The organism is Salinivibrio sp. PR919, from assembly GCF_001995355.1.
Lineage (GTDB): Bacteria > Pseudomonadota > Gammaproteobacteria > Enterobacterales > Vibrionaceae > Salinivibrio > Salinivibrio proteolyticus.
The window spans coordinates 1-55,986 of sequence record NZ_MUFL01000012.1; the positions used below are offsets into that span (position 1 = coordinate 1).

56 protein-coding genes, 2 tRNA genes and 1 rRNA gene are annotated in these 55,986 nt (G+C 50.1%); 30 read left to right on the plus strand and 29 right to left on the minus strand.

Annotated elements, in window-relative coordinates:
* The 11 genes from BZG83_RS03600 to lipA form a co-directional block, all read left to right on the plus strand.
* Positions 1 to 494: LPS-assembly lipoprotein LptE (locus BZG83_RS03600; RefSeq protein ID WP_108744045.1), on the plus strand; the 494-nt coding region annotated here is incomplete at its 5' end.
* Positions 494 to 1,516 (plus strand): DNA polymerase III subunit delta, encoded by a 1,023-nt coding sequence (holA, locus tag BZG83_RS03605; protein WP_077479440.1) that lies wholly within the window; start codon positions 494 to 496, stop codon positions 1,514 to 1,516. The genes BZG83_RS03600 and holA, both read left to right, overlap by 1 nt.
* Positions 1,517 to 1,586: 70 nt before the next feature.
* A complete protein-coding gene (gene rsfS, locus BZG83_RS03610; RefSeq protein WP_069587421.1) occupies positions 1,587 to 1,904 on the plus strand; it encodes a ribosome silencing factor in 318 nt (105 codons plus the stop codon).
* A 3-nt stretch (positions 1,905 to 1,907) separates the two neighbouring features.
* Complete coding sequence (gene rlmH, locus BZG83_RS03615; protein WP_077479405.1) at positions 1,908 to 2,378, plus strand: 23S rRNA (pseudouridine(1915)-N(3))-methyltransferase RlmH; 471 nt, start codon at positions 1,908 to 1,910, stop codon at positions 2,376 to 2,378.
* 6 nt (positions 2,379 to 2,384) lie between these two features.
* The gene (gene mrdA, locus BZG83_RS03620) at positions 2,385 to 4,271 is read left to right on the plus strand and encodes a penicillin-binding protein 2 (protein ID WP_077479406.1); all 1,887 of its coding nucleotides are present in this window, start codon (positions 2,385 to 2,387) and stop codon (positions 4,269 to 4,271) included.
* On the plus strand, positions 4,268 to 5,386 hold the full coding sequence (rodA, locus tag BZG83_RS03625) for a rod shape-determining protein RodA (RefSeq protein ID WP_077455581.1): 1,119 nt from the start codon (positions 4,268 to 4,270) through the stop codon (positions 5,384 to 5,386). The genes mrdA and rodA overlap by 4 nt, the downstream gene beginning before the upstream one ends.
* 5 nt (positions 5,387 to 5,391) lie before the next feature.
* Complete coding sequence (locus BZG83_RS03630; RefSeq protein WP_069587425.1) at positions 5,392 to 6,210, plus strand: septal ring lytic transglycosylase RlpA family protein; 819 nt, start codon at positions 5,392 to 5,394, stop codon at positions 6,208 to 6,210.
* A gap of 112 nt (positions 6,211 to 6,322) precedes the next feature.
* Positions 6,323 to 7,474 carry a serine hydrolase gene (locus tag BZG83_RS03635; protein ID WP_443216368.1) on the plus strand — a complete coding sequence of 384 codons (1,152 nt, stop codon included), beginning with the start codon at positions 6,323 to 6,325 and terminating at the stop codon, positions 7,472 to 7,474.
* Positions 7,475 to 7,616: 142 nt separating this feature from the next.
* Positions 7,617 to 7,886, plus strand: coding sequence for a DUF493 family protein YbeD (ybeD, locus tag BZG83_RS03640; RefSeq protein WP_069587426.1), 270 nt, complete (start codon positions 7,617 to 7,619; stop codon positions 7,884 to 7,886).
* 84 nt (positions 7,887 to 7,970) lie between these two features.
* Positions 7,971 to 8,621 (plus strand): lipoyl(octanoyl) transferase LipB, encoded by a 651-nt coding sequence (gene lipB, locus BZG83_RS03645; protein WP_077479407.1) that lies wholly within the window; start codon positions 7,971 to 7,973, stop codon positions 8,619 to 8,621.
* The gene (gene lipA, locus BZG83_RS03650; protein WP_077479408.1) at positions 8,618 to 9,583 is read left to right on the plus strand and encodes a lipoyl synthase; all 966 of its coding nucleotides are present in this window, start codon (positions 8,618 to 8,620) and stop codon (positions 9,581 to 9,583) included. Before lipB ends, lipA begins: the two co-directional genes overlap by 4 nt.
* A gap of 82 nt (positions 9,584 to 9,665) precedes the next feature.
* Here lipA and BZG83_RS03655 read toward each other — a convergent pair whose 3' ends face one another.
* From BZG83_RS03655 to BZG83_RS03680, 6 genes are all read right to left on the minus strand, one after another.
* On the minus strand, positions 9,666 to 10,919 hold the full coding sequence (locus tag BZG83_RS03655) for a glutamate-5-semialdehyde dehydrogenase (RefSeq protein ID WP_077479409.1): 1,254 nt from the start codon (positions 10,917 to 10,919) through the stop codon (positions 9,666 to 9,668).
* A gap of 19 nt (positions 10,920 to 10,938) precedes the next feature.
* Complete coding sequence (gene proB, locus BZG83_RS03660) at positions 10,939 to 12,093, minus strand: glutamate 5-kinase (protein WP_077479410.1); 1,155 nt, start codon at positions 12,091 to 12,093, stop codon at positions 10,939 to 10,941.
* Positions 12,094 to 12,178: 85 nt separating this feature from the next.
* Positions 12,179 to 12,580 (minus strand): sigma factor-binding protein Crl, encoded by a 402-nt coding sequence (gene crl, locus BZG83_RS03665; protein ID WP_077479411.1) that lies wholly within the window; start codon positions 12,578 to 12,580, stop codon positions 12,179 to 12,181.
* Positions 12,581 to 12,694: 114 nt separating this feature from the next.
* Positions 12,695 to 13,948, minus strand: a complete 1,254-nt coding sequence (gene frsA, locus BZG83_RS03670) for an esterase FrsA (RefSeq protein WP_077479443.1) — start codon at positions 13,946 to 13,948, stop codon at positions 12,695 to 12,697.
* Positions 13,949 to 14,105: 157 nt separating this feature from the next.
* The gene (gene gpt, locus BZG83_RS03675; protein ID WP_069587432.1) at positions 14,106 to 14,561 is read right to left on the minus strand and encodes a xanthine phosphoribosyltransferase; all 456 of its coding nucleotides are present in this window, start codon (positions 14,559 to 14,561) and stop codon (positions 14,106 to 14,108) included.
* Between the two features lie 56 nt (positions 14,562 to 14,617).
* Positions 14,618 to 15,910, minus strand: coding sequence for an NCS2 family permease (locus tag BZG83_RS03680; RefSeq protein WP_077479412.1), 1,293 nt, complete (start codon positions 15,908 to 15,910; stop codon positions 14,618 to 14,620).
* Between the two features lie 751 nt (positions 15,911 to 16,661).
* Here BZG83_RS03680 and BZG83_RS03685 point away from each other — a divergent pair.
* Positions 16,662 to 18,125: an aminoacyl-histidine dipeptidase gene (locus tag BZG83_RS03685; protein WP_108743591.1), complete on the plus strand. Its 1,464-nt coding sequence runs from the start codon at positions 16,662 to 16,664 to the stop codon at positions 18,123 to 18,125.
* On the opposite strand, the gene dinB is transcribed toward BZG83_RS03685, so the two are convergent.
* The 10 genes from dinB to bolA form a co-directional block, all read right to left on the minus strand.
* On the minus strand, positions 18,122 to 19,171 hold the full coding sequence (gene dinB / locus BZG83_RS03690) for a DNA polymerase IV (protein WP_077479414.1): 1,050 nt from the start codon (positions 19,169 to 19,171) through the stop codon (positions 18,122 to 18,124). The two genes, BZG83_RS03685 and dinB, sit on opposite strands and share 4 nt — an antisense overlap.
* A gap of 82 nt (positions 19,172 to 19,253) precedes the next feature.
* Positions 19,254 to 19,475 (minus strand): (Na+)-NQR maturation NqrM, encoded by a 222-nt coding sequence (nqrM, locus tag BZG83_RS03695; protein ID WP_069587436.1) that lies wholly within the window; start codon positions 19,473 to 19,475, stop codon positions 19,254 to 19,256.
* A 30-nt stretch (positions 19,476 to 19,505) separates the two neighbouring features.
* Positions 19,506 to 20,522 (minus strand): FAD:protein FMN transferase, encoded by a 1,017-nt coding sequence (locus BZG83_RS03700; RefSeq protein ID WP_077479415.1) that lies wholly within the window; start codon positions 20,520 to 20,522, stop codon positions 19,506 to 19,508.
* An 84-nt stretch (positions 20,523 to 20,606) separates the two neighbouring features.
* On the minus strand, positions 20,607 to 21,830 hold the full coding sequence (gene nqrF / locus BZG83_RS03705) for an NADH:ubiquinone reductase (Na(+)-transporting) subunit F (protein ID WP_077479416.1): 1,224 nt from the start codon (positions 21,828 to 21,830) through the stop codon (positions 20,607 to 20,609).
* Positions 21,831 to 21,861: 31 nt separating this feature from the next.
* A complete protein-coding gene (nqrE, locus tag BZG83_RS03710; RefSeq protein WP_077479417.1) occupies positions 21,862 to 22,458 on the minus strand; it encodes an NADH:ubiquinone reductase (Na(+)-transporting) subunit E in 597 nt (198 codons plus the stop codon).
* A 6-nt stretch (positions 22,459 to 22,464) separates the two neighbouring features.
* Positions 22,465 to 23,097 (minus strand): NADH:ubiquinone reductase (Na(+)-transporting) subunit D, encoded by a 633-nt coding sequence (locus BZG83_RS03715; protein WP_069587440.1) that lies wholly within the window; start codon positions 23,095 to 23,097, stop codon positions 22,465 to 22,467.
* Positions 23,090 to 23,893 (minus strand): Na(+)-translocating NADH-quinone reductase subunit C, encoded by an 804-nt coding sequence (locus BZG83_RS03720; RefSeq protein WP_077455572.1) that lies wholly within the window; start codon positions 23,891 to 23,893, stop codon positions 23,090 to 23,092. Before BZG83_RS03720 ends, BZG83_RS03715 begins: the two co-directional genes overlap by 8 nt.
* Positions 23,883 to 25,124, minus strand: coding sequence for an NADH:ubiquinone reductase (Na(+)-transporting) subunit B (locus BZG83_RS16505; protein ID WP_069587442.1), 1,242 nt, complete (start codon positions 25,122 to 25,124; stop codon positions 23,883 to 23,885). Before BZG83_RS16505 ends, BZG83_RS03720 begins: the two co-directional genes overlap by 11 nt.
* A 3-nt stretch (positions 25,125 to 25,127) precedes the next feature.
* A complete protein-coding gene (locus BZG83_RS16510) occupies positions 25,128 to 26,468 on the minus strand; it encodes a Na(+)-translocating NADH-quinone reductase subunit A (protein WP_108744046.1) in 1,341 nt (446 codons plus the stop codon).
* A 410-nt stretch (positions 26,469 to 26,878) separates the two neighbouring features.
* Positions 26,879 to 27,187 (minus strand): transcriptional regulator BolA, encoded by a 309-nt coding sequence (gene bolA / locus BZG83_RS03730; protein ID WP_077479418.1) that lies wholly within the window; start codon positions 27,185 to 27,187, stop codon positions 26,879 to 26,881.
* A 193-nt stretch (positions 27,188 to 27,380) separates the two neighbouring features.
* Between bolA and BZG83_RS03735 the strand changes: the two genes are divergently transcribed.
* From BZG83_RS03735 to BZG83_RS03765, 7 genes are all read left to right on the plus strand, one after another.
* The gene (locus BZG83_RS03735; protein WP_232111986.1) at positions 27,381 to 28,508 is read left to right on the plus strand and encodes a methyltransferase; all 1,128 of its coding nucleotides are present in this window, start codon (positions 27,381 to 27,383) and stop codon (positions 28,506 to 28,508) included.
* Positions 28,509 to 28,527: 19 nt separating this feature from the next.
* Positions 28,528 to 29,097 (plus strand): YajG family lipoprotein, encoded by a 570-nt coding sequence (locus tag BZG83_RS03740; RefSeq protein ID WP_069587446.1) that lies wholly within the window; start codon positions 28,528 to 28,530, stop codon positions 29,095 to 29,097.
* Between the two features lie 2 nt (positions 29,098 to 29,099).
* Positions 29,100 to 29,660 (plus strand): peptidylprolyl isomerase, encoded by a 561-nt coding sequence (locus BZG83_RS03745; protein WP_077479420.1) that lies wholly within the window; start codon positions 29,100 to 29,102, stop codon positions 29,658 to 29,660.
* Between the two features lie 21 nt (positions 29,661 to 29,681).
* Positions 29,682 to 31,073, plus strand: coding sequence for an AmpG family muropeptide MFS transporter (locus tag BZG83_RS03750; protein WP_077479421.1), 1,392 nt, complete (start codon positions 29,682 to 29,684; stop codon positions 31,071 to 31,073).
* Positions 31,074 to 31,288: 215 nt separating this feature from the next.
* Positions 31,289 to 32,104, plus strand: a complete 816-nt coding sequence (locus tag BZG83_RS03755; RefSeq protein WP_077479422.1) for a nucleoside-specific channel-forming Tsx family protein — start codon at positions 31,289 to 31,291, stop codon at positions 32,102 to 32,104.
* A 108-nt stretch (positions 32,105 to 32,212) separates the two neighbouring features.
* A complete protein-coding gene (locus BZG83_RS03760) occupies positions 32,213 to 33,106 on the plus strand; it encodes a 2-dehydropantoate 2-reductase (RefSeq protein WP_077479423.1) in 894 nt (297 codons plus the stop codon).
* Positions 33,103 to 33,705 carry a DJ-1 family glyoxalase III gene (locus BZG83_RS03765; RefSeq protein WP_077479424.1) on the plus strand — a complete coding sequence of 201 codons (603 nt, stop codon included), beginning with the start codon at positions 33,103 to 33,105 and terminating at the stop codon, positions 33,703 to 33,705. The genes BZG83_RS03760 and BZG83_RS03765 overlap by 4 nt, the downstream gene beginning before the upstream one ends.
* Before the next feature lie 56 nt (positions 33,706 to 33,761).
* Here the strand turns inward: BZG83_RS03765 and thiI are convergent, their stop codons facing one another.
* The 3 genes from thiI to pomA form a co-directional block, all read right to left on the minus strand.
* Positions 33,762 to 35,210 carry a tRNA uracil 4-sulfurtransferase ThiI gene (thiI, locus tag BZG83_RS03770; RefSeq protein WP_077479425.1) on the minus strand — a complete coding sequence of 483 codons (1,449 nt, stop codon included), beginning with the start codon at positions 35,208 to 35,210 and terminating at the stop codon, positions 33,762 to 33,764.
* A 157-nt stretch (positions 35,211 to 35,367) separates the two neighbouring features.
* Complete coding sequence (locus BZG83_RS03775; protein WP_077479426.1) at positions 35,368 to 36,303, minus strand: flagellar motor protein MotB; 936 nt, start codon at positions 36,301 to 36,303, stop codon at positions 35,368 to 35,370.
* 43 nt (positions 36,304 to 36,346) lie between these two features.
* Positions 36,347 to 37,108, minus strand: coding sequence for a flagellar motor protein PomA (gene pomA / locus BZG83_RS03780; protein WP_077479427.1), 762 nt, complete (start codon positions 37,106 to 37,108; stop codon positions 36,347 to 36,349).
* A gap of 222 nt (positions 37,109 to 37,330) precedes the next feature.
* Between pomA and xseB the strand changes: the two genes are divergently transcribed.
* The 3 genes from xseB to dxs are packed head-to-tail and all read left to right on the plus strand — an operon-like array spanning position 37,331 to position 40,376.
* Positions 37,331 to 37,576: an exodeoxyribonuclease VII small subunit gene (xseB, locus tag BZG83_RS03785; RefSeq protein WP_069587455.1), complete on the plus strand. Its 246-nt coding sequence runs from the start codon at positions 37,331 to 37,333 to the stop codon at positions 37,574 to 37,576.
* The gene (gene ispA, locus BZG83_RS03790; RefSeq protein WP_077479428.1) at positions 37,569 to 38,468 is read left to right on the plus strand and encodes a (2E,6E)-farnesyl diphosphate synthase; all 900 of its coding nucleotides are present in this window, start codon (positions 37,569 to 37,571) and stop codon (positions 38,466 to 38,468) included. The genes xseB and ispA overlap by 8 nt, the downstream gene beginning before the upstream one ends.
* A gap of 27 nt (positions 38,469 to 38,495) precedes the next feature.
* Positions 38,496 to 40,376: a 1-deoxy-D-xylulose-5-phosphate synthase gene (gene dxs, locus BZG83_RS03795; RefSeq protein ID WP_077479429.1), complete on the plus strand. Its 1,881-nt coding sequence runs from the start codon at positions 38,496 to 38,498 to the stop codon at positions 40,374 to 40,376.
* A gap of 85 nt (positions 40,377 to 40,461) precedes the next feature.
* Here the strand turns inward: dxs and upp are convergent, their stop codons facing one another.
* Positions 40,462 to 41,088: a uracil phosphoribosyltransferase gene (gene upp, locus BZG83_RS03800; RefSeq protein WP_069587458.1), complete on the minus strand. Its 627-nt coding sequence runs from the start codon at positions 41,086 to 41,088 to the stop codon at positions 40,462 to 40,464.
* A gap of 184 nt (positions 41,089 to 41,272) precedes the next feature.
* On the opposite strand from upp, the gene purM reads away from it, so the two are divergent.
* Together purM and purN are read left to right on the plus strand one after the other, a co-directional pair.
* Positions 41,273 to 42,313, plus strand: a complete 1,041-nt coding sequence (gene purM / locus BZG83_RS03805; RefSeq protein WP_077479430.1) for a phosphoribosylformylglycinamidine cyclo-ligase — start codon at positions 41,273 to 41,275, stop codon at positions 42,311 to 42,313.
* Positions 42,313 to 42,966, plus strand: a complete 654-nt coding sequence (purN, locus tag BZG83_RS03810) for a phosphoribosylglycinamide formyltransferase (RefSeq protein WP_077479431.1) — start codon at positions 42,313 to 42,315, stop codon at positions 42,964 to 42,966. Before purM ends, purN begins: the two co-directional genes overlap by 1 nt.
* Positions 42,967 to 43,029: 63 nt before the next feature.
* Here purN and BZG83_RS03815 read toward each other — a convergent pair whose 3' ends face one another.
* Together BZG83_RS03815 and lpcA are read right to left on the minus strand one after the other, a co-directional pair.
* A complete protein-coding gene (locus tag BZG83_RS03815) occupies positions 43,030 to 43,824 on the minus strand; it encodes a class II glutamine amidotransferase (RefSeq protein WP_077455557.1) in 795 nt (264 codons plus the stop codon).
* A 21-nt stretch (positions 43,825 to 43,845) separates the two neighbouring features.
* Complete coding sequence (gene lpcA, locus BZG83_RS03820) at positions 43,846 to 44,424, minus strand: D-sedoheptulose 7-phosphate isomerase (RefSeq protein ID WP_069587462.1); 579 nt, start codon at positions 44,422 to 44,424, stop codon at positions 43,846 to 43,848.
* A 317-nt stretch (positions 44,425 to 44,741) separates the two neighbouring features.
* Here lpcA and fadE point away from each other — a divergent pair, with 317 nt between their 5' ends.
* Positions 44,742 to 47,186 carry an acyl-CoA dehydrogenase FadE gene (gene fadE, locus BZG83_RS03825; protein ID WP_077479432.1) on the plus strand — a complete coding sequence of 815 codons (2,445 nt, stop codon included), beginning with the start codon at positions 44,742 to 44,744 and terminating at the stop codon, positions 47,184 to 47,186.
* A gap of 74 nt (positions 47,187 to 47,260) precedes the next feature.
* On the opposite strand, the gene BZG83_RS03830 is transcribed toward fadE, so the two are convergent.
* Together BZG83_RS03830 and dnaQ are read right to left on the minus strand one after the other, a co-directional pair.
* On the minus strand, positions 47,261 to 48,565 hold the full coding sequence (locus BZG83_RS03830; RefSeq protein ID WP_077479433.1) for a TIGR03503 family protein: 1,305 nt from the start codon (positions 48,563 to 48,565) through the stop codon (positions 47,261 to 47,263).
* Between the two features lie 8 nt (positions 48,566 to 48,573).
* Positions 48,574 to 49,296, minus strand: a complete 723-nt coding sequence (dnaQ, locus tag BZG83_RS03835; protein ID WP_162274220.1) for a DNA polymerase III subunit epsilon — start codon at positions 49,294 to 49,296, stop codon at positions 48,574 to 48,576.
* Positions 49,297 to 49,347: 51 nt separating this feature from the next.
* Between dnaQ and rnhA the strand changes: the two genes are divergently transcribed.
* On the plus strand, positions 49,348 to 49,812 hold the full coding sequence (rnhA, locus tag BZG83_RS03840; protein ID WP_077479435.1) for a ribonuclease HI: 465 nt from the start codon (positions 49,348 to 49,350) through the stop codon (positions 49,810 to 49,812).
* A 7-nt stretch (positions 49,813 to 49,819) separates the two neighbouring features.
* Here rnhA and BZG83_RS03845 read toward each other — a convergent pair whose 3' ends face one another.
* Complete coding sequence (locus BZG83_RS03845) at positions 49,820 to 50,545, minus strand: methyltransferase domain-containing protein (RefSeq protein ID WP_077479436.1); 726 nt, start codon at positions 50,543 to 50,545, stop codon at positions 49,820 to 49,822.
* Positions 50,546 to 50,577: 32 nt separating this feature from the next.
* Between BZG83_RS03845 and gloB the strand changes: the two genes are divergently transcribed.
* From gloB to BZG83_RS03860, 3 genes are all read left to right on the plus strand, one after another.
* Entirely contained in the window at positions 50,578 to 51,336 is a 759-nt protein-coding gene (gene gloB / locus BZG83_RS03850) for a hydroxyacylglutathione hydrolase (protein ID WP_069587468.1), read from the plus strand.
* Positions 51,337 to 51,406: 70 nt separating this feature from the next.
* Positions 51,407 to 52,981 carry a lytic transglycosylase gene (locus BZG83_RS03855; protein WP_077479437.1) on the plus strand — a complete coding sequence of 525 codons (1,575 nt, stop codon included), beginning with the start codon at positions 51,407 to 51,409 and terminating at the stop codon, positions 52,979 to 52,981.
* A complete protein-coding gene (locus BZG83_RS03860; RefSeq protein WP_077479438.1) occupies positions 52,978 to 53,667 on the plus strand; it encodes a YIP1 family protein in 690 nt (229 codons plus the stop codon). Before BZG83_RS03855 ends, BZG83_RS03860 begins: the two co-directional genes overlap by 4 nt.
* On the opposite strand, the gene BZG83_RS03865 is transcribed toward BZG83_RS03860, so the two are convergent.
* Positions 53,660 to 54,502 (minus strand): endonuclease/exonuclease/phosphatase family protein, encoded by an 843-nt coding sequence (locus BZG83_RS03865; protein ID WP_077479439.1) that lies wholly within the window; start codon positions 54,500 to 54,502, stop codon positions 53,660 to 53,662. The genes BZG83_RS03860 and BZG83_RS03865 overlap by 8 nt on opposite strands.
* 186 nt (positions 54,503 to 54,688) lie before the next feature.
* On the opposite strand from BZG83_RS03865, the gene BZG83_RS03870 reads away from it, so the two are divergent.
* Positions 54,689 to 55,084, plus strand: a complete 396-nt coding sequence (locus BZG83_RS03870; RefSeq protein ID WP_069587470.1) for a gamma-glutamylcyclotransferase family protein — start codon at positions 54,689 to 54,691, stop codon at positions 55,082 to 55,084.
* 411 nt (positions 55,085 to 55,495) lie between these two features.
* Here the strand turns inward: BZG83_RS03870 and BZG83_RS03875 are convergent.
* The 3 genes from BZG83_RS03875 to rrf form a co-directional block, all read right to left on the minus strand.
* Positions 55,496 to 55,572 (minus strand) — tRNA-Trp (locus BZG83_RS03875).
* Positions 55,573 to 55,580: 8 nt separating this feature from the next.
* Positions 55,581 to 55,657: transfer RNA gene (locus tag BZG83_RS03880), tRNA-Asp, on the minus strand.
* A 202-nt stretch (positions 55,658 to 55,859) separates the two neighbouring features.
* A 5S ribosomal RNA gene (gene rrf / locus BZG83_RS03885) occupies positions 55,860 to 55,975 on the minus strand.
* Positions 55,976 to 55,986: the final 11 nt, after the last annotated feature.

Below are 55,986 nucleotides of genomic sequence, written 5' to 3' on the forward strand. Positions count from 1 at the left end.
GCGTCGACCCTTACGGTGAGCTCACTCGCCAGCTGCGCAATCAACTCAATCAACATAAGGTTGAATTGGTTGCACCAGCCAATACAGTGACCAATATTCACCTGCTTGGCGAAAGCAATAGCGAACAAACCCTATCGCTTTACCAAAACAGCCGTGTCGCAGAGAAAGAGTTCCGCTACGTCGCTCGCTACCGGGTGACTGTGCCGCAAAAAGGCAGTTATACTTTTTCAACCACGCTAAGTCGTAACTTCCTCGATAACCCGCTGACTGCATTGGCTAAATCGGTCGAGCAAGACAAGCTGGTTGCGGAGATGCGGACCGAAGCAACACGCCAGATTATGCGTCAACTCTCACAGCTTAAAGGTGATATTGCCGAATTTGAGCGCCGTGAGGCTGAACAAGCAGCGTTGGAACAGCTTGAACAAGGTGAGCGTCCAACCAAGCCAGAAATCATTATTGAAACGCGTCAGACTGAGACTGATACCGCGCAATGATGAGAACCTATCCAGAACAATTGGCGCAGCAGCTCAAGCAGCCACTGCGCCAAACCTATCTCGTGTTTGGCTCTGATCCTCTGCTTAAACTCGAATCACGCGATGCAATTTGTCGCTCCGCTCGAGAGCAAGGGTTTGAAGAGCATCATCGCTTTATCATTGATGCTCAGCTCAATTGGCAGGAGGTGATTGATTGTTGCCAAGCGCTGAGTTTGTTTTCTTCACGCCAGATTATCGAAATCACCTGCCCAGAAAACGGCCTTAACACCACACAAGCCAAGCAATTGGCTGACATCGCGCAATGGCTTAATCCTGATATTTTATTGCTGGTGCAAGGCGAGCGTTTAAATAAAAAGCAAGAGTCTGCCAAGTGGTTCACCGCCTTGTCTCAGCATGGGCTCTATGTGGTGTGTAACACACCCGATGCCCGCCAGCTGCCGCGTTTTATCGAGCAGCGCTGTCAAGGGCTGGGGCTTAAACCGGATCAACCGGCATTGCAGCTATTAGCGCAATGGCATGAAGGCAACTTACTGGCGTTGGTACAAAGCCTGCACATTCTGCAGTTGCTCTATCCGGACGGCGCCTTAACGCTCCCTCGCATTGAAAGCGCCCTGTCGCGCCATCATCATTTTACGCCTTTCCAACTTACCGATGCGTTATTAGAAGGAAAAGCGCAGCGCGCGCAGCGTATTTTGGAGCAGCTCTATGCAGAAGGAAACGAGCCCACCTTGTTGCTACGATTGATCCAAAAAGAGCTCAAGCAGCTTTATGTGATTCATGAGCAAGGCCAACAAGGGCGGCCATTGAACAAAATATTCGACCAACTGCGGATCTGGCAAACACGCCGACCCATGATGATTGCCGCGCTGAATCGCTTAACGCGACCGCGTCTGACTCAACTTCTGCGGCAACTGGCTCAGCTCGAAATCGGTCTAAAAACCGATTACAGCAGCGATCCTTGGCCTGAATTGCACTATTTTTGCGCACTCATGTGCCAAATGCCTGAACCTCAGCCGCGCTAATGTGTCCAATTGGCAAGTGAGTGATATACTCGCTTGCCAGTAATCCAAACGGTAACCATAGAGGTCTCTTTTGCAAGCTACCGAGTTACAACAGTTTGTGGCCGATAAGGTCGATGATATGAAAGCCAGTGACATTGTGACACTGGATGTCCGTGACAAATCTTCCATTACCGATTTTATGGTGCTGTGCACCGGTAACTCCCGTCGCCATGTTGCTTCCATTGCAGAGCATGTGCGTGACGAAGCCCAAGCTATCAATATCGGCGCGATGGGCATGGAAGGCCAAGACGACAGCGAGTGGGTCGTGGTCGATTTGGGCGATGTGATGGTGCATGTGATGCAAGAAGAACAGCGCCAGCTCTATCAACTGGAAAAGCTCTGGAACTAATTGATGAAGATTCAGTTGATTGCCGTCGGCAATAAAATGCCGAAATGGGTCGAGCAAGGCTTCGCCGAGTACCAGCGTCGTTTTCCCAAAGATATGCCTTTAGAGCTGATTGAGATCCCCGCGGGAAAACGGGGCAAAAACGCCGACATTGCCCGCATTCTGCAAAAAGAAGGCGACGCTATGTTAGCCGCGGTCAACCGCGGTAGCCGTATCGTGACACTCGACATTCCCGGTAAACCATGGGATACCCCGCAATTGGCTGAACAGTTAGAGAAATGGAAGCTTGACGCTCGTGACGTGGCGATCTTAATTGGCGGGCCAGAGGGATTGGCACCAGAATGTAAGGCCGCTGCGGAACAAAGTTGGTCTTTATCGCCACTGACACTGCCCCATCCGCTGGTACGTATTGTCATGGCTGAGAGCCTTTATCGCGCGTGGAGCTTAACGACTAACCATCCTTACCATCGAGAATAATCACGGATGAAGCGCCAACGAAGTCAAATTCGCGACCATAGCGCCGAAGCGGCGCTGTTTGTCCGCCGAGCGATTGTCTGCTTCATCGGGATTATTGCCTTAGTCGGGATCTTGCTTACCAACCTCTATCACATTCAGGTCGTTGAACACCAAGATTATCAGACGCGCTCAAATGATAACCGGATTAAAGTGGTGCCTGTCGCGCCCAACCGCGGTCTTATCTATGATCGCAACGGCAAATTGCTCGCAGAAAACCGGCCGGTATATCATCTCGAAATCACCCCTGAACAAGTCGATGATATGCCCGCCACCTTGGCGCGCTTACAGTCATTACTGTCGCTGTCTGACAGTGATATCGACAACTTCCAAAAAGAACGTAGACGTTCGCGTCGCTTTAATGCGGTGCCGCTAAAGACCCAGTTAACCGATAAAGAGGTCGCCATCTTTTCTGCCCACCAGCACCAATTTTCCGGGGTGGAAATCAAGGCGTATCTAAAACGCCACTACCCTTACGGCGATGCGCTGACCCATGTGCTGGGTTACGTTGCAAAAATCAACGACCGTGATATCGCCAAGCTGCGTCAAAAAGATGTGCTCAATAACTATCGCGCGACGCGTGACATCGGCAAACTCGGCATAGAAAAATATTACGAGCCCGTGTTGCATGGTAAAGCGGGCTATCAAGAAGTCGAGGTGAATAGCCGAGGTCGAATCATCCGCACCTTAAAATATGTGCCACCCGTGCCGGGTAAGGATTTGATCCTCAATCTCGATATTGATTTACAACTTTATATCCGTGGCATCCTAGGCGATCGCCGTGGCGCTGTGGTTGTGCTCGATCCGAAAACATCTGGCGTTTTAGCCATGGTATCGACCCCCAGCTATGACCCGAACCTTTTTGTTCACGGCATTTCCAGCACCCAATACAGTGCCCTGCTTAATGATAGAGACAGACCATTGGTAAACCGTGCGACATTAGGCATCTATCCGCCGGCGTCGACGGTGAAGCCCTTTATTGCTGTCGCTGCACTGGAAGAAGGGATTATTACCACCAAGACGACCCGCAACGATCCCGGTTATTGGCGGATCCCCAACTCTAACACTCGCCCTTTCCGTGACTGGCTTCCATGGGGGCATGGCCGCGTAAATATTGTCCAATCGATTGAAGAGTCGGTGGATACCTTCTTCTACCAAATCGCCTATGACATGGGCATTGATAAGCTCTCGTCTTGGATGGAGAAGTTCGGCTTCGGCCAATACACTGGCATAGATATCCAAGAAGAAAGCAGCGCCAATATGCCTAACCGAGAATGGAAAATGAGCCGCCACCGCCAACCTTGGTACAAAGGGGACACCATTCCTGTCGGCATAGGTCAGGGCTACTGGACGGCGACCCCAATGCAGATAGCGAAAGCACTCACGGTAGTATTGAACCGCGGCGAAGTCAAAGCGCCTAAATTACTGATGCTGTCGCGCGATGAAGACGGTATGCATAAACCCAAGCCAGAACCTTATCCTCCGATACAAGGAGTAAGCGATAAGTATTGGGACGTCGCCCTTGAAGGGATGCGATTGGTTAATCATGGTCGTAAAGGTACCGCTAGACGCTCGTTCCGCACCGCAAAGTATGTCTCTGGCGGGAAGTCCGGTACCGCGCAAGTGTTCGGTTTGGGCGAAGATGAAGAATACAACGCCGACGAGATTGCTGAGCACTTACGCGATCATGCGCTTTACATTGGCTTTGCTCCCTTTGAACATCCCAAGGTGGCAGTCTCTATGGTATTAGAAAACGCCGGAGGCGGGTCAAGCAACGGTGCGCCCATCGCCCGTCGTATTTTTGATCATATCTTGATTGAAAAAGACGCTGAAGAGAACAAAGAGGCAAAACAATGAGTTCTTTAGCCCAAGTAAGCAGTAAGCGCTCGTTATTCGATCGCTTGCACCTCGACTTGCCCTTGCTCATTGGCATTTTATTACTGATGGGCTTTGGTCTTGTCGTTATGTACAGTGCCAGTGGCCAAAGTATGGCAATGATGGAACGCCAAGCGGTTCGGATGCTGCTAGCCCTGTCGGTAATGTTTGCGCTGGCACAGGTGCCGCCACGCCATTACGAGTTTTGGTCGCCGTATTTATATGTGATTGGTGTGGCCCTACTGGCGGCGGTCTTACTCGTGGGTGAAACGGCAAAAGGCGCTCAGCGTTGGCTCGATCTTGGCGTGGTTACTTTCCAGCCTTCCGAAATAATCAAACTTGCTGTGCCTTTAATGCTGGCTCGTTTTATCGGTAAGGATCCGCTCCCGCCGAAGTTTACGACCTTGCTGATCGCGCTCTTTTTGTTGTTTATGCCCACCATTATGATCGCGAAGCAACCCGACTTAGGTACCTCTATTCTTATTGCCGCGTCAGGCGTCTTCGTACTCTTTCTCGCCGGGATCAGTTGGAAGCTGATTACCGCAGCTGTCGTTGCAATCGCGGGGTTTATTCCTGTGCTGTGGTTTTTCTTAATGCACGACTATCAGCGCACTCGCGTGCTCACGCTCTTTAATCCAGAGTCCGACCCACTGGGAGCGGGCTATCATATTATTCAATCTAAAATTGCAATTGGTTCCGGAGGGCTGGCCGGAAAAGGTTGGCTGCATGGCACACAATCGCAGCTCGAGTTTCTCCCTGAGCGCCATACCGACTTTATCTTTGCGGTCATTGCCGAAGAATGGGGATTAATTGGTGTATGTGCCCTGCTCGCCTTATACCTGTTTTTGATTGGGCGTGGACTGATGTTAGCCAGCCGAGCCCAAACTGCATTCGGCCGTATGATGGCCGGGAGTATCGTGCTCAGCTTTTTTGTTTATGTTTTTGTCAATATTGGTATGGTCAGCGGCATTTTGCCTGTGGTTGGGGTACCCTTACCTCTGATCAGCTATGGCGGTACCTCTATGGTGACCTTGATGGCTGGTTTTGGCATTCTCATGTCCATTCATACTCATCGAAAAATGCTATCTAGGGCTTAATAAACATGCGAGCGATTGTAATTCTTTTCGCCATGCTCCTGAGCGCGTGCAGTACGCAACAGGGCCGATATCAAATGGCTGACGACCAAGCACCCGAACGCCTTCCTGAGCAGGTGCACACTGATGATGCCCAGCCAAGGTATGAGCCTTATAGCTTAGCTGGCAACAAAGATTACACCTTAAATGGTCAACGCTACGAAATACTCCGTGAGCCTCGCGGTTACCAAGAGGCGGGTATTGCCTCTTGGTACGGCCAAAAATTCCACGGCCATAAAACCTCTAATGGCGAAGTGTATGACATGTATTCCATGTCTGCGGCGCACAAAACCTTGCCTTTGCCGAGCTACGTCGAAGTCACCAATCAAAATAACGGTAAGAAAGCGATTGTACGCGTCAACGATCGCGGCCCTTTCCATAACGAGCGCCTGATTGATCTCAGCTATGCGGCTGCAAAAAAGCTTGGTGTTTTGCAAACGGGTACCGCACCAGTCGCACTTCGTTTAATCTCCCCAGAGAAACCCGCGCAAGATGAGTGGCATTCGGCCCGTCATCATGCGTACTATGTCCAGTTGCTTGCATTGTCCGATGGCTTAAAAGCCAGCCAAAGTGCGGAACAATTAGCGAAAGCACACGGTCTACCTACCCACATTGCTCGCCGCGACCAAGTGTATCGTGTGCGTTTTGGTCCGTTTTACGACCGTGGCCAAGCTCAGCAAGCGATGCAAGTCGCTAAACAGCATCAACTGCCGGGCGCTTTTATCGTCACCGAAGCACTTGTTAATGACGACACATCTGTCACAAGTGCTAAAACAAACAATCAGTGAGTTAAAGGAATCGAGCCTGTCTCTCTGTGCCCAATTTGGTATAGTGAGCTTACAGTATCGACATCGATAACCGACAAAAGTACTAAAAATGATGAAAAAATCCGTTTCCCGCATGCGTACATTGCTATCTGCTGCGCTTTTCGTATCAGTGACGGCCCAAGCTGCGCCCGCTGTTGTACCCGATGCTCCACAAATTGCCGCCAAGGGCTACGTGCTTATGGACTACCACTCCGGTGAAGTCCTTGCCGAAAATAATGCCTACAAACGCCTTAACCCGGCCAGCCTCACCAAGATGATGACCAGTTATGTGATTGGCCAAGAGGTTGAGCGCGGTAACATCTCCATGGATGATGACGTGGTGATCAGCGAAAATGCGTGGGCGAAAAACTTCCCGGGTTCATCCAAGATGTTCATCGAAGTCGGGACCACGGTGAAAGCAGCCGACCTTAACCGAGGCATTATCATTCAATCAGGCAACGATGCCTGTGTCGCGATGGCGGAGCATGTCGCGGGCTCGGAAGATGCGTTTGTAGATCTGATGAACCGTTGGGGTGAAACGCTGGGCATGGACAGCACACATTTCTCGAACGTGCATGGCCTCGACTCTAAAGATCTTTATACCACCCCTTATGACATGGCGTTACTGGCGCAGGCGCTGATCCGTGATGTGCCGGGGGAATACCGCATTTACAAAGAGAAAGCGTTTACCTACAACGGGATTACCCAATACAACCGCAATGGCCTATTGTGGGACAAGAGCCTTAACGTTGACGGTATCAAGACGGGCCATACCGATGGTGCCGGCTATAACTTGGTGAGCTCAGCCACTGAAGGCGAGATGCGTTTGATTGCTGTCGTGATGGGCACCAAAAGTGCTAACGCACGTAAAGCTGAAAGTAAAAAGCTATTGAACTATGGCTTCCGTTTCTTCGAAACCGTCGCGCCACACAAAGCAAATGAAACCTTTGTGACTGAAAAAGTGTGGATGGGGGATACCGATGAAGTGTCACTCGGGGTGACCGAAGATACCTACGTCACACTTCCTCGCGGCAAAGCACAAGATCTAAAAGCGAGCTTCGTACTGGAAAAAACCCTTGAAGCACCGATCAGTAAAGGGGATGTGGTAGGCAAGCTGTTCTATCAAGTGGATGGCGAAGATGTAGCCGAATACCCACTGGTTGCGTTGAACGACGTCGAAAAAGGCGGATTATTCARCCGGTTAATTGATTACATTGTTATGATGTTTCAAAACTTACTGGGCTAAGCCACTTACCATTTAGTCCCATTCCCGCCCACCAACTTGGTGGGCGGCTTGTTTTCTGTCCCAGAGCAGATTAGTATTTCGCGTTAATCGTGATCCATCGCACATAGGTATGCCGTTCTCGGCCTGCCCATTGGGAGTTAACATGCAAGAGCAACCAAAACTAAAAGACTTGCTGGAGTTTCCTTGTCAGTTTACTTACAAGGTTATGGGCCATGCTAAGCCTGAACTGCCGGACCTTGTTCTAGGTGTGATCCAGCAACATGCGCCAGGCGACTACAGCCCAAAGGTGAAACCTAGCGCAAAAGGTAACTATCACTCGGTATCTGTGACCATTACTGCCACCTCTATCGAGCAAGTAGAAACCTTGTATAAAGAACTTGGCGAGATCGAAATCGTTCGTATGGTTCTTTAATCAGAATACCCACACGGCTGGCGGCTTTTAATCACGCCGCCAACCTCTATAATACCCCCACAGATAACAATATGGGTAATCGGTTTGCAGCACCAACTAGTTGTTAGATATCTGGGCCGCCGACCTTATCCGCAAACCTGGCAGCAGATGCGTGACTTCACGGATAGCCGTGATTCACGTACTTGTGACGAAGTCTGGTTGGTCGAACATGATCCCGTCTTCACCCAAGGTCAAGCGGGTAAACCGGAACACGTTTTGGTCCCTGGAGACATCCCCGTCGTACAATCAGATCGAGGGGGACAAGTGACCTATCACGGTCCCGGTCAGTTAGTCGTTTACTTTTTAATTGATTTAAAACGTAAAAAAGTCGGCGTTCGAGAACTGGTTAGCCATATTGAAAATCTCGTTGTCGCTACCCTCGCCCATTATGGCGTAACCGCCTACGCGCGTCCCGATGCGCCCGGTGTGTATGTGGATAGCGCAAAAATCTGTTCCCTTGGGCTCCGTATTCGTCGCGGGTGCTCATTCCATGGACTGGCACTCAACATCAATATGGATTTATCTCCATTTCAGCGCATTAACCCCTGTGGGTATGCGGGGATGGCGATGACGCAACTGAGTGATCAGGTTGAAGGCGCAACCCTAACAGACGTCCAACCTGTGCTAGTAGACACTTTAACTCAACAACTGGGATATACTCAGGTTGAGGTTACAACGGAAAGCAGCGATTTATGAGCAAACCGATTCAGATGGAACGCGGCGTTAAGTACCGCGATGCCGAAAAGATGGCGCTTATCCCGGTCAAAAATATGCCGACCGAGCAAAAAGAAGTGCTGCGCAAGCCTGATTGGATGAAGATCAAGCTCCCTGCCGAGACCTCTCGCATCAAAGAAATTAAAGATGCGATGCGCAAAAACAACCTTCACTCTGTGTGTGAAGAGGCCTCCTGTCCAAACTTGGCAGAGTGCTTTAGCCACGGTACCGCCACTTTCATGATTTTGGGTGCGATTTGTACCCGTCGTTGCCCATTTTGCGACGTCGCCCATGGCCGTCCGGTTGCCCCTGACGCCGACGAGCCAAAGCATCTGGCGCAAACTATTAAAGACATGAAGCTTCGTTATGTCGTGATCACCTCAGTTGACCGCGATGACCTTCGCGATGGCGGGGCACAGCATTTTGCCGACTGTACCCGTGAGATCCGTGCGCTCAATCCAGAGATCAAAATCGAAACCTTGGTACCTGACTTCCGAGGCCGAATGGATCGCGCCCTAGATATCCTGCGCGACAATCCACCGGATGTGTTTAACCACAACCTAGAAACGGCACCTCGCTTGTACCGTAAAGCGCGTCCCGGTGCGAACTATCAGTGGTCACTGGATCTGCTGAAAAAGTTCAAAGRCATGCATCCAGATGTTCCTACTAAGTCTGGACTCATGATGGGCTTGGGCGAAACCAAGGAAGAGATCATTGAGGTTCTGAAAGACCTACGTGCCCACGGTGTCACCATGCTGACATTAGGTCAATACCTTGCGCCGAGCCGCCATCACCTTCCGGTTGAACGTTATGTGCCGCCCGAAGAGTTTGATGAGCTAAAAGCTATCGCGCTGGATCTTGGCTTTACCCATGCTGCATGTGGTCCCTTTGTCCGCTCTTCATACCATGCTGATTTGCAAGCCAAAGGTGTCGAGATTAAATAAGCCTCTATGCTGACGATACAAAAAAGCCGCGCTCGCGCGGCTTTTTTACATTTTGCATATGACTTGCGTTCGTATGCTTGGGTTATTGACGCGTCAGGTAATCTGCTTTGCCGACCCACTTATACGTGGTCAGCTCTTCGAGTCCCATCGGGCCACGCGCATGCAGCTTTTGCGTTGAAACGGCCACTTCCGCGCCTAAACCAAACTGGGCACCGTCGGTAAAACGGGTTGAAGCATTGACATAGACAGCAGCCGAGCCCGCACCATTGATAAAGGCTTCGGCAGCATCAATATCATTGGTCAGAATCGTATCTGAATGGCTCGCATTGTGTTCGCGCATATGACCGAGCGCGTCGTGCACATCGTCAACCACAGCAACACCGAGCGTTGGACCCAACCATTCAGTATCAAAGTCTCCCTCAGCGGCTTCACGAAGCTGTGCGACACCGTCAAGGTAGGGCAAGGCACTGTTTGCTGCGACAACCTTCAGTTGCTGTGCGTTAAGCGCTGGGATCAGGCGTGTAAACAACTGTGCCGCGACTTGCTTGTGCACCAATAACGTATCCAAAGCGTTACAAGCGGATGGACGATGCGTCTTCGCATTAATGATCACATCCGGCGCGCGTTCAAGATCGGCACTTTGATCCACATACAAATGGCTAATCCCAAAACCACCAATAATCACCGGAATCGTGCTGTTTTGTTTACACATTTTATGCAAACTGGCACCGCCGCGCGGAATAATCATATCCACGTGCTCGTCCATGGTCAGCAGCTCTGCGACCAATTCTCGATCAGGCTTGTCGATGTATTGCACCGCTGATTGCGGTAGTTCAGCCTTGCTCAGTGCAGATTGAATCACAGTGACCAACACTTGGTTGGTCGCAAAGGTTTCTTTACCACCACGTAAGATACTGGCATTGCCCGTTTTTAGGCACAGTGCCGCAATATCAATGGTGACGTTAGGGCGCGCTTCATAAATCACACCGACAACACCCAGTGGCTCACGGCGCTTCGATAAAGAAAGGCCATTTTCGAGCACCTTATGGTCAAATTCTTGCCCAACCGGATCGGGCAACGACACCACATTGCGCACATCTGCAGCAATCGCCGATAAACGTGCAGGCGTGAGTGCTAAGCGGTCGATCAACGCCTCACTCATGCCCGCTGCGCGTGCCGCCTCTAAGTCCGTTTGGTTAGCCGCTAAAATACTCGCTTGTTGCGCCTCTAATTCATCCGCAATGAAGGTCAGCGCGCGATTTTTTTTCGTAGTGGAAGTTGTCGCGAGTTGGTAAGCCGCCTCTTTGGCCGCTTTCCCCATCATTTGTAAACTCATGTTGTGTGCATCTCTTTTATTAATCGCCAATAACGACAAGGTCGTCTCGGTGTATGGCTACCGGTCCATACTCATAGCCTAAAATATCTGCGATTTGTTGGCTATGTGCGCCTGCAATACGGCGAAGATCGGCTGCTGAATAACGGCAAATACCGCGCGCAAGGCATTGCCCCTCTACAGAGTAAATGCGCGCGACTTCGCCACGCGCAAAGTCACCTTTAACGCTTACGATGCCTTTACTTAGCAGGCTGCTACCTTTTTGCGTCACTGCCGTCACCGCACCGGTATCAATGGTAATATCTCCCGCAGGAGGTGGTCCGGCTAGAATCCAGCGTTTACGGCTTTCTAGTGGGCTCTCTAGCGGCAAGAATCGAGTGCCCGCGCTGTTACCGGCGACCACGTTTTGGATCACTTCAGGCTTGCTGCCAGCGGCAATCGTGACTTCTATGCCCGCACGTCGCCCAATATCTGCAGCCTGCAGTTTCGTTGCCATGCCACCGGTGCCAAGACCTGTGACACTGCCTCCCGCTAATTTGCGTAAGGTTTCATCAATCGTATGGACTTCCCGAATAAGCTCGGCATCGGGTTGCGTTCTCGGATCCGCCGTAAAGAGTCCGGGTTGATCGGTAAGCAGCAATAATTTGTCTGCGTTGGCTAAAATCGCAACCAGCGCTGAGAGGTTGTCGTTATCACCGACTTTGATCTCAGATGTCGCCACCGCATCATTTTCATTCACAATGGGAATGATGCCGTTATCGAGTAACGCATGGAGCATGTCTCGCGCATTGAGAAAACGCTCGCGGTGATCCAAATCGGCGCGGGTCAGCAGCATCTGTCCGACTTGAAAGCCATAAAGACTGAAAAGATGCTCCCAGGTTTGAATTAAACGGCACTGCCCGACGGCTGCGAGCATCTGCTTGTTGGCGACCGTGTCAGCCAACACCGGATAATCAAGGTGCTCTCGCCCAGCAGCAATCGCTCCCGATGAGACAATGATCACTTGATGGCCTTGTTGGCGCAGGCGCGCGCACTGACGAACCAACTCAACCATGTGGGCTTGGTCAAGGCGTTGCGAACCGCCAGTCAGCACACTGGTGCCTAATTTTACAACGATGGTTTGAGAAGAGACGGTGGCTGCAATGTCACCGTCTCGAAGCGCGTCTTGAACTGTCATGATTGCCTGATTGACTAAAAGATAGATGTCTCTTTTATCAATCCCATGCCCATTTAACAAGGACTGAAATCAGGCAAATCACGTTTTAGTTAGAAAGGGCGAGTTCTGGCTCGGTCAGTTTTTGACTTGGGGAAAGGGAAAGCGATAGGTCATCGACCACTAATTGGCATAATTTGGTGTAGAAACTATCAAGGGTTTTCTCAACCTCCGCGCGCTGTTTGGCAGGGACGGCTTTTGCTAACCATTCCCCATGCTCGTCATAGAGGCCATACCCGTAGTGATAACGGAACCCATCGTCTTCTGGGGTCAACACTAACCACCATCCCCAGAATTCGCGTGCATCGGGCTCTTTTTTCGCATCGACGCAGACAGACAAGCTATCGAAAAAGTAGCTTTGTTCATCAGATTGCCCATCACGAAAATACGGGCCTAGCGCAGTAAAACGTGTTTTCAACCGTCCATGAGAAAGCGGGAGCGTTTGGGTCATGGTGTCCTCCAGTGGCACTCTATCTACCTAAGCTCAAGGTATATCATGACGTTATCGGTCAGGTGAACGCCAATCCCCCGCTTTCCGCACTTGATCACACCTTCGCCACCTTGGTTACAAAATATTGGCAAACCACGAGACGGTCTCGCTCAGCGCACGATGGTAGCCGTCATGCAAAGGCGTATTCGGCAATGTCACCGCTTTACCGCCACGACTATAGGTTGCAATCAGTTTGTTGTCGGACTCCGGACAAACCGGATCATCTTTCAAACTCAAGGCTAAAATGGGCACTTCGGTTCGCCGTCCGGTGAGTAAGCCTTGGTTTTTGAGTGACCACGCCTGTAGCCGTGTCCGAAGCGTGTCGATAGGAATATGGCGACCGAGCCGCGACCCTAGTGTATCGAGGTACATGGGTGGCATTTTTTTCATCATTTGTGCATTGGTTAATAGCGAATGCACGATGCCTCCCAGCGCCGCACTCGCTTTGACTCTGTGTGGTTCAAGAAAGGCTAACCGTACCGCCGGATTCGCGCCAAACCGGATCCCCATGGTGCCCACACGGTGGTGATCCACCCAAGGTACCTCCGCCAGTTTATCTAACATGGCACGATGTAAGCGGCTGGTATCTTCATTGAGATGCCAATGACTGCTGTGACCCACTGATGGCATATCTAAGGTCAATACCGCGATATCTGCGGGGGCAAAGTAATCGACGAATACCCGCCATAAATCGGTTTGCAAACTGTCTAAGCTGCCACTGAGAATGACCACCGGCAGGGTCGCATCGGTTCTTGGCAGATACAGGTAACCTTTTAGCGATTTGCCATCGRGCGTTGTTTCTACGGTTTTAACCGTGAAGGGAAGTTTATCCATCGCATGCTCAAAGGCTTTATAGGCCAGCGTTTCCGATTGCAAAGCGAGCGTATCGCCTTTGAGGTGAGGATACGCCGCGATACCGAAATAGGTACAGGCTTGCAGCCATTGCTGACTCGCCGCTTGATGCTCCCCTTTGTCTGCCAGCGCTTGGGCGCGCTTTTGATGCTGCATGCCCACTGCTGTCCACTCGTAGTTCCAATTTCCCGAGCGGTAGCCTTCTACCGTATCCAGCAGACTGTCGACGGAGCGTGAATTATCCGAATGAGCAATACGGGCAAAAATGGCTTCCATCTCTACCGGATCTACTCCTTGCCACGTCCATTGTCCACGACGCCGCATTCGATACCAGCTGCGCTCGCTGTCTCCATCAAACGCCGAATAACTCGCTTGATCGATTTGCTGGATAGCGCCAAACAATGTCGACGTTTCTTTGGCATGTCTGTGTTTGGCAAACAGCTTGACCGACAAATTTTGAGATTCGCTTTCCGACACGTTCACTCCCGAGCGTTCAGTTTATGACGCTCCTAGTGTAAACCATACTCACAGCAAGGCCATGATTTTCAGTCAATCGCGTCCCTAGAAACGAAAAAACGCCGCAACTGTGTGCGACGTTTTGTTGACAGCAGATTATCAATAACCTTGCTAGCTATTATTTGGCAATCGGATCCACATAGCTCACCGCCATATCCCATGGCTGCTCAATCCATGTGTCTTGCGCAATATCGACGATATAATCGTCAACAAGATGCTTACCCGCAGGTTTGGCGCTTACAGTCACAAAGCGTGCTTTGGGATAGAGTTGGCGTACCATTTCTGCGGTTCCGCCTGTATCAACCAAGTCGTCCACCACAATAAAGCCTTCACCATCCCCCGGTGCTTGTTTCACGACACGCATATCGCGCTGATGATCATGATCGTAGCTCGAGATACACACCGTATCGACATAGCGAATGCCTAGCTCACGGGCAAGAATGGCGGCAGGCACCAAGCCACCGCGACTCACAGCAATAATTCCCTGCCACTGGTCAGCGGGTAGCAGCCTCTCCGCCAATTGGCGTGTGTACATCTGCATGTTGTCCCAGGTGATGATGAACTTGTTACTCATGATGAAAACCTCGTGGCGTTTCTCGCCTTGTTATAACGTCAATGTGGGCGGCTGTTTTACACCAAGAAAACGAACTTGAGTAAGAACAATCCAGCCAAGATCCAGATACTGACAGGGACCTCACGCCCTTTGCCCGCAAAGGTTTTTACGGCACAAAACGCAATAAAGCCAAGGCCAATCCCGCTCGCAATCGAGTAAGTGAGCGGCATCAGCAAGCACACCACGACCACAGGTGCGGCTTCGGTCAAATCTCGCCAGTTAATCCCTACAAGACCTGACATCATCAAAATCGCAACATAAAAGAGAGCGCCAGCTGTTGCGTACGCTGGGACCATACCTGCGAGCGGCGCAAAAAATAGCGCAAGCAAGAATAAGATCCCTACAACAACAGCAGTGAGTCCTGTACGGCCACCCGCTGCTACCCCTGACACACTTTCAATATATGAGGTTGTATTCGACGTGCCTAAAAGCGCCCCGACCGATGTCGCGGTACTGTCTGCCAGTAATGCACGATTTAAACGCGGCAGTTTACCATCTTTGTCCAAAAGTTCCGCGCGCTGTGCCACACCCACTAAGGTTCCTGCGGTATCAAAGAGGTCAACAAACAAAAATGCGAACACAATAGACACCAAACCAACTTCAAGGGCTCCGGCAAAATCAAGCTGCATAAAGGTCGGCGCGAGGCTTGGTGGCGCAGACATCACACCGTGGTAAGGGACATCACCCGCGACAATACCAATCACAGTGACCACTAAAATCGCAATCATGACCGCCCCTTTTAGGCCACGATGCACCAAACCAATTGTGAGGAAAAAGCCGAGTGCTGCCATCGCTGGCGCAAATGCCGTCACATCACCCAGTGCGACCAGGGTTGCCGGGTGATCCACAACGATCCCCGCATTTTGCAGTGCGATGAGCGCTAAAAACAAACCGATACCCGCCGAGATACCGGTGCGCAGTGACATAGGAATCGAGTTGATAATCCACTCACGAATTTTCAACACACTGAGTAGAATAAAGCACAAGCCCGAAATAAACACCGCAGCCAGCGCAACCTGCCACGAGTGGCCCATTTGCAGCACCACTGTGTAGGTGAAGAAAGCGTTAAGGCCCATACCTGGCGCTTGAGCGACCGGATAGTTGGCGACAATTCCCATCACAAAACAGCCGACGGCAGCAGCCAAACAGGTGGCAACAAATACGGCGCCCTTGTCCATTCCTGCTTCAGCCAAAATAGATGGGTTCACGAAAATGATGTAGGCCATGGTGAGGAAGGTGGTCACACCGGCAATAACTTCGGTGCGAAGATCCGTGCCATGCTCGCTGAGTTTAAATAAACGCTCTAACATCGTTGGTATCCCGAATAAAAGGTGGCGCATCATAAGATGCAAAAGGAAAACGTTTGCGTGTCAAAAATTGGCGCAAATCTTACCGATCGATGAAGGAAATTTCCAGCACGAAACCGCATGAATTGATCGGAATGTCATGACTCTCGTGATGGTTGCCAACAAGATTGTCTATCATGACTGGCTTATCAGGCATCTGACATACTACCCATAAAAAAAACGCCACAACTTTGTGTGGCGCCAGAACTAAAGCGTTTGCTTCTGGATCAGAAATGTCTCTGTAAGAGCGGGGGAATCGTAAAACTTACTTGCGGTACCCGAACGGCGCCGGATACGTGAATCCTTTGGTATATACTGACTGTTGGTTCCAGTAGTAGTTAGATACCATACCTTCCATCGTTTTTACCTCTCTCAAGTTTAAACCTAATGTTGTTCACATTTTGTCTCGGTTCCTTGGAGGCGAATACTCGGGTTCACTCCATGAACAATCGATAACCTGTGTTATCAGTGTCTAGATAATAACCCACACGTAATTATATTACAAGCAATAGAGTGACTAGAGTCACAAAAAGTTCATATTTTGTAGTTTTATTACGCCCACCACGCCTAGATATCCGGCATGCACTCTGTTTTTCCTTCCCTTGATCCTGCGACTGTCACCACCTAGTCGACAGTGGTATGCTTGGTAAAGTCCATCTATTTCAGTAAGGCCTACTGTTTAAAAGGCCAACAATAAAATAAAATGGAGTCTACCGTGTCTGAGATCAGCCAATTATCACCCCAGCCTGTTTGGGCTTTTTTTGACCAGATTTGTGCTATTCCACATCCCTCTTACCACGAAGCACAATTGGCAGCATTCATTGTCGATTGGGCGAAAGGCCGAGGTTTAGAGGTTCGCCAAGATCCCACTGGCAATATTTTTATCCGCAAACCGGCGACGCCGGGAATGGAAAACCGCAAAGGTGTAGTACTACAAGCCCACCTTGATATGGTGCCGCAGAAAAACGAGCACACCGAGCACGACTTTACCACCGATCCGATTCGCCCTTATATCGATGGCGAGTGGGTCACGGCGGATGGCACGACATTAGGCGCCGATAACGGTATTGGGATGGCCTCCTGCCTTGCCGTCTTAGCGGCTGATGACATTGAACATGGCCCACTCGAAGTGTTGCTTACCACCAATGAAGAAGCTGGGATGGACGGTGCATTTGGCCTAGAAGCAGGCTGGCTTGAAGGGGAAGTGTTACTGAACACAGACTCCGAACAAGAAGGGGAAATCTACATGGGCTGTGCGGGCGGCGTCGATGCTAGCATGCACTTTCCGGTCGAGCGTCACACCATCGGCGACAATTTTACGCGTTTTACCGTCGGTATAAAAGGCCTAAAAGGCGGCCACTCTGGGGTGGATATTCACACGGGTCGCGCCAATGCCAATAAGCTACTTGCACGCATGCTCAGCCATCACCTCAGTGAGATTGATGTCAGCCTGATTGCATTGCGAGGCGGTACATTGCGTAACGCCATCCCGCGTGAAGCCTTTGCAGATATTGCCGTGCCAGTCGAGCAAAAAGACGCATTAGCCGCGGCGATAGATAACTACGCGCAGTTGCTTCACGATGAGTTGGGACGCTTGGAGGAGAACGTCACTGTCGTACTCGATGCGTCTGACAATCAAGCCGACCCATTGACCCGAGCCGTACAATCTCGGCTACTCGCGGCCTTAAACGCGGCGCCAAACGGTGTCATACGGATGAGCGATGATGTTCCGGGTGTGGTAGAAACCTCACTGAACTTAGGCGTTATCCAAACCGATGAGCATACTATTACGGGATTGTTTTTGATCCGCTCATTGATCGATTCAGGGCGAGAAATGGTGCAAGGCATGCTGCACTCACTGGCTGGTTTAGCGAACGTGACCGTCGAGTTTTCCGGCGCTTACCCGGGATGGAAGCCTGATCCAGACTCTGAAATCATGCATATTTTCCGTGATACCTATGAAGCTATCTATCAGCGTAAGCCTGATATCATGGTGATCCACGCGGGATTAGAGTGCGGTCTATTTAAAAAACCTTACCCGGATATGGATATGATCTCGTTTGGTCCAACGATTAAGTTCCCTCACTCACCTGATGAGAAAGTGAACATTGAAAGTGTGGGTCACTATTGGCAACAAATGCGCGCTATCTTAAAAGCGATTCCTGAAAAGCGCGCTTAAGCGAGTAAACTTAGCTGGGGGTCATTATCGTCCCCCAGCCCTACCGACAAACCAATTAGCCGCACCGCTCTACCCTCGCCTCGATAAAACGCTTCATGCAACAAGGTATCAAATAGTCCTCGATCTAACCGCTCACAGCGGTGTGCAACCGTTGTGGTTTGAAAGTCGTTGAATTTGAGTTTGACCCCTTGGCGGCAAATCCGTCCATTCGCATCGGCTTTTTCGAGTCGCCGTTGGAGCTCTTCGTATAAAGTGTCTAACCACTGTAAACAATCATTCAGCGCCGCAAGATCTTGCGATAAAGTGCGCTCTACGCCAACGGATTTACGTATCCGCTCCACTTGCACTGGACGTCGATCAATACCGTGTGCTCGCTGCCATAGTACCTGCCCAAATTTACCAAACCGCTGGATCAGTTCACCATGATCGCTACWCTGCACATCTCTACAGGTAAACAAATTCAGTTCATGAAGCTTGGTTAAGGTGACACGTCCTACGCCCGGAATGCATTGCAAAGGGAGTTCAGCCACAAAGGTGTCGACCTCGTCAGGGGTGATCACGCATAAGCCATCCGGTTTGTTGATATCTGAGGCGACTTTGGCGAGAAACTTGATTGGCGCGACGCCTGCCGACGCGGTTAATGATAGCTCGTCGCGAATGGTGTGACGAATCGCTTCTGCAATACGGGTTGCCGAGCCTTGATGACTGTCGCAATCTGTAACATCTAAGTAAGCCTCATCAAGAGAGAGGGGCTCAATAATATCGGTATAACGATGAAAAATAGCATGAAGCTGCTGAGAAACGGCGCGGTACTTGGCCATATTGCCACGCATGACCGTCAGACCGGGACATAGTTTAAGTGCTTGAGCTGTCGCCATCGCGGAACGGATCCCAAAGCGACGCGCGGGATAATTGCAGGTAGCAATCACCCCTCGCCCATCAGGTGACCCGCCAATAGCAAGAGGCACCTGTTGCAAGGCAGGGTTATCACGCATCTCCACTGCCGCATAGAAACAATCCATGTCGATATGGATGATTTTCTTCATGACAATCCTGCATGGCCACCAGATAAGACAGAGTGACTCACTGGTGGCTATCTACTGTACACCTGATCGCGTCAGGTCTCGGCTAGATAATTTGGTTTTTCTTCCACTCACGGGTTTTCTCTGCACGCGCTTCTCGCTTTTTACGTGCATCACACGGCTCTGGGCAGTCGCATTCTTTTTCAATACCGATTGCGCCTAGGCCACCACAGCTCCCACTGATGGTTTTTTGCTGTACGATGTAGCCGATCGCCATCCCTGCAATCACAAGTACAAAAACAGCAAAGGTGATAAGAAATACTGACATAATTGCTCACCTACTATCGTTATTGCGTATTTAACGCTTTAAATAAGGCTTAAACGCCTCAGATGCGATTTCTTTAAAACCGTCATCCGTTTTCACTACCATAAAGGCAGGAATATTGGCTTGATTTGCCAATGCAACGGCTTTCTCTGGTCCAAGTACCATGAAGCCTGTTGCCAAACCATCCGCCGTCATACAAGACGGGTCCAACACTGTGACAGACACTAAGCGATGATGAATCGGTCGTCCTGTTGCTGGATCAATGATGTGCGAATAGCGTACCCCATCATGCTCAAAGTAATTGCGATAATCCCCTGAGGTAGCAACCGCCATATCCCCAGGCTCAATAATCTCTTGCACCGACTGTGTGCCGGCACTAGGCTTTTCAATCGCGATGCGCCAAGGTACGCCGTCTTGGTTCACACCTTTTAATTGTAACTCACCACCAATCTCAACCAAATAGTTATCGAGCCCAAGTGACGCCAAATAGTCAGCGACCACATCTACGCCGTATCCTTTGGCGATCGTTGACAAGTCGACATAAAGGTCAGGATTGGTTTTGGTCAACTGATTGCCCGATAAAGACAGACTCTCTAACCCCGTCATCGCCATTCGCTGTGCGATTTCTTCGTCGGTCGGAATATTCTCTGGTCGTTTTTCAGGGCCAAAGCTCCAAAGGTTCACTAACGGTCCAACCGTGACATCTAACGCGCCATCGGTGAAGGCGTTAAGACGCATCGCTTCTTTCACCACTTTCGCCGTCGCGTCAGATACCTCAACCGGAGAGTCAGCACGATGTTGATTGAAACGGCTCAGCTCCGAATCGTCTCGATACGTCGACATCTGGTCATTCACCAGCTCCAAACGCTTATCGATTTCTTTTTGGATCACCGCCTTCTCGGGCGTGTTTTCCGTTGCAATGTACTTAATGGAGTAATACGTGCCCATTGTACTGTCATTAAGATGGACCAGCTCAGGTGAACGCTCACAACCGACCAAAGCCACGAGCAGTGTCAGCGTTGCCACACAGCCTAACCAAAACTTCTTCATATGGGTGTCCTTCGACGCGAGGTTGATACGTAAAATGGCTGACCCAAAGGCCAGCCATTAAAAGGTAAGTCACACGTTGCGATCTTAGCCGCCGAAGTCATCCAGAAGGATGTTTTCGTCTTCAACACCTAAGTCTTTCAGCATACCGATAACGGCTGCGTTCATCATTGGTGGACCACACATGTAGTATTCACAGTCTTCTGGCGCTTCATGATCTTTGAGGTAGTTCTCATAAAGCACGTTATGGATAAAGCCTGTGTAACCATCCCAGTTATCTTCTGGTAGTGGGTCTGACAGTGCGCAGTACCACTTGAAGTTATCGTTCTGCTCTTGAAGCATATCGAAATCTTCAACGTAGAACATTTCACGCTTAGAACGTGCACCGTACCAGAAGGTGATCTTACGATCTGAGTTCAGACGTTTAAGTTGGTCAAAGATATGCGAGCGCATTGGTGCCATACCGGCACCACCGCCGATAAAGACCATTTCAGCGTCGGTATCTTTCGCGAAGAACTCACCGAACGGCCCTGAGATCGTACACTTATCACCCGGCTTCAGTGACCAAATGTAAGACGACATTTGGCCTGGTGGCACATCAGGGTTACGTGGTGGTGGCGTTGCCACACGCACGTTCAGCATGATGATGCCTTCTTCTTCAGGGTAGTTCGCCATTGAGTAAGCACGGATGATTTCTTCATCCACTTTTGACTCATAGCGGAACAAGTTGAACTTCTCCCAGTCTTCGCGGTATTCCTCAGGAATATCAAAGTCTGAGTACTTAATGTGGTGCGCTGGCGCTTCAATCTGAATATAACCACCTGCACGGAAAGGTACAGACTCACCGTCAGGTATACGCAGCTTCAGCTCTTTGATGAAAGTGGCTTTGTTGTCGTTAGAAATAACTTCACAATCCCACTTCTTCACGCCAAAAATTTCTTCTGGCAATTCGATCTTCATGTCTTGCTTTACAGCAACCTGACATGACAGACGCTCACCTTCACGTGCTTCACCTTTGGTGATGTGATCAAGCTCGGTTGGCAGAATATCACCGCCACCTTCTTTGATTTTTACGCGGCACTGGCCACATGAGCCACCACCACCACAGGCAGAAGAAACAAACACACCAGCACCGGCCAGTGCACCAAGCAGTTTACCGCCTGGCTGAGTAACGATCGCCTTTTCAGGATCGTTATTGATATCAATTGTGACGTCACCGGTTGGTACCAGCTTGGACTTGGCGAACAAAATCACCAATACCAGCGCCAGTACAATCAGAGTAAACATCACTACACCAAGAATAATGTCCATTGACTATTCCTTTTCTCGCAGTTTACCCGGCTTACAGTTGCACACCAGAGAAAGACATAAAGCCCAATGCCATCAAACCAACTGTGATAAAGGTGATCCCCAAACCACGCAGTGCTGGCGGCACGTCTGAATATTTCATTTTCTCACGGATACCCGCTAGGGCGACGATGGCTAGCATCCAGCCCACCCCAGAACCGAAGCCGTAAACCACTGACTCTGCGAAGTTGTAATCACGCTGAACCRTGAATGATACGCCACCGAAGATGGCACAGTTCACCGTAATAAGCGGCAGAAAGATACCCAGCGCGTTGTAAAGCGGCGGGAAGAAGCGGTCGAGTACCATCTCAAGAATCTGTACCAACGCCGCGATAACGCCGATGAAGGTAACAAAGTTCAAGAAACTCAAATCGACGCCTTTCACCAGCGCGTCTTCACGCAGAACCAAGTTGTACACCAAGTTGTTAACCGGCACTGAGATGGTCAGTACCACAACCACGGCCACACCCAGACCAAATGCGGTTTTTACTTTCTTGGATACGGCCAAAAAGGTACACATACCAAGGAAGAATGCCAGCGCCATGTTCTCGATGAAGATAGAGCGCACTAGCAGGCTCAAATAATGTTCCATGTGCTATTACTCCTTCGCTTCAACTTGTTCAGGTTTGAAGGTACGCACAATCCAAATCAAAAAGCCGATGAGGAAGAATGCAGATGGGGCCAGAAGCATCAAACCGTTTGGCTGATACCAACCCCCTTCATTGACCACAGGTAGAATAGACACACCAAACACTGAGCCAGAGCCCAGTAGCTCACGGAAGAACGCGACTGTCATCAGCACAAAACCGTAGCCCAGTGAGTTACCAATACCGTCAATAAATGATGGCAATGGCGACGACTTCATCGCATACGCCTCAGCACGACCCATCACGATACAGTTGGTAATGATAAGACCAACGAATACGGACAGCTGCTTAGAAATGTCGTACACGAACGCTTTCAATGTTTGGTCAACCACGATTACCAACGACGCGATGATCGCCATCTGAACGATGATACGTACGCTGTTAGGAATGTGGTTACGGATCAAAGAAACACACAGGTTTGACATCGCCGTTACGAACATCACCGCCAACGTCATGACAAATGCCGTTTGCATCTGTGTGGTCACCGCCAACGCCGAACAAACACCGAGGACCTGTAAGGCAATCGGGTTATTGTCCAGTACCGGTGACAGAAGGTTTTTCTTCAGTTCTTTAGCTTCAGCCATCGATCAGGCCTCCCTCGCGAACTTTTGCTAGGAATGGACCAAAGCCCATGTCACTTAGCCAGAAGTTAAACTGGTTCTGAACACCATTACTGGTTAGAGTCGCTCCCGACAATGCATCGATACCGTGCTCACTACCTTGAGGAGCGCCGCCTTTAACGATGCGAATTGCTGGCTCGCCCTGCTCGTTGAATAGCTTTTTGCCATCCCACTGTGCGCGCCATTTCGGGTTTTCAACTTCACCACCTAGCCCTGGTGTTTCACCTTGCTCGTAGTAAACGATGTCAGCAACTGTATTACCGTCGGGTTCTACCGCTACGAATGCGTACATCATGCTCCAAAGACCGGAGCCATTGACGGGCAAAATCAAACGCTGAGTTTGACCTGCCTCGTCTTTGACTAAGTACACCTTAGCGACGTCAGGACGACGACCGATATCGGCAATGTTTTCATCGCCACTCAGCTTTTTCGACAAGGCCGGATCATTGGCAGCCGCACGCTGATCGTAATCAGCTGCTGATTCAACATTGACCGTCTCAGGGCTAACAAATTCACCGTCGTCTAGGCTGACCAAGCGGGTTTCAATGTACTTGTTGTAAGCATCATTGATCGCACTTTTGCCACCCGTGACATCAATACCAGCCACCGAAAGGATGTTTTTCTGTACGTCTAGCTTTGCATTAATTTGTTGCAAAGGACGTAGCGCTACTGCTGCACCAGACACCACAATCGAGCACACCAAGCTCAATGCGATAACAACGAGCAGCGTCTTTTTAATACTATCGTTACTACTTGCCATTACGAGCCAGTCTCCGTTTGATGTTGCCCTGAATCACCAGGTTATCGAACAGYGGTGCAAACAGGTTCGCGAACAAGATCGCCAGCATCATTCCTTCTGGGTATGCCGGGTTAACCACGCGAATAATCACGGCCATCGCACCAATCAAAATGCCGTACCACCATTTTGCTTTATTGGTGAACGCAGCAGAGACAGGATCCGTCGCCATGAACATCATACCGAACGCAAAACCACCCAGTACAAGGTGCCAATGAGCAGGCATGCTAAACATTGGGTTGGAATCAGAGCCAATCACATTGAACAAGGTTGCCGCGGCGACCATACCGAGGAAGGTACCCAAGATGATTCGCCATGATGCAATGCGCATGTAAACCAGCGCCGCACCGCCAATCAAGATGGCAAGCGTCGATACTTCACCCATTGAACCTGGGATATTACCAATAAAGGCGTCCATCCAAGTCATGGTTTGACCGGTCACGTTGTGCATCAGCGCCATTTCACCGCCGGTTGACCATTGACTCAGTGCAGTCGCACCCGAGAAGCCGTCCGCAGCGGTCCATACCAAATCACCAGAGATTTGAGCAGGATAGGCGAAGAACAAGAATGCACGGCCAGCCAACGCAGGGTTCAAGAAGTTACGGCCTGTACCACCAAAGATTTCTTTTGCAACCACCACACCAAAGGTGATACCCAAAGCGGCTTGCCACAATGGCAGCGTTGGCGGAACGATCAGTGCAAAAAGAATCGAGGTCACGAAGAAACCTTCGTTCACTTCGTGCTTACGGATAATACAGAACAGTACTTCCCAGAAACCACCCACGATAAACACGGTGGCATAAATAGGCAGGAAGTAGGTGGCACCCAAGACCATTTTGGTGCCCCAACCTGCACTCGCAAGCGGCCCCGCAATCGCCTCAGTCAGCCAATAGTGCCAGTTCCCTTCAATGATTTGCGCAAGCTGCGCGCCTTCATATAAATGGTTCAGGCCCATAATGGCTTGGTTACCTGTGTTGTACATACCCCAGAACATTGCGGGGAACACAGCAAACCACACCATGATCATGATGCGTTTCAAATCGATGCTGTCACGCACGTGAGCGCCAGCTTTGGTCACCATGCCTGGCGTGTACAAAATGGTCGCGACCGCTTCATACAGGGCAAACCACTTCTCGTGTTTACCGCCTGGCTCAAAGTGTGGCTCGATTTGCTCTAAAAAGTTTTTCAGGCTCATCTGTTACCCTTCCTTCTCAATTTTTTCCAGGCTCTCGCGGAGCATTGGGCCAAATTCGTACTTGCCAGGGCAGACAAATGTACAAAGTGCCAAATCCTCAGGATCTAACTCCAGCGCGCCTAACTGTTGCATACTATCTGTATCACCGGCACAGATATCACGCAGCAGCATAGTCGGCTCGATATCCAGCGGCATTACTCGCTCATAGTTACCGATTGGCACCATGGWACGATCACTACCGTTGGTCGAGGTGGTCATATTGAAAAGTTGGCCTTTAAACAGGTGGCCAAGGTACGCACGGGTCACAGAGAAGCGGTTTTTGCCGGGAGATAACCAACCGAACAGCTCTTTCTCATTACCTTCGCGTAATACAGACACTTGCAGGTGGAAACGGCCAAGATACGCATGAGGACCAGTCGCTTTGGTGCCCGAGAGTACAGAGCCTGAGATAATGCGGCTCTCGCCGGCCATCAACTCACCGTCCGTCAGCTCATCGAGGTTAGCGCCCAGTTGAGTACGTACCAAGCGTGGCTTATTGACCATAGGGCCAGCTAAGGCAACCACGCGATCGGTGTTAAGTTCACCGGTCAGGAATAAATGACCAAATGCAATGACGTCTTGGTAGTTTAGGTGCCATACCATTTTTTCCATACTTGCTGAGCGCAAGTGGTGGATATGGGTACCGACAAGACCAGCTGGGTGAGGACCAGCAAAGACATGCTGCTCAACGTTTGATTGCTTGCTAGTCGGTAACTCTACGTCTGCTTTACAAACGAATACCGTTTTTTCGGTAAGGCGAGAAACCACATCTAGGCCAGCAACGAAAGCCTCTTTTTGCTCATCAATGATCACTTTCGGATCCGCGGCAAGCGGATTGGTGTCCATGGCATTGACAAAGATAGCTTCCGGTACGGAATCAACCGCAGGCGACTTGCTAAAAGGACGAGTACGAAGCGCTGTCCACATGCCAGACTCGACCAGTTGGTCAACAATGACTTGGCGATCTAGCGATGCCAACTGTGAGGCTTCATATTTATTGAACGTGACTTGCTCGTTTCCATCGACTTCAATGACGACAGACTGAAGAACACGCTTGGCACCGCGGTTAACTTCAACCACTTTACCAGCTGCTGGTGCAGTAAATTTCACGCCCGGATTCTTTTTATCTTCAAAAAGAATCTGACCTTTTTTCACTACATCACCCACACGCGCGTGCATGGTGGGGCGCATTCCAACGTACTCTTCGCCAAGCAAGGCGACTTTCTTGACGGCTGGGCCGTCATTTATCACCTGAGTAGGAGTCCCGGCAATAGGGATATCCAAACCCTTTTTTATTGTAATCATACGCACTTGCACTACATTAACGGGAAAAAGAATTCTGTTATTGCGCAGTTAAAGACACGACTTTCGACTGTTTGGCGGCCATGACGGCCCACCGTCGCAACATCCTGCTAACCAAATCGTTACACAAAGGTAGCCTAGGTTAGTCTTTAAGCGCCGTATTCTATCACTAACCCCAGCGTTGATTCTATGGGTATTGTCACTGGAGCGTGGCAATTATCCATACCTGTACAAACAATACTCGCTGTAAGGTCACAGTTTCACTGCTGTTTTTTTGTTCACCTTAGCAGGCAACGTGAATGCTCGCCTGTGCTAACGAAACAAAAACCCCGCGCAGTTACCGCCCACCAATTCGCTCATATTTGTGTAAGAATTTGTTGCCACAACGTGAAAACTCACCATCACCGCTGACGCTATTTTCCCCCACCGCGACAAGCGGGTGAGTCAGGTGCTTGCGCTTGTGACGCCCACTCTTGCGGCGTATAAGTGTGGATCGCCAACGCATGAATATGATGAGCCAATTCATCTGATAGGGTCGTATTCACAGCTCGGTGACGTTGAATTAAACGCTGACCGTCAAATGCCTCTGATACCACCACGACTTTGAAATGGCTCTCTGACCCTTCTGGCACGTTATGCATAAAGCTTTCATTACGCACATCCAGAAAGCTAGGCGAAAATGCCTGCTCTAGCTTCTCGGTGATCTGTGTTTGTATTTTCATTTTGCTTCCCACATTTTACACGGGGAGCACGGGTGCTCTCAGTGTAGATGCTATTGATGATTTTGCGACTTTCGCGGTGGCGTGAGCTTTCAACACCAGAGATGACGCCACGTTTTAAATTGCAGTCTCTGGCTGAGTACGACAATATACCTACTTTATCTAGCGCGACGCAAAAACTCCGATGAAGACTGAAATGACGACGCCTGCGGGCCAGCCATTAATACTCCACCGTTACCCCCGACGTAAAAACGAAACGCTGCAAGCGTTCGATGCAGCCGACGAATACTTGATTGAGCACGTGGCTGAGTTGTCATTACCGGCCGGTGCGCGTGTGTTGATCATCAATGATCACTTTGGCGCGCTAAGCTGCTGGGCGTCACAACAAGGCTATGACACGATTCAAGTCAGTGATTCTGTGGTGGCACAACAAGCAACTGTCCAGAATTTAGCCGCCAATGCCCTGCCTAGCGTCGTCCAATTAACCAGCTTAGAGCCGCTGCCAGAGCGCGTCGATGTGGTGCTATTACGGATCCCGAAAAGCACACGCATGTTGTCATGGCAATTACAACAACTTGCCGCAATCACCGATTCGTCCATTCCCGTCATCGCTGCGGCGAAGACCAAAGAGATTCACACCTCAACGTTAAACCAGTTTGAGCACCAGCTCGGCAACACAGTGACCTCACTGGCGAAGAAAAAAGCACGCTTAGTATTTTGCACGCCGCGTGACGACAAACCCGAGTTAATCGACCAGCTACATACGTTCGATGTGCCTGATTACGCCATGACACTGGCGAATTTCCCCAATGTATTCTCTGCGCAAAAACTGGATATTGCGGCGTATTTGATGTTACCGCACATTCCGAGTGAACCCGGATTAAAAAGGATTGTCGATCTAGGGTGTGGTAATGGTGTGCTTGCCTTGCAAGCGGCTCGAAACAATCCAAATGCCTTTATTCATGCCGTTGACGAGAGCCATATGGCGGTCGCATCGGCGCAACGTAACCTTTTAGCGCATCACATTGCGCCTACTCGCTTTCAGTGTGAAGCGCGGGATTGTTTGAGCGAGTTTGCACACCATGATGTGGACTTGGTGATGTGTAATCCACCATTCCATCAACAACAAGCCATTACCGATCATATTGCTTGGCAAATGTTTTGTGACGCAAAACGTGTTCTGACCAATCATGGCCGCCTTTTAGTCATCGGAAACCGACATCTCGGCTATCATGCTAAGTTAAAACGCCTTTTTGGTAATGTCTCCGTCATTGCGTCGAATAAAAAATTCGTTATTCTTCAAGCAGTACACGCCCAACATTAAGTAAAGGATGCTGAACACAATGAAAAAACTGCTCGTTGCCGCTGCCGTGCTTATCCTAGCAGGCTGTTCATCGCCGCGTGATCCGCAACTAACTATCGCGCCCAAACCCGCCACCTCAAACCAACAGCAAGTGAATAACTTGCCTGTAGTTGTGAAAAGCCGTGATCTGCGTACCGCCCAGTTTGTGGCTGTCATTGACAGTGGTCGCTCTAACGTGAAGCCCCTGCATGCTAGCCAGAATCTGCGCGTTGTCTTAGAAGATACCCTTTCTCGCCAACTTTCTTCGCAAGGCTTCCGTGTAGTGGCGAATGGCCCGGGAACACTGCGCCTCGATATTCTTGATGCCCTCGTGCGTGTAAAACACACAGTGTTTAAGCACAATATGGAAGCATCGGTCCAGCTTCAGCTGGTCGCTGAATCTCCTGATGGTCGCTTCGTGAAGCGTTACACTGGCAAATCAACCCAAGAAGGGATCAGCAGCGCATCGCCTGATGATATCGAAATGGCCCTAAACAACTTGCTTGAGGCGGTGCTGCAAGATATTGCCAACGACGAGCAGTTGCTTAAGCACATGAAAGAGCACTTTTAATCATGCGTACCTTCTGCATGATGTGCATGCTTGCGTTGGCTGCATTGCCAGCGCAGGCGGAAGTGTTGGTGAAGGTGGATACAACGCTCGGCGCATTTACGCTCAGTCTTGATGAGCAAAAAGCGCCCAAAACCGTGGCTAATTTTCTCCGTTATGTTGATGATGGCAGCTATGTTGGCTCTATATTTCATCGCGTGATCCCGGGGTTCGTAGTACAAGGTGGCGGGTTTGATAAAGACCTTGAACGCCTGCCGGTATATGACACGGTTGATAACGAATCCACCAATGGCTTAAGTAACCGGCGCGCCACAATTGCGATGGCCAGAACCAATGACCCCGATTCGGCTACGCGTCAATTTTACATTAATATCAATGATAACGGCTTTCTAGACGCCACGCCCAACAAGCTTGGCTATACCGTTTTTGGTCATGTAGTTGAAGGCTTTGTCACGGTGCAAAACATTTCATCTCAATCAACCGTGACGATCCCAAGCAAGCGGATGCAAGACGTACCACAACAACCCATTGTGATAAATAGCATCTCTCGAATATCTTCTCAGTAGCTGACAGACAGGCTTGCGATCATGTTATCTAATCTTAAAGGGGCGCTTGCGCCCTATGCCGACCGCCGACTCCTTTACGTGTTCTTGATGGGCTGTTGTAGCGGCTTTCCTTGGGTGTTAATCGGCTCCAACTTAAACGGCTGGCTCGCGGATGAAGGGCTCTCTCGCACCGCTATTGGTCTATTCGGCTCGGTGTTTGTGCTGTATGCGGTGAACTTTCTCTGGGCGCCTTTGATCGATAGACTCAAAGTGCCCATGCTTAATGAGCGCTTCGGACAGCGCCGCAGTTGGATATTGCTCACCCAAGCGCTGATTCTGATCGCAACCTTAGCCTTATCTCAACTTAATTTACACGGCTTGACGGCCATCGATCCTTGGGTGACTACTGTGGTGCTTTCATCGCTGATTTTTGCGATTGCACTAGCCTCYGCCACCCAAGATGTCGCCATTGATGCCTTTCGCATTGATAATTTTGCTGAGCATGAAACCGATAAATTCCCACTTGCTTCAGCCATGTCGGTCATAGGATGGTGGACGGGGTATTCAGTGCCCGGTTACATCGGTTTTATCAACGCTGACGCCATCGGTTGGAATCAAGTGTATGTGATTATGGCAGGTTTCGTAGGCTTAATGTTACTGGCAACCTTGTACGTAAAGGAGCCTGCCAGTGACCGCGACCAACGCCAAGATGCCGCGACCCGTTACTATCTAGGGAAAGGATACAGCAGTGCACGCACTTGGTTAGCAGTGACTGTGTTTGAACCTTTTGCCGAGTTTTTCCGCCGCAACGGTGTAAAAGTTGCGTTAGCCATTCTGTTGTTTGTTTTTCTCTTTAAGATTGGCGAGGCCTTTTTGGGCCGCATGTCGATTGTCTTTTACAAAGATGTTGGCTTCAGCAATGAGCAAATTGGCTACTATTCCAAACTCATTGGTTGGGGGCTGACGGTGGTGTACACCTTAATCGGTAGCTACATTAACTTGCGCTTTGGGGTGATCAAAGGCCTGTTTATTGGCGGTGTAGCTATGGCCTCCAGTAATTTGATGTTTGCTTGGCTTGCCGTGGTGGGGCCAGACGAGCACCTGCTGCTAGGCGCGATACTGGTGGATAACTTCACCTCGGCTTTCGCCACTATTGCCTTTGTATCTTTCTTGACCTTCTTAACTGGGCGAGCTTTTTCCGCCACTCAATACGCACTGCTTGCATCCTTGGGTAACCTTGGCCGCACCTCTCTTGCATCGTTCAGCGGTATGATGGTGGACTGGCTAGACAGCTGGTCAACATTTTTCGTAATAACCTCATTAATGGTGATCCCAGGTCTAGTCATGCTGATCTATATTGGTAGACATTTTAGAAAACAATCATCGCATCATGACGCCTCTTCTGGACAATGCCTAAAAACCCGGCAGGACTAGCTTTCAACCATCACAGCGGAGTGCAAAAAATTGCGCTCTGCACCCCATTAATTTGTAATTAAGATCACATAAAAATGACATGTAATCGGATACATGCCATCTTCAGTCACATCTATAATTCTTGTCTACATTTGTTACATTCTATGCAGTGAACTTAATCAATATACTGCCTCCATTGAATTCAACGGTTACACACTTAAGCAGAGGCAGTCACCATGAAAAAGTCCCTACTCGCACTTGCCGTCATGGCAGCTAGCGCGGCACCTATCGCCAACGCAGCTGATTACTCAGACGATATCTATAAAAACGATCATAAATGGCTTCAGTTTAACGCCATGTATGCCATCAACGAGAAACCTCAGTTCGGTACTGACACCGATAAGGATCATAATTACCTCGAGATGGAATTTGGCGGCCGTAAGGGCGTGGTTGATCTCTATGGCTATGTGGACATCTTCGATCTTGCCGAAAGCGATAGCGACAACAACAATAAAAAAGGCGCGCCTAAAGCCTTTATGAAGCTAGCACCACGCTTCTCAATTGACGGCATCACCGGACAAGACTTGTCGTTTGGCCCTGTACAAGAAGTCTACTTTTCAACTCTGTTTAACTGGGGTGGTGGCGATAGTGACACTAACAACTCGTTCTGGGGTGTCGGTGCCGATGTTGAACTGCCTTGGTTTGGCAAAGTAGGCATGAACCTTTACGGTTTGTATGACATCAACAAAAAAGATTGGAACGGTTACCAATTCTCGACCAACTGGTTTAAGCCTTTCCACTTCTTTGACAATGGTAGCTTCCTGTCTTATCAAGGCTATATCGATTACCAGTTCGGTGCCGATGACACTTTCAAAGGCAACAGCCAAGCGACCCACGGCGGCGCGATGTTTAACGGCCTATATTGGCACTCAGACAACTACGCCCTCGGTTATGGCCTTAAAGCCTATAACGATGTCTACTTGATTGAAGATGGTGGCACAACGGAAAGCTCAGGTATTTCCCACTACCTAAGCGCCACCTACAAGTTCTAACTGACTGCGCCGGCCTCTCGGCCGGCGCTTTTTTTCTCCCCAACTTGTTTCTCTGTCTTGCTCCTGCCTCGTGATAAACTATGCACTTTTAACCGCTCTGAGCTTGTCATGAACATAACTTTTATCGGTGCAGGCGCAATTGGTACTTTGTGGGCAACCCAATTAGTGCAAGCCGGTCATCGCGTGCAGGTGATCACCCGCAAAGGCACGGAAGTGTGTCGGCAATTGGTACTCGACAGCCATACCGTAACGGTCCCCGCTAACCAGCCACAAGCCATTACCGATTGCGATCTATTAATGGTGTGTACCAAGGCTTATGACGTCATGCATGCCTTGCAACCTCTCATCGAGCAGCTTCATCCCGATACAATCATCGTCTTAATGCACAATGGGATGGGACCGCATGCGCAAATCAACACGCTAGTGAGCCCGTCGCAACCTTTATTGCTCGCCACCACGTCACACGGCGTCTTTAGCCCCTCTCAAGGGAGCTATCAGCATACCGGCCACGGAGAGACTTACATCGGCGCGGCAAATCAGGCAGGTCAGCAGTGTGCCTTTGTCGCCGAAGTGTTAGATCATGCCTTATCGCCAGTGCACTGGCACGAAGCGATTATCCATCAGCTATGGCATAAGCTGGCGGTTAATTGTGTGATCAATCCACTCACCGCGATTCATCAAGTGAATAACGGAGCATTGTTATCTGCCGACTACCAAGACACCATCCAGTTACTTTGCCAAGAACTTGCCCGTGTAATGCAGGCTGACGGAATCGCTACCCATGCCGAACAGCTAAAAACACAAGCACTGACAGTGGCACGCGCCACCGCAAATAACTACTCATCAATGAATCGCGACTGCTATCATGGCAGAAAGACAGAGCTTGAACAGATCACAGGCTATTTACTGGCTCGAGCGGCACATCATCAGATTAAGGTGCCTACTCATCAGGCGCTGTATGATGCCGTAAAGCAACGTGAGGTACAAAAAGGATAWTCATGAAACCGATTAACGTCTTAGTATGCGTGGCACCCGGCAGCGAGGAAATGGAAACCGTCACCGCCATTGATGTGATGAAGCGGGCTGGTTTTTGTGTCACCGTTGCCAGCGCCGACCCTGAAGGTTCACTCACTTTGACCTGTTCTCGTGGCGTACAATTAGTGTGCGATGCACCTTTGGCGAGTGTGGCCGACCAGCCGTTTGATTGCGTCATTTTACCCGGGGGCATTGACGGGGCGCAGTGTTTAGGCGATAGCGCGATCGTGACAGAAATTATCAAACAACAGCAAAGTGACCATGCATGGGTCGCGGCTATCTGCGCGGCTCCCGCGCTTGTCTTGCAGCGCCACCAGCTTTACCCCACCTCTCATATCAGTTGCCACCCCAGTGTCAGCGATCAGATCCCAGAGCAATGGCGCAGTCGTCGCCGTGTGATGACTGATTATGATCACAAGTTGATCACCAGCCAAGGCCCGGGCTCTGCGCTCGAATTTGCCATTGAGATTGTTCACGTCTTGGCAGGGAAAGCTCTGGCTTGGCAGGTTGCCGAACCTATGGTCCCCCTCCCAAACTTGCAGTACGAGAAAAAATTCGCCGAATAAAAAACAGGCAGCGAGGCTGCCTGTTTTTCTTTGCTTAAATCGAGCTTTTTTCGCGATTAGCCGCGATAGACTTTGACATTTTCAAAGCCCATATCTTTTAGATACAGCGCTTGAAGGCGGCTCATCACACCACGCTCACAGTACAGCAAGTAGGTTTTGCTTTGGTCTAGGTCGCCAAAGCGGGTCGCTAATTTAAAGAAAGGAATATGAACAACGTCAGTGCCGTCGATGTTCAGTGGCTTTTCCTCTTCGTCATCACTGCTGCGAATATCAATGACAATCGCGCCTTGCTCGGCCTCGTTAACCAGTTCAACCTCGGGGACCTTTTCCTGACTGAGTTTCTCGATATCGCGAATATCCATCACCGAGGCATTGTTAACCACTTGCTCCAGTAACGCGAAGTCAAATTTCGCTTCCTCGGCCTCAAGTTTGGCTTTCTCGGCTTTAATCGTCGGGCTTTTTGAAATCACACCACAGAATTCAGGCATGGTTTTAGCGAAGTCTTCAGTGCCGATTTTACGGGCTGTCTGGATTATGTCTTCTTTATCCCAGTTGATCAGCGGACGCAAGATTAACGTGTCCGTCACGTTATCAATCATACGTAAATTGGTCAGGGTTTGGCTCGATACTTGTCCCAATGCTTCGCCGGTGACCAGAGCTTGAATACCGAAACGCTCGGCAACCATGCTCGCCGTACGCATAAACATCCGCTTTAGCACGACTCCCATCTGACCATCATCGATGTTTTCGAGGATACTGGCGACAACCGGCTCAAAGTCGATAGAAATAAATTTCACTTTCGCCGACGAGCCAAACTTGTTCCACAAGAAGTGCGATACCTGCTGCACACCCGTTTCATGGGTTTTGCCGCCTAAGTTGAAGAAGCAATAATGAACCTTGCTACCGCGCTTAATATGCAGGTAGCTAGACACCCCTGAGTCGAATCCTCCGGAGATCAGGCTCAGCACATCTTCTTGCGTGCCGAGAGGGAAGCCACCCAAGCCGGTGTGCCGGTGCTTCACCAAGTTCAGCTTATCGTGGTCCACTTCCATCATTACGGTGACATCAGGCTTTTTCAGCTGTACGCTGGCGCTCGGAACGGCTTGGTTTAATCCTCCCCCCACGTAGCGTTCCACATCAATCGAGGTAAAGTCATGCTTTCCGCGGCGTTTAGCGCGCACGCAAAAGGTTTTGCCTTCGATTTGATGACGAACGCCCGCAAGGGTGAGCTCATAGATATGGTGTAAATCATTAAATAATGTTTGCTCAACCTCAAGCACCGTCTGCACGCCAGGTGTGTTGGTTAACACATCCAGTACAAGCTGACGCTCGTTTGGTTGTTTTAACGTCACCTCAATGTGATCCCTACGGTTATATACTGCCGTATTATCTGTCCGGCGCTTTAAAATATTACGAATATTGCATTCGAGGATTTTTGTAAAACGCTTTCTGACAGACTCACTTTTGACGATCACCTCAGGGTGTATTTTAACGATAAACTTCATAACCGGTTCGATACAGCTGGAAACAAGGTCGCGGATTATACAATAACCACGCCCTAGCTGAAACCGGGCATTGTTGTGTCTGAGCAAAAGTGAAAAATCTGACCGTAATAAACGTTTTTAATCAGTCCATTACGGTCAGAATCCAGCTGAATCTGGCTTATGGGGTAGGTGCAGCCGCGTTGTCGGCCGATATTTCATCCGAGAAACTGGGTTTTCCTTGGATCACAGCAATTTCCACACGGCGATTGGCCGCGCGGTTATCTGGCGAGTTATTCGGCGCTCGCGGCTGAGTATCCGCCAGCCCTTCCACTTTCATACGCAAGTGGTTGAAGCCGGGCACCTCTTCCATTTCTTGTGCCACCGATACCGCACGCTGCGCGGATAAATCCCAGTTGGAGCGGTATAGCTCCGATTCCAAAGGTGTGCTGTCCGTGTGGCCTGACACTTTGATTTCACCGGGCACATCTTTCACCAGTTCCGCAATTTGACGTACCATGGGGCGGAATTTGGGTTGCAAAAAGGCTGAGTTCTGCGGAAACGCGCCTTTCTCACGAATACGGATCACCAGTTGTTGACCCAAGTTTTCAACTTCAACGGCCCCTTCTTCGATTTCACGTTCTAGCGCCTGCACAATCATTTTTTGCAACTGTTCCATTTGCTGCTGACTTTGTTGCTGCTCCAGTTGAGAAGCAACCTGTGCACTGGTGCCTCCCTCCATATCCGACGCAGTGCGTTGTGAGCCTCCTGAACGGTCCGACTCCCCTTCTTGGAAATTGAGTGTTCGTTGGGTCATATCGATGGTTYGCTGCATGATCACTTCAATAGGAGTCGGCTCTGGTCGCCCGGGACGGAACTCTTGCGCAATCACACTGGTGCCTTTGGGAATGTCTTTGACTTCCAAAACATTTTGTACCCCGAAGGCAAACTTCATCGACCCTGCTATCTGCTTAAACTTCAAAACGTCCATCTCAGAAAAGGACAGCAAAAGTACGAAAAAGCACATCAGCAGTGACATCAGGTCAGCGAACGTCCCCATCCACGGCGGCAAGCCGGGCGGTGGACATTTGCATTCCTCTTCTTCTTGTTGTGCCATCTAGACTCCTTACCCACGGATCACTGGCGTGAGCGGCCAATGCTTAATTATCAACATCCACTTCACGTTTGCTCTCGTTGAGGTAGTTTTTCAAAAATCCGTCGATAACACGTGGGTTTTGCCCATCCTGAATGGCCAATAAGCCATCCATAATTAAGCGCCGATTCAGTTTTTCTTGCCCTTTACGCAACGCGAGCTTGTTAGCGATAGGTGTTGCGACCATGTTGGCGAGCATGGCGCCGTACATAGTGGTCAACAAGGCCACGGCCATCGCAGGACCTATGGCTTTCGGGTCATCCATATTAGAGAGCATCGCCACCAGACCAATCAAGGTCCCGATCATCCCCATTGCCGGAGCAACATCGGCTAACGCCGCGTAAAAACTGATCCCGTGGTCATGCCGCTCTTCGGTTAGGTTGATGTCTTTTTGCAAAGTGGCCCGCACCACATCCGCATCATGCCCATCCACCAGCAAATCAACCCCTTTTTGCATAAACGAGTTACTAACTTCCATCTCTTCCAACGCCAAAAAGCCGCCTTTACGGGCGGCATCTGCCATTTCAATAATCTTTGCAATCAAGTCTTCCGGGTCATCCGACTTAAACATGAACGCCTTGCCTGCAATCTTAAAGCAAGCAAAGAACTGCCCCATGGTGTATTTGGTCAACACCACGAAAAGACTGCCCCCGATAACAATCAGTACGGACGGCACGTCGAAATACATGTTCATGGTGCCGCCCAACAGCATGGCCATAATGACGAATGCGAACGAGCCTATAATGCCGATGAGCGTCGCTATATCCACGTCAGTCTCCCTTAGATTACATCGGTTCGTTATTATTTGTTTTTGTTGTCTTTGGTTGTATCGGCAACCAATCCTATAGGTTTAGCGCAAATCCGCAAATACCAACAAGCAGAATGCGTGATTTACAAAGCGGCGTTTGGGACACAAAAATCGTCTGATGAATTTGACCCCCTGTCAGCACTGGGTTAACGTCTGCCCCTCCTTCTCTAATTTTATTGCATCATGGCTGTGAAGAAACCAGAAAATATGACCTTTGAGGACACCCTCAAAGAGTTGGATGCGATCGTCGGCGCTTTAGAGACTGGCGATCTCGCCCTTGATACGGCAATGAAGCGCTTTGAGCGTGGTATTGCGCTTGCGCGCCAAGGACAAAAAACCTTAGCAGATGCCGAACAGCGCGTTGAGATTCTGCTTTCTCAAGATGATGACGCGCCACTGACTGAATTTTCGCACGACGACAATGACTGATTCCGTTGTACAGCTCGCGCTGCGGGAGACTCAACACCGCAGCAACCAACAGCTATCGCGTTGGCTAGACACACTCTCTCACCAAGATTTACCGCTTATTAAAGCAATGCGCCACGGCTTACTGCTCGGTGGCAAACGCGTTCGTCCTTTCTTGACCTATGCTACCGGACAATTGTTTGGCGTGCCTATCACTGACTTGGACACGCCCGCTGTGGCGGTAGAGTGCATTCACGCGTACTCTCTGATCCACGATGATTTGCCCGCCATGGATGAYGATAGTCTGCGACGAGGTCAACCTACCTGCCATATCGAGTTTGATGAAGCGACCGCCATTCTCGCCGGGGATGCCTTGCAAACTTTGGCGTTTACGGTGTTATCCGAAGGGTCACTCAATCCAAACGCTGAGTCTTACCGTATCGACATGATCAGAACGCTTGCAAACGCCAGTGGCGCCAGTGGAATGTGCCTGGGTCAAGCGCTCGATCTCGCTGCTGAGGGCCAACACGTCGGGTTAGAGGCGTTAAAACAAATCCACCGTAACAAAACGGGGGCATTAATTCGAGGCGCGGTAAGACTGGGGGCTTATGCCGCCGGCGAGAAAGGGGTAATACACCTTGACGAGCTAGATACCTTTGCCAACGCCATTGGCCTCGCGTTTCAAGTGCAAGATGACATTTTAGATATCACAAGCGATACCCAAACATTGGGGAAACCGCAGGGATCGGACATGAGCGCGGATAAAAGCACCTACCCTGCGCTACTCGGTTTACAGGGCGCGCAAGAAAAAGCACAGCAACTTTACCAAGAAGCACTACACGCGCTGCATGCGATCCCCTACAATACCGAACAACTGGAAGTTTTTGCCCGATATATCATCGAGCGCAACAACTAGCATTACCAATAAAAGCGCCGAACCACTATGACACTGGATATATCAAAGTACCCTACACTCGCGTTGGCTGATACGCCGGAAGAGTTACGCACCATTCCGCGTGATCACCTTCCTGAACTGTGTGATGAGCTGCGTACCTACTTACTTAATACGGTCAGCCACTCAAGTGGTCATTTTGCGTCTGGACTTGGCACTSTCGAGCTGACTGTCGCACTCCACTATGTCTATAACACCCCTTTTGATCACCTTGTTTGGGATGTCGGTCACCAAGCCTACCCACATAAAATTTTGACGGGTCGGCGCGAAAAAATGCCGACGATTCGCAAAAAGGGCGGATTGCATCCCTTCCCGTGGCGCGATGAAAGCCCCTACGATGTGTTGTCTGTAGGCCACTCCTCCACATCAATTAGCGCCGCATTGGGAATGGCTATTTGTGCCGAAAAAGAAGGGAAAAACCGCAAAGTCGTTAGTGTGATTGGAGACGGAGCCATCACCGCAGGGATGGCATTTGAGGCGATGAACCATGCTGGGGACGTGAAACCCGACATGCTGGTGATCCTCAACGACAACGAAATGTCGATTTCAGAGAATGTTGGTGCCCTCAACAATCATCTGGCGCAGCTTCTTTCTGGTAATTTGTATACCACCATCCGAGAAGGGGGCAAAAAAGTCCTCTCGGGCGCACCACCAATTAAAGAGCTGGTCCGTCGCGCTGAAGAGCACCTCAAGGGGATGGTTGTGCCGGGGACCATGTTTGAGGAGCTCGGCTTTAACTATATCGGCCCAATCGATGGTCATGACGTGGAAGAGCTGGTTAAAACGCTAAAGAACATGCGTAACCTGAAAGGGCCGCAGTTCTTGCACGTGATGACGAAAAAAGGCAAAGGCTACGCGCCTGCGGAGAAAGATCCGATTGGTTATCACGCCGTTCCTAAATTCGATCCAAGCGTACATACCCTACCGAAATCAAAACCGGCCAGCCCGACATTTTCCAATGTCTTTGGTGACTGGTTGTGTGATATGGCCGAGCAAGACGACAAACTGCTAGCCATTACCCCGGCGATGCGCGAAGGCTCTGGTATGGTGCGCTTTTCCAAGGCGCATCCTGACAAATACTTCGATGTTGCGATTGCCGAACAACATGCCGTCWCTCTAGCGGCAGGTATGGCGATTGGTGAGTACAACCCTGTGGTGGCTATCTACTCCACCTTCTTACAGCGTGCGTACGATCAGCTGATCCATGATGTCGCCATTATGAACTTGCCGGTATTATTCGCGATCGACCGCGGTGGCATCGTGGGCGCCGACGGCCAAACGCACCAAGGGGCATTTGATTTAAGCTACCTAAGATGCATCCCGAATCTAGTGGTGATGACGCCAAGCGACGAGAACGAATGCCGTCAAATGCTCTATACCGGTCATATTCATCAGGGCCCGGCCGCGGTTCGCTACCCGCGCGGGGGAGGCATGGGCGTTGATATTGAACGCGATATGCATGCACTCCCTATCGGTAAAGGCGTGCAAAAACGCCAAGGTAAGCGCGTTGCGCTACTTAACTTTGGTACTCTGCTGCCCGGCGCCCTCGCGGCAGCAGAAGCGCTTGATGCAACCGTGGTAGATATGCGCTTTGCCAAACCTCTGGATACCGATTTAGTGGCAGAAATGGCGAAAACGCATGATTGCCTCGTCACTATTGAAGAAAACGCCACCGCTGGCGGAGCGGGAACCGGTGTGATTGAAAGCTTGATGACGCAAGGTGTCATCAAGCCGGTATTGCAAATTGGCTTGCCCGATCGCTTTATTCCACAAGGCACTCAACAAGAATTGCATGCTGAACTGCAATTAGATGGTGAGGGGATCGAAGCGCAAGTACGTGCTTACCTCGATAAAATAGGCCTGTCTTTATAAGACGGAACATTTAGACTAAAAAAGCCCGCGATACTAAGCGGGCTTTTTGATCCGTGATTACGCCATAATCTGGCGATGATGACGATTACTTGGTGCCGAAGATTTTATCGCCGGCATCACCTAGGCCAGGGACGATGTAGCCTTTGTCATTCAGCTTTTCATCGATAGCAGCAGTATAGAGCTCGACATCCGGATGCGCTTTTTTCAAAGCTTCAATACCCTCAGGAGCAGAGACTAACACCAATACTTTGATGTGCTGACAACCTTGCTCTTTGAGCAAATCGATAGTGGCAATCATCGAACCACCCGTTGCCAGCATAGGATCGACCACCAGCGCCATGCGCTCGTCGATATTGCTCGCCAACTTGTGGAAATACGGTACAGGCTCTAGCGTTTCTTCATCACGGTAAATGCCGACCACACTGATACGGGCACTTGGTACATGCTCTAGCACACCGTCCATCATACCGAGCCCTGCACGCAAAATAGGCACCACGGTGACTTTTTTACCTTTGATTTGATCAACGCTGACTGGGCCGTCCCAACCTTCGATGGTCACTTTTTCTGTTTCGAAGTCTGAAGTGGCTTCGTATGTCAGTAGGCTACCCACTTCAGTGGCAAGCTCACGAAATCGCTTAGTGCTAATATCCCGCTCACGCATCAATCCAATTTTATGCTTCACTAACGGGTGCCCGACTTCCACGACCTTCATCTTAGACTCCTTACAAAAAACAAATTCTCGGTAGTATACACGAAAGGGTTTTGCTAGCGTAGATCAAAGGCTTGACATCTCGCTTATTTCCTCATCAAACAGCTGACGCAAACGTTTTCCTTTCTAATTATCTACTGATAGAATAGCGCCGACTTTTGACTTCCAACTCCGGCGAGGAATTGCAGTGAGCGGTAAACAATCATCTCTTAGCTACAAGGATGCAGGTGTCGATATTGATGCGGGTAACGCCCTAGTCGACCGTATCAAAGGCGTCGTCAAACAAACTCACCGTCCTGAAGTAATGGGCGGCTTGGGTGGGTTTGGTGCCCTGTGTCAGTTACCGACCAAGTATAAAGAACCCGTGCTGGTTTCCGGCACTGATGGGGTAGGAACCAAATTACGTTTAGCGCTTGATGCCAATAAGCACGATACGATCGGCATTGATTTGGTCGCTATGTGTGTGAACGATCTGATTGTTCAAGGGGCTGAACCACTCTTTTTCCTCGACTACTACGCGACCGGAAAATTAGATGTCGAGACAGCGGCCGATGTGGTCACAGGGATTGCGCATGGATGCCAACAAGCCGGTTGTGCCCTGATCGGTGGCGAAACCGCTGAAATGCCGGGCATGTACTCAGGGGATGATTATGATGTCGCTGGGTTTTGTGTCGGGGTCGCGGAAAAATCCGCATTAATTGATGGCAGTAAGGTCGGTGAAGGCGATGCTCTGATTGGTCTGGCTTCTAGCGGTCCTCACTCAAACGGCTACTCTCTGATCCGTAAGATCTTGGAAGTTAGCGAGGCTGATTTAACCATGCCACTCGAAGGCAAACCTTTGGTTGAGCACTTGCTAGCACCGACTCGCATCTACGTGAAGTCAGTACTCACTTTACTTGAGCAATACCCTGCCCACGCCATTTCTCATATCACCGGTGGCGGCTTCTGGGAAAACATTCCCCGCGTATTGCCTCAAGGTACAAAAGCCGTTATTGATAGAAATAGCTGGCAATGGCCAGCCATTTTTAACTGGTTGCAGGCACAAGGCAATGTCAGTGACTATGAAATGCTGCGCACCTTTAACTGTGGCGTCGGCTTAGTCATCGCGCTACCACAAGCACATGCCGAACAAGCGATTGCACTGCTTAATGAGTCAGGGGAAACCGCTTGGCAGTTGGGCCATATTGCAACAAGTGCTGACGGCGAAGCGCAAGTGGAGTTGGTGTAATGACAAAACGCATCGTGGTGTTGATCTCGGGAAGTGGCAGTAATCTTCAGGCCTTAATCGATAAGTGCCCGCAAAACGCAAAAATTGTTGGCGTGATTGCAAACAAGCCAGATGCCTACGGCCTAACCCGCGCGGATAATGCTGGGATCGAGACTCGCGTGCTCGAAAACTCGCGCTATGACACTCGCGACGCTTACGATCATGCGTTGGCAACCGCCATTGATGCGTTCGCTCCTGACTTGGTCGTTCTCGCCGGCTTTATGCGTATACTCACCCCAGCCTTTGTCGAGCACTACCAAGGACGAATGCTGAATATTCATCCGTCGTTGCTCCCCAAATACACGGGCTYACATACCCACCAGCGCGCGATTGAGGCGGGTGATACCGAGCATGGCACCTCAGTGCATTTTGTCACAGAAGAACTGGATGGTGGCCCGGTGATTTTACAAGCACGTGTCCCCATCTTTGCAGACGACGACGCCAATACCGTTGCCGCCCGGGTGCAACAACAAGAGCACCAGATTTATCCTTTGGTTGTTCGCTGGTTTGTCGAAGAGCGCTTACGCATGGAAGCTGGCCAAGCTTGGCTCGACGGCGCGCCGTTGGGCCCTGCTGGCTATGCCGCTGATGAATATGACGACCTAAAAGCCTAGTGTGATTCGCCCTGATCAAAAAAGGCGCCTGATGGCGCCTTTTCTATGCTGGCAAAACCGCAATCAGGTCGTTGCATACTGATCTTGATTGGTGCAATACACTTCACCAAAATGGAAGACGCAGTACTCCCCTTCTGCCATTTTGTGCCAGTTTTCATTATTGGTTAGCGGCTGAGTCGCGATCACAGTGACGACATCATTGGGCGTAGTCTCCTCATGAAAATCAACCGTCATTTCCTGATCGATCAAGCTCGCTTTACCAAACGGGGCCCGCCGTGTAATCCAGTGCAAGTTATTACTGCAATACGCCATCACATAGTCACCATCGCTAAACAGCATGTTGTACACTCCAAGTGCACGTAACCGATCGCAACGCGAGGCGATAAAGTCGAACACCTCACACATGTTATCGGGTTGCTGTGGGTAGTGCTTGTATAGCTCATTGAGCAGCCAACAGAAGGCTTTTTCGCTGTCGGTTTCTCCCACAGGCTTAAAGTGGCCCGTTTCTAAGCTTTCAAACCCAGATAGCTGACCATTGTGGGCAAACGTCCAATAACGTCCCCAAATTTCGCGAGTAAAAGGATGCGTGTTTTCAAGGCTGACGCCACCTCGATTAGCCTGACGAATATGACTGACTACCGCACAGCTTTTGATCGGATAACTGGTTACCAGCTCAGCCACTTTAGATTGGCAGCTTGGGGCGGGATCTTTAAAAGTGCGAAACCCTTTCCCTTCGTAAAAGGTAATGCCCCAGCCATCTCGATGCGGTCCTGTTTTTCCACCGCGCTGAATAAGCCCAGTAAAACTAAAACAGATATCCGTCGGCACATTGGCACTCATGCCAAGCAGTTCACACATTCTTTCATCTACCTCCGAGCATTATGCCGCCATTTCCTTTTCCACCAGCTGGATAAGGATATGGATAATCTTAATATGAACTTCTTGAATACGATCTGCATAGCCAAAATGAGGGACACGAATTTCGATATCCGCAAGACCAGCCATTTTGCCGCCGTCTTTTCCAGTCAGCATGATGGACTTCATGCCTTTCGCTTTCGCCGCATCGATCGCGTTAAGAATGTTGCCTGAGTTTCCTGAGGTAGACAGACCAAAGAGGACGTCGCCTTTCATGCCGACGGCTTCAACATAGCGTGAAAAAACAAACTCATAGCCAAAGTCGTTGGAAACACAAGAAAGGTGGCTTGGATCAGAAATCGCAATCGCAGGATATCCCGGACGGTTTTCACGATAACGGCCCGTTAACTCCTCGGCAAAATGCATGGCATCACAGTGCGAGCCACCGTTCCCACACGAAAGCACCTTGCCACCCGCTTTGAAGCTATCGGCCAATAGCTTGGCAGCTTCTTCAATTTGTTGAATGTTTTTGTCGTCACTTAAAAAGGCATTCAGAACAGTAGCGGCTTCCGACAGCTCACCGCGAATAATATCTTGGTACATGGCATGTTCCCATCGTTGAAAAAGGCCAGGCTCTCACTCTGTGCACCGGGGGGGTGAGAGCGGATTTAAGGTCAGTGTAACCGTATCGTTTTGTGCCTGTCGACTGCCGCTTGCGTGTTGGTCTCGAGCTAGGTCACGTTTGTTCAAATGGCAACCTATCTTTCCAACTTTGGCGAAGAATGATTGATGATTTTCTCACCTTGCAAGCCACATCACACCGTATCAATTTACAAATATTTAAATTTTTGCTTACATTAAGTGGTACGACCTCTTACCTCACTTGAGGGGAGGCTAACTAAACCGAAGGAGATGACGTGATGGCGACAGGGTTATTTATCGCTGCCATGCTAATTGTGGCAGGCGTACTCGCATACCATCGTGCCAATTTGCTGGTTTCAACAGCTGTATTGGCTGCGGGACTAGTAGTAGGGACTTTACTGGGTAGTGTCGGACAGATCACTTGGCTGATCTTTGCCGTAATCGCACTGCCACTTAATATCGCGACATTCCGTCGCAACTGGATCAGTAAGCCAGCGTTTAAAGCGTTTAAATCTGTGATGCCAGAAATGTCAGCCACAGAAAAAGAAGCTATCGACGCAGGCACAGTATGGTGGGAAGCCGATCTTTTCCGTGGCACGCCTGACTGGAACAAATTGCATGATATCCCAGCACCACGTTTAAGTGCCGAGGAGCAGGCGTTCTTGGATGGTCCTGTGAATGAAGTCTGCCGTATGGTTGATGACTATCAAGTCACCCACGAGCTAGCAGATTTACCACCAGAGGTATGGCAATACCTGAAGGACAACAAGTTCTTCGCCATGATCATCAAAAAACAATATGGTGGCCTCGAGTTCTCCGCTTACGCCCAGTCTTTGGTGTTACAAAAACTGTCTGGCGTGTCAGGCGTACTGTCATCTACGGTCGGGGTCCCTAACTCCCTCGGTCCGGGTGAGCTGTTGCAGCACTACGGCACCGAAGAGCAAAAAGACCACTACTTACCGCGCCTTGCTGAGGGTAAAGAAATTCCATGCTTTGCCTTAACCAGCCCAGAGGCAGGCTCCGATGCGGGCTCGATCCCTGACTACGGAGTAGTCACAAAAGGGATGTGGGAAGGCAAAGAAGTGCTGGGGATGAAAATCACCTGGAACAAACGCTACATCACCCTAGCCCCTGTCGCTACCGTACTCGGTCTCGCGTTTAAACTTCGCGATCCTGACCATCTACTTGGTGATCAAGATGAGCTCGGTATTACCTGTGCACTGATCCCGACCGATTTAGAAGGTGTCGATATCGGCCGTCGTCACTTCCCTCTGAACGTTCCATTCCAAAATGGACCGACACAGGGACATGACGTCTTCGTTCCAATGGACTTTATCATTGGTGGCCAGAAAATGGCGGGCCAAGGTTGGCGTATGCTGATGGAATGTCTGTCGATTGGTCGCGGTATCACCCTGCCATCGAACACCACAGGCGGCCTGAAGTCAGCAGCCTTGGCAACCGGTGCTTATGCGCGTATTCGTCGTCAGTTCAAATTGCCGATCGGTAAAATGGAAGGGATTGAAGAGCCTCTAGCGCGTATCGCAGGCAATGCTTACGTGATGGACGCCGCCAGTGCCCTGACCGTGACCGGGATTGACTTGGGAGAAAAACCGTCGGTGATCTCCGCCATCGTCAAATATCACTGTACGCATCGTAGTCAACAAGGTGTGATTGATGCGATGGATGTTGTGGGCGGTAAAGGTATCTGCCTTGGTCCTAAAAACTTCTTAGGACGCAACTATCAAGGCTCACCCATCGCAATAACCGTTGAAGGTGCGAACATTTTGACGCGTTCGATGATCATCTTCGGTCAAGGGGCGATCCGCTGTCATCCATTTGTCTTGGATGAAATTCGTGCCAGCGAAGATACCGATTCACAACGTGCATTAAGTGCCTTTGATCGCGCACTGTTTGGTCACGTTGGCTTTGTGATGAGTAACCTTGCTCGCACATTGTGGCTGGGCCTGACCGATGGCCGCTTCTCGAAAACACCACGTAAAGACGAAACACGCCGTTACTACCAGCAAATGAACCGCTACAGTGCGGCATTAGCGCTGCTGGCTGACGTTTCAATGGCGGTTCTCGGGGGTAATTTGAAGCGTAAAGAGCGTCTGTCTGCGCGTCTGGGTGATGTGCTTAGTCAGCTTTATCTTGCCTCTGCAACCATGAAACGTTACGCCGATGAGGGCTATCAGAAAGACGATCTGCCATTGGTTCATTGGGGTATGCAAGATGCCATGTACCAAACTGAGCAAGCGCTGGATGAGTTCCTTGCCAACTTCCCAAATCGTATGATTGCAGGATTGGTACGTGCCCTCGTGTTCCCATTAGGTAAAGGTCGCCGCAAACCAAGTGATCGCTTAGACGGAAAGCTTGCGGTGATTTTGCAATCGCCAAGTGCAACACGTGATCGCATTGGCCGAGGACAATTCTTCGAGCCTGGTAACGCCATTGGGAATATCGAAAAAGCGCTTCACGACATTCTCACTGCAGAGCCGATTCACAAAAAAGTTTGTGACGGTATCGGCGAGAAACTGCCATTTATGTTCTTAGATCAAGTGGCACAGAAAGGTCTGGATGCGGGCGTGATCAGCGAACAAGAAGCACAGCTGCTCCGTGACGCCGAAGTGGGTCGACTAGAAACCATCAATGTTGACGACTTCGATCCTGCAGAGCTTCCTGCTGCATCGACCAAAGTGGGAAAGATGCATGATGCAGCTTAATGATTCTCGTTAAGCTGCCCAAATAAAAAGAGAAGGCAATTGCCTTCTCTTTTTTTATTCTTTACTTCCCTTTTTTATTCTTTATCCGGTTTATCCATGTCCAACTCATCGCCCATTTCTTCGTGCGTGTCTTCATCGGGTGGCGGCGCTTCCAATTCTTGAGCTGCTTCAGCGAGCTTACGGGCTTTGCGCTTTTTCAGCACAAACCAAACCGCCGCCACGAGCAGAACAATCAATAGATTCCCTACACCGATAATCAGCAAAGATGTCGTGCGGGCCTTTTCTTTCTCTCGCTCACGGCGCCGCTCTTCTGCTGCCGCTTGCAATTCACGCTCACGCGCCAACCGCTCGGCTTCTGCTTGTTCAAGCGCTTCATAATCGGTCACCGCAAACGTCTGCTCAGGTAAACTAAAAACCAGCGGCCGACCTGACAGTAAATCCGTCGCATAAAGCATACTGCTCCATTTGTACTGGCCCGGCGTGGATGCATACGGGATGTCCAATGTCATCGTCATGGATTTATCATCGTTCGATGTTTGGTAAACCGTAGTCTTCCCTTCCGTGTCGATGAATTTGGCATGCACCGATATGCTACCCGGCTCAATACTGGCTTCCTCGGCCTGAATAACCAGCTTGTGTGGCTCATCATCAATTTGACTTTGTTTAAACGTCGCCATCAATGGCGTTGGATACACCAGTACTTCTTGCTCTAAGGTGCGGAAAAAAATGCCATTGCCTGACGTCACTCGCGCTCGGTATTTACCGGGCATCACATTCACCGGCAGTGCGACGGTGAAGATACCATCGTTGGGCTTTTCGTCTAAGCCCGTCCCATCGTCACTAAAATGCCCGAGTGAGCGCGGCTGAGGGCGCTGATCAGGGTTGAGCGATTCAGGATCTTCGACGTACTCGGTAAAGGTGACATTCAAATCAACGCGCTCGATGAAATCGCGCAGGATGAGAGGCTCATCGCCAAGTTTTAATCGCGCCGTGAATTTCACCGTTTCCCCCTGATACAAACGCGGAGGAAGATCATCAACCTGCATACGCAGGTCGCTCAGCACTTTTACTTTGTTATCAGGGCTAACTCGGCCAATCGCTTGCCACGGACCGGGCATGGGATCAGTAATGGAAACGATGTCCATGTCCGATTCTTGGTGCCAGGAAACTTTATCCGGATGTCGCCAAGCGTAGTACTTAGTGCCGTCGGGGCGCACCAGGACCACAGGGACACTGGGGTCTTCTCGGTAAATCACGAACGCGGCACGCTCAATGGTAGGATCAACCCGAAAGCGGTTTTCCAGCAGACGTATTTCTTGCTCATTGGCTTGCGCCAATAATGGGATACAAAGACAGGCAGTCCACCACCGCTTTTTCATGTGCTCTCCTACTGTCGCCAAAGACAGCTACCATTTTGCTCAATAAAATCTAAACGCGCTTCGTGTGCACTTAGTTCATCGGCGGACGCGGGGATAATCTTTAGCGGTTTCTGACGTTTGACCGAACGCGGCGCCATCGGGCTCGCATTGTCCGTGTCAGTTCCTGCGTTAAAAGACAAGCTGGTTTGCCCGCCCGTCATCAGTAAGTAAACGTCGGCTAAGATCTCGGCATCAAGTAATGCCCCGTGCAACGTGCGGCGAGAATTATCAATACCATAGCGCTCACATAAAATATCCAAGTTATTGCGCTTACCTGGGAAGATTTTCTTCGCCATGGCAAGGGTATCGGTAATCGAACAGATCTCGCTCGTCTTTAACGCCACCCCCAGGTTTTTAAACTCGTAGTCCATGAAACCGACGTCAAAGGGTGCATTGTGGGCAATTAGCTCTGCCCCTTCTACAAAGGATACAAATGCCTCATGCACATCGGCGTATGTCGGTTTGTCGGCGAGAAAAGCATCCGTGATACCGTGTACCTCAATGGCTTCAGGATCAATCGCACGTGTCGGTTTAATGTAGGCATGAAAGTGCCGACCGGTTAGCTTACGATTGATAATTTCAACCGCGCCGATTTCGATAATGTTGTGTCCCTGATAATGAGGGCCACCTTCGCGGTTCATACCTGTGGTTTCGGTATCAAGAACAACAAGGCGATCGTAATTCGCTTTCATGGCAATACTTATGTCAAACTTGGCAGATTCTAATATCCGATAGTACCAAAGATGACCAAGCAGGTAGAAATTTTCACAGACGGTTCATGCCTCGGTAACCCAGGTCCCGGTGGTTACGGTGTGGTGATGCGTTATAAACAGCACGAAAAAAACTTGAGCGCCGGTTATACCCTCACAACGAACAACCGTATGGAGCTCATGGCGGCTATCGTCGGACTGAACGCTCTTACCTCTTCATGCGAGGTCGTGCTTACCACAGACAGCCAATACGTACGCCAAGGGATCACACAATGGATCCATAACTGGAAAAAACGTCAGTGGAAAACGGCGGATAAAAAGCCTGTGAAAAACGCTGATTTATGGCAGCAACTCGATGTAGCGGCTGCCAAGCATACGGTGACGTGGAACTGGGTAAAAGGCCACGCTGGTCACCCAGAAAACGAACGCTGTGATGAATTAGCCCGAGAGGCAGCCAATCACCCTACTCTGGTTGATGAAGGGTATCAGCCTCAATAAGCACGTTTTATCCACCGTTTGGCACCACCCCACCTAAAGGCGCAACGGCTTTTTTCAGTTTCCAGCGTGGTTTGATGGGTTTTAACGGGTAGCTGCGTTTACGAGCGATAATAAAGTAGACGCAGCCGACCAGGGGCGTGAATTCAGCAAAGCTGCTTTCTACCCAAGCGTGTCTCGCCTTGGGCTGTTTCGTTGGCCACAAACCAAAGTGCGTTGCAGTGGTCACCTCATAATTCATCACACTTAGCCAATCGCGGATCCTCAGTGGAGAAAACATACGTCCACTCCATGGCAGTCGCTGGCCGCGTCCCCGCAATACACGCTTGATTCCCATCACGCTGGTCGGGTTGACGCCGGATAAAATAAGATATCCATCGTCAATCATCACGCGATCCACCTCACGCAGCAGCCGGTGAGGATCATCGCTATAGTCGAGCTGATGAGCCAGTAAGCACGCATCAAACGATTTTTCGATGAAGGGAAGCGCATAATGCTCTGCGGTTAAGTTGCGCATTGGATTACGTTTATCCACACAGACTTGGTGTTGAATGTTACACTGTTGGCTGACCAGTTCGCAGCTTAGCCCGCCGAGCTTCAGTAAATGGTAGCCAAACAGGTTAGGCAAGCATTCATCTAAACGCGTTTGTAACTGCGCTCGTGTCCAATCCCCATACGCAACTTGGTCCCACGTATAGGGGTAATCATAGTGATAATCGATGCGCGCTGGTTTCATGGTCAAGGCTCATTCTATTGCTGGAGAACCCAATGCTCAGTGTCAAAAGCATACCTGCATTTAACGATAATTACATATGGCTCATTATTAGTGAAGATAACCGTTGTGCGGTGGTCGATCCGGGTGAAGCACATCAAGTTATCGACTACATTCAGGCACATGAGTTGACCTTATCCTGCATTTTAATCACACACCATCACTGGGATCACACCAATGGCATTGAAGATTTAGTACGCTTTGCGCCAAGTGCTGCGGTGATCGGTCCCGATGTAAAGCCTATCCCTCGGCTTACGATGGCAGTGAAAGACGGTGACCAGATCGATGTGTTTGATCACCGTTTTCTGGTGGTGGGCGTAGAAGGCCATACCGAGGATCATATCGCGTTTGTCGGCGATGGTAAGCTATTCTGCGGTGATGCTCTATTTTCAGCAGGATGCGGCCGCTTACTCGGTGGCACCGCAGAACAAGCCGTTAACTCATTGAAAAAGCTTGCATCCTTACCCATCGAAACTCAGGTTTTTTGTGCGCATGAATACACCGCGGCTAACGTCGCTTTTGCATTAACCGTTGAACCGGAAAATGATGCGCTACATTTGTATAGAGAAGAAGTAAATAGGTTGCGTGCGCAGCAAAAACAGACTCTACCGAGTACCATTGAGCGCGAACGGCGCATAAACCCATTTTTACGAACGAGCGAACCGACTGTGATTCAAGCGGTGAGTGGCCGAGCCACTGATGACAGTGAGCTAGAAGTATTCAGGGCGCTGCGGCAGTGGAAGGACGAATTTTGAGCTGAGTCTCTTGTCATCAATAGAGCCAGCCCCTATTATCATCGGCTATTTTGGACGAAGGTTTTATGCAATGAAGTACCGTTTTGTTATCTTGAGCACCCTGTTGCTGAGCGGCTGTCAGCTGACAGGTGATGCTCAGAATACGGATATCGCAACAAAAAAGACCCCAGTCGCGGCTACTCCGGTTAAAGCAACACCGACCGTTTCCGCGACCAAGAAACAACCGACCCCAGCGACACCAACGGTACTTTCACCGCAAATGCAGGAGGATGTGTGGCAACGAATCAGCATGCAGCTGTCACTGCCCGTCCCTAATAACAGCGCTATCCGCCAGTACCGCAATTGGTACCTGAAATATCCAAACCATATTGCCACCGTCGCGGAACGTGCCACTCCTTTCTTGCACTTAATTGTTGAGAAAGTGGAAGCGCGCAATATGCCACTTGAGATCGCATTGCTACCTATCGTCGAAAGCTCGTTTGATCAATTTGCTTACTCTCACGGTCGTGCCGCTGGCTTATGGCAGTTTGTACCAGCAACCGGTGAACGCTTCGGACTGGAGCAAAATTGGTGGTATGACGGTCGTCGTGATGTGGCAAAAGCCACCGATGCTGCCTTGGACTACTTGGAATACCTCAACGGTATGTTTGAAGGTAATTGGCTTCATGCTATTGCCGCCTACAATTCCGGTGAAGGCCGCGTTGCTCGTGCGATTCGTAATAATGAAAAGCGGGGCAAGCCAACCGACTTTTGGCATCTCGATTTACCCAAAGAAACCAGCAGCTACGTCCCCAAACTGATTGCACTGGGCGACGTCATTCGTCACAAAGACAAATATGGCCTTGAGGTTCCCGCCATCGCGAACAAACCCGCATTGGCATTGGTTGAACCCAACATCCAAATGGATTTAGCTCTGGCAGCCAACTATGCTGGCCTGAGCGTGTCAGAGTTACAAAGCCTTAACCCGGCTTACAACCACTGGGCAACCGCGCCTTCCGGTCCTACCCATTTGCTACTTCCTATCGATAAGGTCGATCGTTTCAACACCGAACTGGCGAAGAATAATAACCAAGGGCTACGCGTGGAGCGTTATTACGTCCAATCGGGCGATAGCCTGAGTGAAATTGCCGCCCACTACAATACGACGGTCAAGGTACTACAGCGCGCTAACCAACTGAATACCACGCGTATTCGCGTCGGTCAGCCTCTGATGATCCCAGTCTCATTGAAAGACGAATCTCAATACACCTTAAGCGCCCCACAGCGCCTTGCCGCGTTACAAGCCGCTGAACGCGACGGTTACAAACGTACCCATACTGTGCGCAAAGGGGATAGCTTCTGGACAATTGCTCGCCGTTATGACGTTGACTACCAGCAACTGGCAAAGTGGAATGGCATGAGCCCTAGAGATACCTTGAGTATTGGGCAAAAGCTGGTCGTTTGGGATAAAAACGATAACGCAAAACGTGTTCGTACCATCACTTATCAGATTCGCCAAGGCGACTCTCTAAGCAGCATTGCGCAGCGTTACAATGTGTCCGTGTCTGATCTGGTCAAATGGAATCAGCTACGCAAGAACGCCTATATTCAGCCGGGTCAGCGTCTTACCCTGCATATTGATATCTCGCGGAGTAGCGGCTCATGATGGTAGCGTCCTCCAACCCTTTGTTCGCCTTGCGTGATATTGTCATCCGGCCGAGTGCCTGCTTTGCCGCATTGAGCCAGCGTCCTGCATGGGCGTGGCTGGCGTACTTATTACTGTGCTTTAGCTCAATGGCGTTTTGGAACGCCTACTTCGACCACACTGATCTAGCTACCCTTCAGCGCGTGTTAACTCAAACACTCTCTATGTCCGAAGGCGATGCCCAGCAATGGTTGGAACGTGAGACCCTATTGGCGTCAGAGGTGCTAGGAGACTGGTTTGGACGCGCAGCGGTCATCTTCGCGCTGGCACTTTGGTTCCGTCTTGCCACTAAACAAGAAGCACCAACTTTTGGCTACCGACATTGGCTTGCAGCAACCAGCTTTATCCTACTGCCCGCCATCGTGGGTGATCTGGCTAGCTATACCAATATGATGTTGTCACCGAGTTTCATTCTACCTGCCCACGCAGATCTCAACAGCCTTAACGGGCTGTTAAAATTGCCGATGACGTCAGATTGGAGTGCTTGGGCGGCGAGCCTACCCATTCTTCTTCCTTGGTATTGGGTGCTCAGTATTACCGTCTTGGCCCTCTGGACGCCGCTTGAACAAGGTAAAGCGATTGTGGTTGCCACCCTGCCTTGGTTTGCCGTCTTTGGGGGATGGGCCCTGATGATTGCCGTTAGCTAATCACCTTCAACTGCGCCTCCATCGGAGTATGATCGGAGGCGCCGTTATCCAACGCTTTTGCGCCTTCCACCACTAACCCTCTATAAAAAACATGATCCAACGGCAAGCCAAATTTCGTGATCCGCTCATCCGGGCTAAACGCCATTTCCTGAAGCGATAATCTAGAGACCATTGCCCTTACCGCCTCTAAACGACGCTGAGACCAAGTATTGAAGTCCCCAGCGAGAATAATCGGCCCTTCAACCTGCGCGAGCACTTTTTCTAACGCCGCCAGCTGTTTCTTATACGCTGACATGGCGTACGTAAAGTTAATGCTATGAATATTTACCACTGCCAGTCGCTGACCATTAGACAGTTGATATTCGCTGTACAAAGCACTTTTCGGCAGCCTTAGATAAGGTTCAACGGCGATATATGCACAGCTATGCATAGGATTAACCTGAGACAAATTCATCACCCCAGCCACAGCATCTTGCATAGCAAACGCATAAGCCTGATCGTAGTGAAGTGACGCTTGGTTTATCCAGCGAGAAAGCTGAGGACCAAAACTGGCTTCTTGCAATAACATTAACCGGTGAGGGTCACGGTATTGACTCAGCGCCGTCTCCCAATGAGGACGTTGCTGTTTATAAATATTCCACACCAATAATGAAAAATGCCCGTCTTCATCCAATGGAGAAGCATGAATATAATCAACACATTGCCGATGAATACCTGAGACGGTATGCAACTGGGTACTATCTGGCACGGTAAAATAGCCATTTACACCCACCACAGCGGCCGGCACTAGAATCGCTGTGCCCCACGCCATCGCTTTACCAATTCGCCGTTTCATCACGTCTACCACTTTTGATTACTCAGCCACTGTGAGTATAACCTGCCATCAGTTCGGGCGCCGATTTTGCGCGTCTTGCGGTTAAAATACAAGCAAAGATCTCACTTTATGACTTGCCGATAATCGAGCCCCAGAGATAGGATGTGAAAGCAATAATAACAATATACATTCAAGGAGCGACGCCACATGCTCAATAACCTATTTGTGTATGGCACCCTGTGTCCGGGGGAACGGAATCATTATTTACTTGCTGATGTTCAAGGAGACTGGTATCCCGCTACATTGCAAGCAGTACGCACGGATCGTGGATGGGGATCGGCAAAAGGCTATCCAGGGATTGAACTCAGTGACAATCCCGACGATATCGTGCACGGTTGGTTGCTAAAAGCAAAAGACCTCACGGCGACCATCCCCCAATTAGATGAATTCGAAGGAGCGGGCTATCAACGCGTTATTGTAGAAATTCGTTATCAACCAAATATGGATATGGTACAGACCACGACCGCCTTCACTTATGAGCTCTGCTTTAGTCATCAGCCAGAAGAAGCAGGCCCAAGCCAGTTTGTCGCCAAAAACTATTAGCGCTGTCAGACAGTCAAAAGCACCGACAAGCGTCAGTGCTTTTTGAGTAGCAGAGATAGATGGGTTCGACCGGTAATATTGAGGTCAAAAAAAGCACCGACAAATGTCGATGCTTTTTAGATGGCAGGGGTGGAGGGATTCGACCGGGCTGGCGTTCCAGCACCCAACACGCGGTTTCGATGACACACCCAAAACTATCCATCAGTTAGTTTATCAGTAGTATTGAGATCAAAAAAAAGCACCGACAAATGTCGGTGCTTTTTAGATGGCAGRGGTGGAGGGATTCGACCGGGCTGGCGTTCCAGCGCCCAACACGCGGTTTCGATGACACACCCAAAACTATCCATCAGTTAGTTTATCAGTAGTATTGAGATCAAAAAAAAGCACCGACAAATGTCGGTGCTTTTTAGATGGCAGGGGTGGAGGGATTCGAACCCCCAACACGCGGATTTGGAATCCGCTGCTCTGCCAATTGGAGCTACACCCCTATAAATAGTGGCGGAGTGGACGGGACTCGAACCCGCGACCCCCGGCGTGACAGGCCGGTATTCTAACCAACTGAACTACCACTCCGCACCAATTCTGTCTCATCAAAGTCTTACGCATATCCGCTTTGATGCTTAAATTTTTGCTAACTAAAGCCCAACATTAAGCTCTAATTAGATTATCTTGTTTGATGCGATGAGGATGTTGAATCGAGACGCGCAGTGTATGCCAATACATGAGCATCGCAGATATCAACAGCATCGAGCTATCAACAAGATAAGCAATGAGAGCCTGGCGATGTCCTACTCTCACATGGGGAGACCCCACACTACCATCGGCGCTGCTTCGTTTCACTACTGAGTTCGGCATGGAGTCAGGTGGGTCCAAAGCGCTATGGTCGCCAAGCAAAATTTTGT

Bases quoted from the DNA above. Each gene is read 5' to 3' on its own strand.
- BZG83_RS03740 (WP_069587446.1), top strand. From the start codon at position 28,528: ATGAAAAAACTGCTCGTTGCCGCTGCCGTGCTTATCCTAGCAGGCTGT.
- BZG83_RS03855 (WP_077479437.1), top strand. From the start codon at position 51,407: ATGAAGTACCGTTTTGTTATCTTGAGCACCCTGTTGCTGAGCGGCTGT.
- BZG83_RS03755 (WP_077479422.1), top strand. From the start codon at position 31,289: ATGAAAAAGTCCCTACTCGCACTTGCCGTCATGGCAGCTAGCGCGGCA.
- gloB (WP_069587468.1), top strand. From the start codon at position 50,578: ATGCTCAGTGTCAAAAGCATACCTGCATTTAACGATAATTACATATGG.
- rlmH (WP_077479405.1), top strand. From the start codon at position 1,908: ATGAAGATTCAGTTGATTGCCGTCGGCAATAAAATGCCGAAATGGGTC.
- rodA (WP_077455581.1), top strand. From the start codon at position 4,268: ATGAGTTCTTTAGCCCAAGTAAGCAGTAAGCGCTCGTTATTCGATCGC.
- lpcA (WP_069587462.1), bottom strand. From the start codon at position 44,424: ATGTACCAAGATATTATTCGCGGTGAGCTGTCGGAAGCCGCTACTGTT.
- bolA (WP_077479418.1), bottom strand. From the start codon at position 27,187: ATGAAAATACAAACACAGATCACCGAGAAGCTAGAGCAGGCATTTTCG.
- BZG83_RS03720 (WP_077455572.1), bottom strand. From the start codon at position 23,893: ATGGCAAGTAGTAACGATAGTATTAAAAAGACGCTGCTCGTTGTTATC.
- fadE (WP_077479432.1), top strand. From the start codon at position 44,742: ATGGCGACAGGGTTATTTATCGCTGCCATGCTAATTGTGGCAGGCGTA.
- dnaQ (WP_162274220.1), bottom strand. From the start codon at position 49,296: ATGAAAGCGAATTACGATCGCCTTGTTGTTCTTGATACCGAAACCACA.
- gpt (WP_069587432.1), bottom strand. From the start codon at position 14,561: ATGAGTAACAAGTTCATCATCACCTGGGACAACATGCAGATGTACACA.
- BZG83_RS03865 (WP_077479439.1), bottom strand. From the start codon at position 54,502: ATGAAACGGCGAATTGGTAAAGCGATGGCGTGGGGCACAGCGATTCTA.
- xseB (WP_069587455.1), top strand. From the start codon at position 37,331: ATGGCTGTGAAGAAACCAGAAAATATGACCTTTGAGGACACCCTCAAA.
- holA (WP_077479440.1), top strand. From the start codon at position 494: ATGAGAACCTATCCAGAACAATTGGCGCAGCAGCTCAAGCAGCCACTG.
- BZG83_RS03715 (WP_069587440.1), bottom strand. From the start codon at position 23,097: ATGGCTGAAGCTAAAGAACTGAAGAAAAACCTTCTGTCACCGGTACTG.
- BZG83_RS03630 (WP_069587425.1), top strand. From the start codon at position 5,392: ATGCGAGCGATTGTAATTCTTTTCGCCATGCTCCTGAGCGCGTGCAGT.
- BZG83_RS03745 (WP_077479420.1), top strand. From the start codon at position 29,100: ATGCGTACCTTCTGCATGATGTGCATGCTTGCGTTGGCTGCATTGCCA.
- nqrF (WP_077479416.1), bottom strand. From the start codon at position 21,830: ATGGACATTATTCTTGGTGTAGTGATGTTTACTCTGATTGTACTGGCG.
- BZG83_RS03870 (WP_069587470.1), top strand. From the start codon at position 54,689: ATGCTCAATAACCTATTTGTGTATGGCACCCTGTGTCCGGGGGAACGG.
- BZG83_RS03765 (WP_077479424.1), top strand. From the start codon at position 33,103: ATGAAACCGATTAACGTCTTAGTATGCGTGGCACCCGGCAGCGAGGAA.
- ybeD (WP_069587426.1), top strand. From the start codon at position 7,617: ATGCAAGAGCAACCAAAACTAAAAGACTTGCTGGAGTTTCCTTGTCAG.
- thiI (WP_077479425.1), bottom strand. From the start codon at position 35,210: ATGAAGTTTATCGTTAAAATACACCCTGAGGTGATCGTCAAAAGTGAG.
- BZG83_RS03680 (WP_077479412.1), bottom strand. From the start codon at position 15,910: ATGTTAGAGCGTTTATTTAAACTCAGCGAGCATGGCACGGATCTTCGC.
- BZG83_RS03815 (WP_077455557.1), bottom strand. From the start codon at position 43,824: ATGTGTGAACTGCTTGGCATGAGTGCCAATGTGCCGACGGATATCTGT.
- nqrM (WP_069587436.1), bottom strand. From the start codon at position 19,475: ATGTCAGTATTTCTTATCACCTTTGCTGTTTTTGTACTTGTGATTGCA.
- BZG83_RS03735 (WP_232111986.1), top strand. From the start codon at position 27,381: ATGACGACGCCTGCGGGCCAGCCATTAATACTCCACCGTTACCCCCGA.
- proB (WP_077479410.1), bottom strand. From the start codon at position 12,093: ATGACAGTTCAAGACGCGCTTCGAGACGGTGACATTGCAGCCACCGTC.
- BZG83_RS03830 (WP_077479433.1), bottom strand. From the start codon at position 48,565: ATGAAAAAGCGGTGGTGGACTGCCTGTCTTTGTATCCCATTATTGGCG.
- BZG83_RS03655 (WP_077479409.1), bottom strand. From the start codon at position 10,919: ATGAGTTTACAAATGATGGGGAAAGCGGCCAAAGAGGCGGCTTACCAA.
- rnhA (WP_077479435.1), top strand. From the start codon at position 49,348: ATGACCAAGCAGGTAGAAATTTTCACAGACGGTTCATGCCTCGGTAAC.
- BZG83_RS03845 (WP_077479436.1), bottom strand. From the start codon at position 50,545: ATGAAACCAGCGCGCATCGATTATCACTATGATTACCCCTATACGTGG.
- upp (WP_069587458.1), bottom strand. From the start codon at position 41,088: ATGAAGGTCGTGGAAGTCGGGCACCCGTTAGTGAAGCATAAAATTGGA.
- BZG83_RS03860 (WP_077479438.1), top strand. From the start codon at position 52,978: ATGATGGTAGCGTCCTCCAACCCTTTGTTCGCCTTGCGTGATATTGTC.
- crl (WP_077479411.1), bottom strand. From the start codon at position 12,580: ATGACCCAAACGCTCCCGCTTTCTCATGGACGGTTGAAAACACGTTTT.
- mrdA (WP_077479406.1), top strand. From the start codon at position 2,385: ATGAAGCGCCAACGAAGTCAAATTCGCGACCATAGCGCCGAAGCGGCG.
- BZG83_RS03700 (WP_077479415.1), bottom strand. From the start codon at position 20,522: ATGAAGAAGTTTTGGTTAGGCTGTGTGGCAACGCTGACACTGCTCGTG.